This window comes from Rhodococcoides corynebacterioides (genome assembly GCF_019834675.1).
Taxonomy (GTDB): domain Bacteria; phylum Actinomycetota; class Actinomycetes; order Mycobacteriales; family Mycobacteriaceae; genus Rhodococcoides; species Rhodococcoides corynebacterioides_A.
The window spans coordinates 913,520-956,017 of record NZ_JABUBU010000001.1; the positions used below are offsets into that span (position 1 = coordinate 913,520).

The window sequence follows — 42,498 nt, forward strand, 5'->3', positions numbered from 1 at the left end:
GTCAGGCGTTCAAGATTCAGCGATGGAGGCGAAACGTGCGCAACCACACGGTGGTCGTGGGCTACGGAACCAAGGGGCGGACGGCCGTCGACGCCATGCTGGGTGACGGGGTGTCCGCGTCCGACATCGTCGTCGTGGACACCGACCAGACCGCGCTGGACGCGGCGGCGAACGTCGGTCTGGTGACGGTGTACGGCTCCGCGACTCGCAGCGACGTCCTGCGGTTGACGGGTGCGCAGTACGCGGCGTCGATCATCGTCGCCACCAATCGCGACGACACCGCCGTGCTCGTCACGCTGACCGCCCGCGAGATCGCACCGAAGGCCAAGATCGTCGCCGCGGTGCGGGAGGCGGAGAACGTGCACCTGCTGCGTCAGTCGGGGGCCGATTCGGTGGTCGTGTCGTCCGAGACGGCCGGTCGCCTGCTCGGGATCGCCACCACCACGCCGTCGGTGGTGGAGATGATGGAGGACCTCCTGACGCCGGAGGCCGGGTTCGCCATCGCCGAGCGCGAGGTCGAGCGCGACGAGGTGGGCGGGTCGCCGCGCCACCTCTCCGACATCGTGCTCGGCGTGGTCCGGGACGGCCGCCTGGTGCGGGTCGGCGCGCCCGAGGTGGACGCGATCGAGGCGGAGGATCGTCTGCTGTACATCCGCCGGGTGAGCAACTGACCGACGGACCGTTGCCACGGCACGATCACCGGGGCGCGGCACGAGGTCGCTAGGGTCGTGAGGTGTCCTTCGCACTCGTCACCGAACCCATGCTGTCGCGGTCCCCGCTCGACCGAGCGGAGGAGCTGCGCCGGGACACCGCTGCGCTGACCGCCGGATGGTCCACGGCGTCGGTGCTGCGCGTCGACGCGACGGGCCGGATTCCCGTCGCCGACGGCGGCGTGGCCATGGTCCCGGCCGCGGAGGTGGCCGAGGCGCCACCGGAGAACGCGGTCTTCCTCGGCCGGGCGGACGGTCGACATCTCTGGGCGGTGCCGGTCGAGACCCTGAGCGGCGACAGCACCGACCTGCGGGCGTTCGACGACGTCCTCACCGACACCTCCGCCGGAATCGTCGTCACCGCCGTGGCGCTGCTCAACTGGCATCGCAGTGCGCGGTTCAGCGCCCGCGACGGATCACCGACCCGGCCGTCGGCGGCCGGATGGTCACGGGTGTCGGAGGCGACCGGGCACGAGGAATGGCCGCGGTCGGACCCGGCGATCATCGTGCTGGTGCACGACGGCGCCGATCGCGTTCTCCTGGCGCGGCAGCCGTCGTGGCCGGAACGTCGGATGTCGGTGTTGGCCGGCTTCGTCGAAGCCGGGGAATCACTCGAGACGTGCGTGGTGCGCGAGGTGCGCGAAGAGGTGGGTCTGGGCGTCGACCGCATCGAGTACCTGGGCAGTCAGCCGTGGCCCTTCCCGCGCTCGATCATGATCGGGTTCGCGGCGCAGGCCGACCCGGCCGCCGATCTGGAGTTCACGGACGGGGAGATCGCCGAGGCGCGGTGGTTCCACCGCGACGAGGTCGAGGCCGCGCTGGCCGCGGGGGACTGGGCGGCCTCGACGTCGGCGCCCCTGCTGCTCCCGGGGTCGATCTCCATCGCCCGAGCCATGCTCGAGTCCTGGGTCGCCCGCCCCGTCAGGTGAGGCCCAGCGCCTTGCGCACCTGAGCCAACGACGGGTTGGTGGCCGTGGTGCCGTCCGCGTACTTCACCGTCGGCACCACGTGATTGCCGCCGTTCACGCTGCCCACGAACTCGGCCGACGCCGGATCCGCCTCGATGTCGATTTCGGTGTAGGCGATGCCGTTCTCGTCGAGCTGCGTCTTCAGGCGCCGGCAGTAGCCGCACCAGGACGTCGAGTACATGGTGAGTGCAGGGGCATGAGAGGTGTCTGCTGTGGTCACGCTCGGACAACGCACGGCCGCGCCCGGATTGTTCCGTCGAGCATCGGTCGGGCTCCCGCGGTCGTGTCGGAGGCGGCTGACATGATGGCCCGGTGACCGCAACCGACGCCGTGGAGGGACTCGACCCCGAACAATCGGCGGCCGTCCTCGCCCCTCGCGGTCCGGTGTGCGTGCTCGCCGGCGCGGGAACGGGCAAGACGCGCACCATCACCCGCCGGATCGCCCACCTGGTCTCGCACGGCCACGTCAAGCCCGGTCAGGTCCTCGCGGTCACCTTCACCGCACGCGCGGCGGGCGAGATGCGGGAGCGGTTGCGGCTGCTCGGGATCGCGAACGACGGCGGCCAGGTGCAGGCGCGCACCTTCCACGCGGCGGCCATGCGCCAGCTCAAGTACTTCTGGCCGCAGGTCGTCGGCACCACCGACTGGCGGTTGCTCGATCGCAAGTTCGGTGTGGTCGGTCAGGCGGCGTCCGCGGCCGGCGCCTCGACGTCGACCGACAGCATCCGCGACCTCGCGGGCGAGATCGAGTGGGCCAAGGCGTCCCTGGTCGCGCCGCAGGATTACGCGGCGACAGTGGCGCGGTTGCACCGGGACACCCCGACGGACGCGGATCGGGTGGCGGCGGTGTACGAGGGGTACGAGCAGCTCAAGAACCGTGATCCCGATGCCGTGCTGCTCGACTTCGACGATCTGCTGCTCCACACCGCGGCGGCCCTCGAGACCAGTCCCGCGGTCGCGCAGGAGTTCCGCGAGCGGTACCGCTGCTTCGTGGTGGACGAGTACCAGGACGTCACGCCGCTCCAGCAGCGGGTGCTCGACGCGTGGGTGGGGGAGCGCGACGATCTGACGGTGGTCGGGGACGCGAACCAGACCATCTACTCGTTCACCGGCGCCACCCCGAAGTACCTGCTCGACTTCTCGCGGCGCTTCCCGGACGCGACGGTGGTCCGTCTCGAACGCGACTACCGGTCGACCCCGCAGGTGGTGGAGCTGGCCAATCAGGTCATCGGTGCCGCCCGCGGTCGCATCGCCGGAACTCGGCTGCAGCTGGTGGGGCAGCGGCCGGCGGGGCCCGCGCCGACGTTCGTCGAGTACGACGACGAGGTGTCCGAGGCGGCCGGTGTTGCGCGCACGGTGCAGCGGCTGATCCGTGAGGGCGTGCGGCCGTCGGAGATCGCCGTGCTCTACCGCATCAACGCCCAGTCGGAGGCGCACGAGCAGGCGCTGACCGATCTGGAGATTCCGTATCAGGTGCGCGGCGGGGAGAGCTTCTTCCAGCGCGCGGACGTGCGCAGCGCCGTCTCGGCCATCCGGTCCGGTGCGGCGCGGGACGATCTGCCGGACGACGCACGGCGAGGCCCCGGAATCGTGCGGTTCGTCGAGGCGGTGCTGGCTCCGCAGGGTCTGACGGCCACCGAACCCACCGGTGCGCAGGCGCGGGAGAAGTGGGCTGCCCTGCGCGCGCTCGTGGCGTTGACCAGCGATCTGCTCGAGCAGGTCCCCGATCTGGACCTCGACGGACTGCTCGCCGAACTACGCACCCGCGCCGAGGCGCGGCACCCACCGACCGTGGAGGGCGTGACCCTGGCGTCGTTGCATGCGGCGAAGGGTCTGGAGTGGGACGCCGTCTTCCTGGTGGGGTTGGTCGACGGAACGCTGCCGATCAGTCACGCGCTGGGTGACAGCTCGTCCGCGCCGGACGAGGCCGCGGTCGAGGAGGAACGTCGGCTGCTGTACGTGGGGGTCACCCGGGCACGGATGCACCTGGAACTGTCGTGGGCCCTGGCCCGCAACGAGGGCGGACGCAAGTCTCGGCGACGGTCGCGGTTCCTGGTGGATCTGGTGCCGGAGTCGTCTCCGGCCTCGCGTATCGCGGCGGCCACACCGACGCGCAAGCGTCCGGTGTGCCGGGTCTGCGGATCTCCGGTGATCGGCACGGTGGCCACCATGTTGGGTCGGTGCGAGAAGTGCCCGTCCGACGTCGACGTCCCGCTCCTCGAGGCGCTGCGGGAGTGGCGGTCGGAGACGTCGAAGACGTTGAAGGTGCCGGCGTACGTGGTGTTCAGCGACAACACGTTGACCGCGATCGCCGAGCAGCGGCCGCGCGACGACCGCTCGCTCGTGGCCATCCCCGGAATCGGTGCGAAGAAGCTGGAACGGTTCGGCGCCGACGTCCTCGCCATCGTCGGGGAGCGCGCGACCCGCTAATCGACGCGGTCGGGGAGCGCGCGACCCGCTAGTCGGACGCGGTCGGGGAGCGCGCGACAGTGCATCCTCGCAGGTGGAAAATGGGTTGTGCGGTCGGTCCGCCCCGGTTTACTGTCGTTCTCGCACCGACCGATGGGGTCGGTGCCCTGTTCCGGCCGGCCGGCCGTTCGCTCTCGAGGGAGGTGTTCTCCGTGGACAACAACACTGCATTCGCCGTCGTGTCGGCACCCTGCGGCGCGAACACCGTCGTGGCGGCCGCTGCGCCCGTCGCGCCTCGTGTCGCGCCCGTGGCTCTACTGCCGCGCGGCATTCGTGAGCGCCGGGTATCCCCGGAATCCGTGAGAGCAGGACCCTGGCGGGAGTAGTCCCCCCGGACCCCCGCCCTGCCATCAGGCCACGGATTCGCTGCCCGCGATCCGTGGCCTTCGTCGTTCGAGTCCTCGTTCGACGTCCGTCACGGATTCCCACCCCCCTTCGTGACGGACGTCAGAACAGGAGAACGACGTGACCCTCGCATTCGAGGCGACTCGCGCCGACCACCACGGGATGGAGGTCGTCGCCGCGACGACCGCGGAAACCCGATCGCTTCCGTGTCACCGCGGTGACCCCGACCTGTGGTTCGCCGAGTCCCCGGCGGCTCTCGACCGTGCCAAGGCCCTCTGCGCCGACTGTCCGGTGCGAACGTGGTGTCTGGACGCGGCGTTGGAACGCGCCGAGCCCTGGGGCGTCTGGGGCGGCGAGATCTTCGATCAGGGACGCATCATCGCGCGCAAACGCTCGCGGGGACGCCCTCGGAAGAACGCGCCGTCCGACGGCGGTGCGTGAGCGGGCCCCGGTCCGCGTGAGCGGGCCCCGACCGACCAGGCCGACCCGGGCCCGATCAGTCCGCGAACCCGGGCATCCACTCGGTGAGGATGGCCATGTACGGGGCGTAGGCGTCGAGTTGCGCGCAGATGCCGACCGACCCCATCAGTACGCGGAAGATCACCGCGTACTGCGGCGGCAGGTTGAGCGAGCGGGCCGTGCGGAACTGTGGACCGGAGAAGTCCGCCGCACGGCCCGCGGTGTCCTGCATCCACTTTCGGGTGAAATGGAAGGACTCGGTCTTGATCGGATCGGTGAAGGGCCGGAGGTAGTCCGCGATCTCCTGGTCGGTCACGGTGTGCCCCGGCAGGACGAACCCGGTTTCGCGCATGAGGGTGTTCAGCTCGTCGAACTCCTCGTCGCGGGACAGGCGCACCATGCGTCCCAGCTCGGGGGGCAGGCCGTCGGGCAGGGACAGGCAGGCGCCGAAGTCGATGACCCCGAGCCGGCCGTCGTCCAGCAGCTTGAAATTGCCGGGGTGGGGATCACCGTGCAGGCGGCGGACCCGCGCCGCCGACTCGAAATGGAAACGCGCGAGGTTCTCACCGGCGGTGTTGCGCTGCTCGGGGGTGCCCGAGGCAACGATCTTCGACAGCGCGGTGCCGTCCATCCATTCGGTGATGACGGCCTTCGGGGCGCTGGCGACGACCTTGGGAACGGCGAAGCGCGGATCGCCGTCGTAGGTCGCGGCGAACGCACGCTGGTTCTCGCCCTCGATGCGGTAGTCGAGTTCCTCCTCGGTGCGGGCCGACATCTCGTCCAGCACGGCTCGGACGTCGGTGCCGGGCGCGAGCGTGCCGAGCAACCCGACGAACCGCGACAGGGTCTTGAGATCGGCGCGGAGCGCGTCGTCGGCACCGGGGTACTGGATCTTCACCGCCACGGCCCGGCCGTCGGACCAGGTGGCCCGATGCACCTGACCGATGCTGGCCGACGCCACCGGCTCGTCGTCGAAGTCGGTGACGCGCGATCGCCACGCGGTGCCCAACTGCTGATCGAGCACACGGTGCACCGTCTTGGCCGGCATCGGCGGCGCTTCCGCCTGCAGCTTGGTCAGGGCTTCTCGGTACGGACCGGCCATCTCCTCCGGAACCGCGGCCTCCATGACGCTGAGCGCCTGACCGAGTTTCATGGCGCCGCCCTTGAGCTCGCCGAGCACGGCGAACATCTGCTCCGCGGCCTTGGCGGTCAGTTCGGCGTCGATCTCCGCGCGATTGCCGCCCGCGAGCTTGCGCCCGAAGCCCACGGCCGCTCGGCCCGCCATGCCGAGCGGGATGCTGGCGAGCTTGGCGGTGCGGGCGGAGCTGCTACGCGGAATGTCGGGCATGTCATCCATCATGTCGGATCAGACGGGGACGTGCCCGGAGCAGGGGCAGACCGGGTGCCGGTGCCACGGCCGTCTGTGCACGGTCCCCGCCTCGGCGTCGATTTCCTGGCTGTGACCCATCATCACATCTCGGCGGTGGCCCATGGCCGGCGGTGACCGGCGGTGCAGCGCCGTCTTGTCCGACCACCGCGTATGCCGGCCCAGGAAGTCGTGCACCCGCGCGACCGCGAAGGCGGCGGTGGCCGCTACGGTCGGGGGCGTGGCGGACGCGGCGTGGCCGTCGAGCTGGGCCGCGAGGTAGGGCCAGTCCCGGTCGAGGTCGCATCGGGTGAGGTCGACGCAGTGCAGACACGCCGTGTGACCGGGAACGACGAACGGCCCGACCACCCCCACTCCGTCGCGGCAGCGCACCGGCAGGTGGGGGATCTCGTCGTGCATGAGCAGACGGACCACGTCCGGCGCGGTGACCACCGAATCCGTGAGCACCACGGCCGCGAGATCCCGCGGCAGCGTGCGCGGACAGGTGGGGTGATGGTCGACCACTGCCGCCGAGCGCCGATCCACCGTGGCCCCGCGGCGCAGACCCGCGCCGACGGCGTCGGCGAGCGGACCGCGACCGACGATCAGGACCGTTCGGGCCGGGGAGTGGGCGGTCGGCGTGCGCTCGACGAGCCCGGCCTCGCTCAGCAACCGCACGACGGCCGACACGGCGGCCGAGTCGACACCGCGTCGTTCGGCGCGCCACGCCACGTCCGGCACCGAGTGATATCCGTCGAGGAGTCGCAGGACCCCGATCATGGTGTCGGCGGTGACGCCCGGCGGCGGGGTCAGGACGAGTCGATCGTCGGGATCCCAGCCGATCTGGACGCGCTCGTCACGTCGAGCGAGCAGAACCAGGTTGCGGATCAGTCGCGGGTGACCCGCTGCGGTGGTGTCGACCATGGCGGGGACTGTTGCACACCGAGCCCCGTGCGCAGCGGCGATCGGGGCCCGTTGTCCACAGGCGCGATCACACCGGGGCGGGGCCGCTCTCCGGTCCGTCGCGCCGGTCGTCGTCGTCCGACTTCCCTTCGCGCGCAGCGTCGTTCGCCCGCTTGCGTTCGAACTCCTCGAGCTGGGCGATCGGGTCGTCGAACGTTCCGGTGTCCCCTCCGACGATCCGGTCGACGAAGGCCGCGTTGTCGTCGAGATCGCCCGCATCGGGCAGCAGATCGGGATGAGCCCACACGCCGTCGCGTCCGTCGATGCCGGCACCCTCGCCGAGTCGGCGCCAGAGCTCGGCCGCCTCGCGCACCTTGCGCGGGCGGAGTTCGAGCCCGACGAGGGTGGCGAAGGTCTGCTCGGCGGGGCCGCCCGAGGCGCGACGACGACGCATCGTCTCGGCCAACGCCCCGGCGCCCGGAATGCGGTCGCCCAGAGCGGCGGCGACCACGGTGTCCACCCAGCCCTCGACGAGGGCCAGCAGCACCTCGAGGCGTTCGAGGGCCGCCTTCTGCTCCGGCGTTGTCTGCGGCTCGAACGTGCCCTGCTGCAGGATCTTCTCGAGCTGCGACGGGTCGGTCAGGGCGGACGGGTCGATCCCGCGAGCGGCCTCCTCGATGGCGCCGAAGTCCATGCGGATACCCCGCGCGTACTCCTCCACGGTGGCGAGCACCCGCTGACGCAGCCACGGCACGTGGGAGTAGAGGCGGTGGTGCGCTGCCTCACGGGCGGCGAGGAAGACCAGGACCTCGCGCTCGGGCAATTCGGTGCCCTCGGCGAACGCCGCGACCGCCTCCGGCAGCAGCGCCGCCGTGTCCGCCGGCCCGAGCGGCAGTCCGATGTCCGTGCTGGTGAGCACTTCCTTGGCCAGCTGACCGAGGGCCTGGCCCAGTTGCGAGCCGAAGGCCATGCCGCCCATCGAGCCGAGCATCCCAATCATCGGGCCCATCATCTGCTGGGCTTCCGGCGGCAGGGCGGAGGTCCACATTCCGGAGATCTGTTCGGCGACCGGGTCGCACAGGCGCTTCCAGGTGTCGAGCGTCCGGTCGAGCCACTCCTGCGGGGTCCAGGCCTCGGTGCGCGTGGCACCGGCCGGGAGAATGGTGGCCTCGTTCAGCCACTGCTCCGCCAGGTGGGCGGAGTCGCGGATGGCGGTGCGCGACCCCTCCCGCACCGGGTCGGTCGTGCCGATCTGCTGGCGCGCGAGCTTCGCCGCCAGGGCGTAGTTCACCGGGCCGCTCTGCTGCCCGGGCTGACCCATGCCGCTGAGCATCTGGCCCATCTGGGTGAACATCTGACCGAGTGCCGCGGGGTCGAATCCCTGCGCGCCTCCGCCGAACGCCGCGAACGGGTTCTCCCCACCTCCCGCGCGGCGCGAGGACTCGTCCTCGCCGTCGTCGTCGGAGTTCGAGAATCCGAAGGGAGTGTTGTTCATGCCCCAACGGTACTGGCTCCGGTTCGGGGCGGACCCGGTCTCGGCGTGCGCCGAGCGCGAACACCGGCCGGCCCGACGCGTTCTCTAGGGTGGTGCGGGTGAATCGACGGATCGCGACGCTACTGGTCGCACTGGTGCCGGTGGTGGTACTCGGCGTCCTCGGGTCGACGGTCGTCGTCCCGTTCGCCGCACTGGGACCGGGGCCGACGTTCGACACCTTGGGCGAGGTCGACGGTGCCCCGGTGGTTGACATCGAGGACCCCACGGGTGCGACGCGTATCGACGAGCCGGGCGGCCACCTCAACATGACCACGGTCGCCGTGCGGGACGGACTCACCGTGTTCGACGCGCTCGGACTGTGGCTGAGCGGGCGGCAGGGCCTGGTGCCGCGGGATCAGGTGTATCCGCCGGACCGCAGCCGTGAGGAGGTCGAGCAGGCCAACCAGGCGGACTTCACCCGCTCCGAGGACAGCGCGGAACTCGCCGCGCTCCGCTACCTCGATCTGCCGACGGAACTGACGATCGCCGAGGTCGGCGACGGCGTGCCGGCCGCGAGCGTGCTGCGAGACGGAGATCGCGTGACGACGGTGAACGGCACCGCGGTGACGACCGCCGAGGACGTGCGGAACGCGGTGGGTTCGGTGTCGCCGGGCGACCGGGTGACCATCGAGGGCGTCCGCGGCGACGCGCCCTTCACCGAGACGGTGACCGTGGGTCCGCGTCCCGACGACGGCGAGCGCGGGTACCTCGGCGTCACCCTGACCGAGGAGCCCGAGGTGCCGTTCGACGTGACCTTCAACCTCGCCGACGTCGGGGGACCGTCGGCCGGTCTGATGTTCACCCTCGCGGTGATCGACAAGCTGACGCCGGGCGACCTGAGCGGCGGCGCGTTCGTGGCCGGCACCGGAACCATCGATCCCGACGGCACCGTCGGGCCGATCGGCGGCATCCCGTACAAGCTGGTCGCGGCGCGCGAGGCGGGAGCCACGACGTTCCTGGTGCCGGCGGACAACTGCGCCGAGGCCGCGGCGAACGCTCCCGACGGACTGCGCCTGGTCCGCGTCACCGACGTCGGCGGAGCGGTCGACGCCCTGGGCAACCTCACCGAGGGCGGCGACGCGCCCAGCTGCTCCTAGCGTCCGGAGCTCAGTCCTCGGGCTCGGCGTCGAGGGTCGCGTACAGGGCGGCGACCACGTTGGGCGCGAGGTCGTCGTACGTGAGCAGGTCGCCGTCGGAGCCGAAGCCGTCGTCGTCCTCGTCGTCGGGCCGCAGCTGCAGCAGCGCCAACGACGGCCCGTCGCGGAGCACCCCCACGATCAGGCGCGCGTCGCGACGATCGGGATGGTCCTCGGCCGCGATGCGAGCCGCGTGATCGGCGGCGTCCCGGTCGGACAGCAGGGGAGCGAGAGCGCTGTCGAGGTCGGCCTCGGCGTCGGGCGGCAGGACCACGATCTCCTCGACCAGGGCGCAGCCCGCCACCGACGACGGCCAGCTTGTGGTGCCCAGGAACTCGTCGAGTGCGCGTGAGCCGCCCGCGACGTCGGCCGGCAGGCGGTCCTGAGCGATCGGCGTGAGGACGGCGCCGTCCTCGAGTTCGGCGAGCAGGCCCGGTTCGGCGGCCACCAGGTCCTCGGTGGGCACCAGCGCGAAGAGTTGCGGACCCTGGTCCCAGCCGGAGGACTCGACGTAGGCGACCATCTCGCGCACGGCGCGCGCGAGCGCGGCCTCGCCGGTCACGTCCCCGAAGTCGGTCACGATGTCTGCCTCTCGCTGGTCGTTCTGCCGGTCGTCGTGCACGTCACGACGGCCATTCTCGCACCGACCGGGTGTCGACCGAGCCCCCCACCCGGCGGAGGCGGGCTGTCCGTACAGTGGTCCGAAACGGACATGCGGTGTCGCTCGGTGGTGTCACCTTCGGTGGTGTCACGACCGGTACTCGCGAAGACTTTGGAGTGTGACACGTGGGCATGAGGCCCCCAACCGGCATGCCGTCTCTCTCGAGACGCGGTCGAACCCTGCTCGTCGTCGCGGTCGTGATGGCCGTGCTGCTGCTCGTCGGTCCGCGATTGGTGGACACCTACACGGACTGGCTGTGGTTCGGCGAGGTGGGCTTCCGCACCGTGTTCACCACGGTGCTGCTGACGCGCCTGATCACCTTCCTCGTGGTCGCGGTGCTGGTCGGCGGAATCGTGTTCGGCGCGTTGGCGTTCGCGTACCGGTCGCGTCCGGTGTTCGTGCCCACCGCCGGTCCCAACGATCCGATCGCGCGCTACCGCACCACCGTCATGGGTCGGCTGCGGCTGTTCGGTGTCGGCGTCCCCGTCGTCATCGGCGTCCTCAGCGGCCTGGTGGCGCAGGGCAACTGGATCACCGTGCAGATGTTCCTGCACGGCGGGTCCTTCGGTGTGCGCGATCCGCAGTTCGACCTCGACGTCGGCTTCTACGCGTTCGACCTGCCGTTCTACCGCTCGATCCTGAACTGGCTCTTCGTCGCCGTCGTGTTGGCGTTCTTCGCGGCGCTGGTGACCCACTACATCTTCGGCGGGCTGCGGCTCAGCGGCCGGGAGGGTGCGCTCACCTCGTCCGCGCGCGTGCAGTTGGCCGTGCTCGCCGGCACGTTCGTGGTGCTCAAGGCCGTGGCGTACTGGTTCGACCGGTACGCGTTGCTCTCCAGCAGCCGCAAGGAACCGACGTTCACCGGTCCCGGCTTCACCGACATCAACGCGGTCCTGCCCGCGAAGCTGATCCTGCTCGCGATCGCCGTCATCTGTGCGGGCGCGTTCTTCGCGGCTATCTTCCTCCGCGACCTGCGCATCCCGGCTCTGGCCACCGCACTGCTGGTGCTCTCGTCGATCCTGGTCGGCGCCGTCTGGCCACTCGTCGTGGAGCAGTTCTCCGTGCGCCCCAACGCCGCGGACAAGGAGCGCGCGTACATCGAGCGCAACATCACCGCGACGCGAGACGCCTACGGCATCACCGACGACACGGTCACCTACGAGGACTACTCGGGTGACGGCACCGCGTCGCCGCGGGACGTGCCGGCGGATCAGACCACCATCGCCAACACCCGCCTGCTGGATCCGAACGTGCTCTCCCGCACCTTCACCCAGCAGCAGCAGCTGAAGAACTTCTACGGGTTCCCGTCCACGTTGGACGTCGACCGTTACGAGATCGACGGGCAGCTGCAGGACTACATCGTCGCGGCCCGTGAGCTCGAGCCCGCCAGCCTGTCCGGAAACCAGACCGACTGGATCAACCGCCACACGGTCTACACCCACGGCAACGGCTTCGTGGCAGCACCGGCCAACCGCGTCAACGCCGCGGTGCAGGAAGGGTCGACCGGGGACTCCAACAGCAACTCCGGTTACCCGATCTACACGGTGAGCGACCTCGCGTCGCAGGCCGCGGGCGATCAGGTCATCCCGGTCGAGCAGCCGCGCATCTACTACGGCGAGGTCATCGCGTCGTCCAACCCCGACTACGCCATCGTCGGCGCGAGCGAGGGCCAGGACGCGCGGGAGTACGACACCGACACTTCGCGCTACACCTACACCGGGTCCGGCGGCGTCGACATCGGCAACTGGTTCAACCGGTTGGCGTTCGCGGCCAAGTACACCGAGCGCAACATCCTGTTCTCCGGGGCCATCGGGGACGACTCCAAGATCATCTTCAATCGCGATCCGCGGGAGCGCGTGCAGAAGGTGGCACCGTGGCTCACCGCGGACGGCAATTCGTACCCGGCCGTGGTCGACGGGAAGATCGTCTGGATCGTGGACGCCTACACCACGCTCGACCAGTACCCCTACGCGCAGCGCAGCTCGCTCGAGGGTCTGGTGCAGGACAGCATCGACGCCAACACCGGTCGCCTGCTGCCGCGGGACGAGGTGTCCTACATCCGGAACTCGGTCAAGGCGACCGTCGATGCCTACGACGGCTCGGTGAACCTGTACCAGGTGGACCGGGACGATCCGGTGCTCAAGGCGTGGATGGGTGCCTTCCCGGGTGCGGTGCAGCCGGAGGAGAACATCTCGGACGAACTGCGCCAGCACTTCCGCTACCCGGAGGATCTGTTCAAGGTGCAGCGCGAGATGCTCGCGAAGTACCACGTGAACGATCCCGGTGAGTTCTTCACCAACAACGCGTTCTGGTCCGTGCCGAGCGATCCGACCATCGAGGGCGGCACCAACCTCAACCAGCCGCCGTACTACGTCCTGATCGGTGATCCGGACACCGGGCAACCGTCGTTCCGTCTCACCAGCGCGATGGTGGGCTTCAACCGGGAGTTGCTGTCCGCGTACATCTCGGTGCGGTCCGATCCGGAGAACTACGGCAAGTTCACGGTGTTGCAGTTGCCCACCGCAACGCAGACCCAGGGACCGCAGCAGGCGCAGAACTCGATGATCTCCGACACGCGAGTGGCGTCCGACCGGACGTTGCTCCAGCAGTCGAACCGCATCCAGTACGGCAACCTGTTGACGCTGCCGATCGCCAACGGCGGCATCCTGTACGTCGAGCCGCTGTACACCGAGCGCAACACGACCAACACGTCGACGTTCCCGCAGTTGTCCCGCGTTCTCGTGAGCTATCGCGAGCCGGGTGCGGGAGGCGGCGTGCGCGTCGGCTACTCACCGACCCTCGCCGGCGCACTGGACCAGGTCTTCGGACCCGGGACGGGCAACGTGGCCACCGCTCCGGGCGGTGACGCGGCCACGCCGCAGGCGGAGGAGGAAGTCGGGTCGCCGAGCGCCGGGTCGGGCACGACGACGCCGGCCGAGGGAGAGGCCACGCCGGCCCCGTCCACTCCGGCACCGTCCACCTCCGCGCCGGCGGATCTGAACGCGGCGGTGAGCAACCTGAACTCCGCGCTCGCAGCCGTCCGGACCGCGCAGCAGTCGGGCGACTTCGCGCAGCTGGGGCAGGCGTTCGACAACCTGCAGCGGGCGATCGACGAATACAACCGCGTCGGCGGCTGACGACACCGGTTCCGCACACGACAGAACGGCCGCACTCCCCGTGGAGTGCGGCCGTTCTGCGTGCTGCGGGGTGTGGGGAACCGGGGTCAGCGACCCAGTCCGGCGAGCACCTCGGCGTTGGCGGCGACGAAGTCGCGGTACTGCTGGCCGACGCCGTACTGATCGGCCACGGCAGCGCCCTGGTCGATGTACTGCTGGGCCGGTGCGGCGGCGGGGGCCGGAGCCGGGGCGGGCGCCTCGGCGGGCACCTCGGACGGCGCGGACGAGCCCTGGGTCAGGTACTGACCGCAGACCGGCCAGGCGCCGACGCCCTGGGTGGCCAGCACGTTCTCGGCGACGCGGATCTGCTCGGCCTTCGACGCGTTGGACGCGACGCCCGAGCCACCGTTGGCCGCCCAGGTGCTCTGGGAGAACTGCAGGCCGCCGTAGTAGCCGTTGCCGGTGTTGATCGCCCAGTTGCCACCGCTCTCGCACTGCGCGACGCCGTCCCAGTTGTGGGCCGGTGCGGCGCCTGCGGTTCCGGTGGCGAGTCCGAGGGGGATCGCGACGGTGGCGCCGGCGACAGCGGCGTATCCGAGGGCGCGGGTGGTGAAGTTACGTGCAGTGGTCATACGGGGTGAATCCTCTCGGCGCTGTCGGACACACGAGAACCGTGTCGGCTTCTCGGGGTCCCTGCCCCCGTGGCGTATCGGGTCTCCGACCCGCGGGGCAGTGGGAATCCAGCGGCGGGTCGGCCTGGCCCTCGTTGTGGGCCGCGAGCGACGGTAACGGAACGATCACGGGGTCGTCACGTCGGCGTGACCCACCCGAGCGGCATCCCGTGCCGGGGTCGGATCGGCGTCGGTGCGGCGTCCGTGCAGGTGACCGGGGCGATCCCCGGTTCTCCGGATCAGGAACGGGCACCGCGTTCCGTGAGCGGGATCACCGGCTCGGCGAGACGTGGATCACCCTCGGAGAGCACCGATTTCGGCCGTCGGCCAGGCAGTTCGGGCGGTCGGGCAGGCGATTTGCAATCCGGCGATGCCGTCCGGTAACTTCGTGTTCAGCAAGAACGCAGTACCGCTTGCAGCCGCAGACGGAGCCGAGAGGTTCCCGACGCCGACGCGGGGTGGAGCAGCTCGGTAGCTCGCTGGGCTCATAACCCAGAGGTCGCAGGTTCAAATCCTGTCCCCGCTACCACGTACGAAAGCCGGTATCCGAGAGGATGCCGGCTTTCGTCGTTTCCGGGTCCGGTGTCGCGAGCTCGTGGGGAGCGGCCAAGCCCGATTACCGCGGACGCTCCACGCCTTCACGGACGGTGCACTGTCCGTAAATGTGTGCAGCGTCAGCCGGAACGGGCGACCGATCCGGCGGCGGGACTCCGGTCTCAGCTCGGCTCGCGCAGAACGCCGATGTGACGGACGGTCCCGGACACCCCGGGGAGCTCTCGGGGTTCGGTCCACGTCTGCAGCCCGTCGCCACTGTCCGAGTACAGGTAGCGCCCCTCGGTGTAGGCGTCCAAGTAGAGACGCCACGCGCCGTCGGGTAGCTGAACGACGGCGGGCCCCTCGCGCAGGGCGCCCCAATTGCCCGGCGGCAGCGGACGATACGGGCCGACCAGGGTGGGCGAGGCCAGATGCTCGATGGTCTTCTTCGTCTCGTTCTTGGTGAACGCGTGATACTCGGAACCCACCTTCACGACGGTGGTGTCGATCCGATCGGCGCCGAGACCCGCCACCGGCACCGGGGCGCTCCAGGAGGTCAGAGATTCGTCCTGCGCAGTCAGCAGATGCGGGACGAAGCCACCACCGGTGGACAACGACACGATGACGTGGACGGCATCACCCTCGACGAACCATTCGGGTGCCCAGGCCTTGGTGGTGAACGGGGACAGCGACGGCCCGTCGGAGGAGCCGGCCGATCCGAACAGCGGAAGGTCGACAACTCCACGCCCATCGCCGGTGCCGGGTAGGAAGGCGCAGCACAACGGCAGAGCGTGATTCCCACCGAATGTCCACTTCACTCGGTCCGCACTGGTGGCGAACCCGATGGTGGCGCCGTCGACCGTCGTGTAGGTGAGGTGGTAGAGGCCGTCGGTGTGTCGAAAGATGCTGGGGTCCCGGACGACGCCGGACGGCGGACGGTAGGCCGATGTGTGCACAGCGGTGAACGACGTACCGTTCGACGAGTCGTAGACGGATAGGTCGCGGTCACTGGCGTTGCTGAACGCCACCATGGTGTACCGCCAGGCTTCCGGCTGCGCCCACGCCGTCGTGGGCGAGGCGATCAGCCATGCGGCGACCATCATGGCGGCGAAGGCGGTGCGACGGTGCGGGCGGAAAGTCACAGCTCGAACCCTGACAGACCGTGGAACCCCGGTGGTGCTCGCCGATCGGACCGATACCGGGTTGTGACAGGAGTGGGGTGTCTGCACCAGCCCGTGCATCACGCGTTCGACGAACCGATTCCCGATGACACTCCACGCGTTCACGGACGGTGCACCGTCCGTGAACGCGTAGAGCGTCAGCGGGAGCGGGGACGGTCGGCGGGAGCGGTGTGGTCAGTCCCGCAGGTCGGGGTCCTCGGACACCGAACCGGTGGTGGGGGCGTCGTTCTCGGTGACCTCGCCGCCCGTCGCGGTGTGATCGGCTGCGGTGTGGTCGGTCGCGGTTCGATCGGCGGAGTCGCCGTCCTCGGCCGCCTCCAGATCCACGGCGTCCGCACCCTCGAGATGCGCCAGGTTGACCTCGGCCTCGGCGACGAACTCCTTCGTCTTCTCTTCGATCTTCTTCGCCCACTCGGCCATCGGGTGCCTCCTCGCGCGTGTACGTCGTTCTGACGGGCCCTGGGTACCCCGAACGGCGCCGCCACTACCGAGCGGGCCACTTGCGAACGCAGAACGGGCCCGACACCGCAGTGTCGGGCCCGTCGACGGACGTGTCAGCGCGACGTCACTTGAGCTGCGCGGAGGTCAGTCCCAGCACGCGGCGCGCCACGATGAGCTGCTGGATCTGCTGCGTGCCCTCGAAGATGTCGAGAATCTTGGAGTCGCGCGCCCACTTCTCGAGCAGGAGATGCTGCGAATAGCCGAGCGAGCCCGCCAGTTCCACGGCCTTGAGCGTGATGTCGGACGCGCTGCGACCGGCCTTGGCCTTGGACATGGAAGCCTGAAGGCTGTTGGGCTCCTTGTTGTCCGCCATCCACGCTGCGCGCAGTGCCAGCAGATACGCGGCCTCCCAGTCGGATTCGAGGCGGATGTACTCGGCGGCCGGAGCCGACAGGCTGTACGTCGGTGCGTCGTAATCGATGTCGACGCCCGCCTCGGTGAGAATGCTGCGCAGCTCCTCGAGAGCAGCGCGGGCGACACCGATGGCCATGCCGGCCACGAGAGGACGGGTGTTGTCGAACGTCTGCATGACGCCGGCGAAGCCCTTGTCCGTGTCGACGTCCGGCGACCCCAGCAGGTTGTCCTTGGGGATGCGGCAGTTGTCGAGCAGCAGAGCAGCGGTGTCCGACGCCTTGATGCCGAGCTTGTGCTCGAGACGCGCGACCGACAGGCCCGGTGCGTCCCGCGGGACGACGAACGACTTGATGGCCGCCCGGCCCTTGGACTTGTCGACCGTGGCCCACACGACGATGTGGGTGGAGCGCTCACCCGCGGTGACGTAGATCTTCTCGCCGTTGAGCACCCACTCGTCGCCGTCGAGCACGGCGGTGGTGCTGACGGCCGCGGAGTCCGAACCGAAGCTGGGCTCGGTGATGGCCATGGACGCCCACACCTTGCCGAAGCGCTCGAGCTGCTCGTCGGTGGCGACCGCGGCGATGGCCGAGTTGCCCAGGCCCTGGTAGGGGATCGACAGCGTGAGACCGACGTCGCCCCAGCAGGTTTCGATGACGTTGATCAGCGCGGCCATGTTGCCGCCGTTGGCGTTGGCGGTCTTGCTGGGCTTCGGCTCGCCGGATTCGCGGCCACCCTTGGCGCCACCGACGTCGTTGCCGGCGTCGGTCATGCCCTCGATCATGGCGGCCATCGTGTCGAGCTCGACCGGGTAGGCGTGCTCGGCGAGGTCGTACTTGCGCGAGACCGGACGCATGATCTCGGCCGCGACCTGGTGAGCCTGGTTGGCCCCCGCCCGGAGCTTGCGAGGGAGTTCGAGATTGATCATGAGAGTTCCTTCGGGCTGTGGGTGGGGGATCAGATCAGGACGACGCCCTCGGCGACACCGACGGCACGCAGGTCGCGGTACCACCGCTCGACCGGGTGCTCCTTGGTGAAGCCGTGACCACCGAGGAGCTGGACGCCGTCGAGGCCGATCTGCATGCCCTTCTCGGTGGCGAAGCGACGGGCCAGGGCCGCTTCGCGTGCGAACGACAGGCCCTGCTCGGCACGCGAGGCGCCGCGCTGGACGATCAGGCGCAGACCGTCGAGCTCGATCGCGATGTTGGCCACCATGAACGCGACGGCCTGACGGTGGCTGACGGGCTCACCGAACGCGGTGCGGTCGTTGACGTAGGGCACCACGTAGTCGAGGACGGCCTTGGACGTGCCGGCCGCGAGCGCCGCCCAGCCGAGCCGGGAGAGTCGGATCGCGTCGGTGTAGTCGGCGACGCGGGTGGCGGCGTCGGCCTCACCGAGAAGGTTGCTCTCCGGCACCGCGACGTCGTCGAGATGCAGTCGACCCAGACCGGCGGCGCGCAGGCCCATGCTGGGATCGGCCTCGACGACGAGGCCCTGGCTGTCGGACTCGACGATGAACAGCGCGGGCTTGCCGTCGAGCTCGGCGGCGACGATGAACAGCTCCGCCGATGCGGCGGCGGGGACCAGGCTCTTGAGGCCGGTCAGCTTGTACCCGCTGGGGGAGCGAACCGCCTTGGTCTGCAACGCGAAGGGGTCGAACAGCGCGCGAGGCTCCGTGACGACGAGCGCCGCACCGGGCACCTTCTCACCGCTGAAGGCGGGGAGGTAGGTCTTCTGCTGCGCGTCCGACCCGTACTGCGTCAGTGCCACCGCGACGCCGCTGGGCGCGAGGATCGGCAGCGCCAGGCCCATGTCGCCGTAGCCCAGCGCCTCCGCGACGAGCGCGTTGGTGACGGCGCTGCGCTCGGTCGCGACGCCGTCGAGCGACTCGGGGACGTTGATCATCGTGACGCCGAGCTCGGCCGCGCGGGCCACCAGGTCGTCGGGCGACGCCGCGGCCTCGTCCGCGTCGTGCGCCGCGGGACGCATGATCTCCTCGGCGAACTCGAGGACGGTCTCGACGATCATCTTCTGCTCGTCGTCCGGCGTGAGGTCGAAGTAGTCCGAACCCTTGGTGCTCGAGTCGGTCAGCCGGGCCGGGTCACTGCCCCCGGAGACCTTGCCGAAGGCGCGCGTCGCGGCGCCGAGCGTCTTGAATCCGGTCTTGGTGCTCTCGTACGTCACGCGGTCGACGGTCTGACGCAGGTTGTACTTCTCGGCCAGCTCGGACCCGGTCAGCTTGGTGAGAACCCGCATCGCGGTGCCGATGGCATCACGCTTGATGGGGTTCAGACCGGGGGCGGACGTGTCGCGCACCGGGCGCTTGGCTCCCGTGCCGGCGGTAGGGGCGGTGCCGTTCTTCGTCATGATCACCAGCTGTTTCTCGGTGTTCGGTCGGGGACGGCACTATCTTACTCGGCGGTAAGTTCGGTGTCTACCACGCGGTAAGTTACCGCGGGTCACAACGGCTGTTGTGTGTTCCGCCCCGACCGCAGCGCGTCCAGCACGTGGTCGTGCAACAACCCGTTGGTGGCGACGGCACTGCCCGCGTGCGGACCGGCCGTGCCGTCGAGACCGCCGAACCGCCCGCCGGCCTCGCGGACCAGGACGTCGAGCGGGGCGAGATCCCACAGCGACACCTCGGGTTCGAGCGCGATGTCGATCGCTCCCTCCGCGACGAAGCAGTAGGAGAGGAAGTCCCCGTACCCGCGCACCCGCCAGACCTCGTCGGTGAGGTCGAGGAAGGGCTCGCGCAGTCCGGCGTCCTTCCATCCCGACAGGGACGAGAAGCCCAGGCTGGCCGACGCCGGTGACCGCACCGTCGAGACGGACAGGCGGCGCGGCTCCCCGCCGTGCACCGTGGCGAAGGCGCCGAGGCCGCTCGCGGCCCACCATCGCCGTCCGAGTGCCGGCGCACTCACCACGCCGACCACCGGCACGCCGTCGACCAGCAGCGCGATCAGCGACGCCCAGATCGGCACGCCGCGCACGAAGCTCTTGGTTCCGTCGATCGGGTCGAGCACCCACTGTCGCCCGGAGAACGACGCGCGCCCGCCGAACTCCTCGCCGAGCACGTCGTCGTCCGGTCGCTCGGTCGACAGCACCTCGCGCAGGGCGGTCTCGACGGCGAGGTCCGCGTCCGACACGGGGGTGAGATCGGGCTTGTCGTCGACTCGGAGATCCACGGCCAGGAAGCGATCGGCGGTGATGGCGTCGGCGACGTCGGCGAGTCGCCGCGCCAGGAGGAGGTCGTCGGGCGTGGTCTCGGGGGAGGACGGAGTCACGGGTCAGGACGCTACTGCGCTGGCGGTAACCTCGTCTGCGTGCATCCCGACGTAGCCGCTGACATCGCCGAACTCGACACGACCCTCAAGACGGTGGAGTCGGTCCTCGACGTCGAGGAACTGCGCCGCCGGATCGACGAGCTCGAGCACCAGGCGGCGGACCCGGAACTGTGGAACGACCAGGACCACGCCCAGCAGGTCACCAGCACGCTCAGTCACGCCCAGGCCGAGCTGCGCCGCGTGGAGGAGCTGCGGCAGCGCCTCGACGACCTTCCCGTGCTGTACGAACTCGCCGAGGCGGAGGAGGGGGAGGCGGCCGCGGAGGCCACCGCCGACGCGGACGCCGAGCGTCTGTCGCTGCACGGCGACATCGAGCAGCTCGAGGTGCGCACGCTGCTGTCGGGCGAGTACGACAAGCGCGACGCCCTGGTCAACATCCGCTCCGGCGCCGGCGGTATCGACGCGGCGGACTGGGCCGAGATGCTCATGCGGATGTACATCCGCTGGGCGGAGAAGCACGGCTACGGCGTCGAGGTCTACGACACCTCGTACGCCGAGGAAGCGGGCATCAAGAGCGCGACCTTCGCGGTGAAGGCGCCCTACAGCTACGGCACGCTGTCCATCGAGCAGGGCACCCACCGGTTGGTGCGGATCAGCCCGTTCGACAACCAGGGTCGTCGTCAGACGTCGTTCGCCGAGGTCGAGGTGCTCCCCGTCGTGGAGACCACCGACCACATCGACATTCCGGAGAACGACGTCCGTGTGGACGTCTACCGGTCGTCCGGGCCCGGTGGACAGTCGGTCAACACCACGGACTCGGCGGTGCGTCTGACGCACATCCCGACGGGCATCGTGGTGACCTGTCAGAACGAGAAGTCGCAGCTGCAGAACAAGGTGTCCGCCATGCGCGTGCTCCAGGCCAAGCTGCTCGAGGTCAAACGCAAGGAGGAGCGCGCCGAGATGGACGCGCTCAAGGGCGACGGGGGTAGCTCGTGGGGAAATCAGATGCGGTCGTACGTGCTGCATCCGTACCAAATGGTCAAGGACCTGCGGACGGAGCACGAGGTCAACAACCCGTCGGCGGTGCTCGACGGTGACATCGACGGGTTCATCGAGTCCGGCATCCGCTGGCGGATGCGTGCCGACGGGGAGTGATCGGTGAGCGCCGTCTGGCCCCTGCCGCCCGACTTCGTCTTCTGGCTCCAGAACAACTTCCTCGAGATCGTCCTGTGGATCCTCGGGGGCATGTTGGCCGCGCGTGCGGTGAACTGGGCCGGGGCGAAGATCACGGGCCGCATCGATCGCACGTACCAGCAGACCGACGCGTTGATCCGGACCGAGACCGCCAAGCACCGGCACTCGGTCGCCCAGGTGGTGACCTGGGTGGTGATCGCGCTGATCTACGTGCTGGTCGCCATCCGGGTGCTGCAGCGTCTCGGATTTCCCATCACCAGCCTCGTCGCGCCCGCGACGGTGCTCGGCGCCGCGTTGGGCTTCGGCGCACAGCGCATCGTGCAGGACATCCTCTCGGGCTTCTTCATCATCACCGAACGCCAGTACGGCTACGGCGACGTCGTCCAGCTGGCCATCACCGGCACGGCCGGTGACGCCGTCGGCACCGTCGAGGACGTGACCCTGCGCGTGACCCGGGTCCGATCGGCGGAGGGCGAGGTGATCACCGTCCCGAACGGGCAGATCGTCAAGGCGGTGAACCTGTCCAAGGACTGGGCCCGCGCCGTCATCGACGTGCCGGTCCCGCCCACCGCCGACCTGTCCGCCGTCACCGACCTGCTGCGCACGGTGGGCCAGGAGGCGCACCGGGACCGCCGGCTCGCGGAGCTGCTCCTCGACGAGCCGACCGTCATGGGCGTCGAGAGCATCGAGGTCGACCAGGTGAATCTCCGGCTGGTCGCGCGCACCCTGCCCGGCAAGCAGTTCGAGGTCGGGCGCGAATTGCGCGCGCGTATCGCCATCACGTTGCGACGCAACGGCATCACCGTCTCTCCGGAACTGTCCGCGGATCGTCCGATGGGGAGTGTGCAGTGAGTCCGGATCAGCCGACCCCCGACGGGCCGACCCCCGAACGGCCGGACCCCGATCGGGACCGTCCCGAGCAGACGCCCGGCGCGCAGCAGCAGACGCGGACGCGACCCGGCATGGGTTGGCTCTCCCGCGTCCCGAGCCACCTGCCCGGCGGCTTCCGGACAACGACCGTGGCGATGGTCGTCGCGTTCCTCCTGGTGCTTCTGCTGTGGAACGCAGTGCGCTTCGACCCAAGGAAGAACGAGAACTCGCCGGTCTACGTCCCGCCGACCCCCGTCGAGACGACGACGCCCGCCCCGGTGCCGAGCTCGACCGTCGCGCCGACGTTCACCTCGACCACGCCGACCACCACCGCCGTCACGCCGACACAGGACCCGGACGCCGACGGCTCGAATCCCGCTACCTCGGTGACCGGGACGACGGCCCCGACCACCACCACCCGCGCGCCGGGGCTGCAGTTGCCGGTCCTTCCGGGCTTCGGCCCGCCGGCGACGACGACGACGGCGCCGTGACCCCGCCCCCACGGCCCCGCGTGGCCGTGGCGCCGCGGCCCCGCGCGGCTGTGCCCCCGCCTCCGCGGCCCCGCGCGTCGTAGCCGGGGTCCGGGGGACGGCGGTGGCTACACTGGCGTCCCGTGATCAGCGTGGAGAACGTCTCGAAGTCCTACAAGTCGTCGACACGCCCCGCGTTGGACAAGGTGTCCGTGACCATCGACAAGGGGGAGTTCGTCTTCCTCATCGGCCCCTCGGGGTCGGGGAAGTCGACGTTCATGCGGCTGCTGCTGCGGGAAGAGGTGCCGACGTCCGGCACCATCCGCGTCGCGGATTTCGACGTGACCAAGCTGGCCGGCCGACGGGTGCCCAAGTTGCGCCAGTCCATCGGCTGCGTCTTCCAGGACTTCCGCCTGCTGCAGAACAAGACGGTGTCCGAGAACGTCGCGTTCGCCCTCGAGGTGATCGGCAAGCAGCGGGCCATGATCGAACGCACGGTGCCCGAGGTTCTGGAACTGGTGGGCCTGTCCGGCAAGGCGGACCGGCTGCCCAGCGAGCTCTCCGGCGGTGAGCAGCAGCGAGTCGCGGTGGCGCGGGCCTTCGTCAACCGTCCCCTGGTCCTGCTCGCCGACGAGCCCACCGGCAACCTCGACCCGGACACCAGCCAGGACATCATGCTGCTGCTCGAGCGCATCAACCGCACCGGAACGACGGTGCTCATGGCCACCCACGACAACCACATCGTCGACTCGATGCGCCGACGCGTCGTCGAGCTCGACAACGGACGCGTGGTGCGCGACGAGGCGCGCGGCGTCTACGGCGTCGGCCGCTGAGCCCGCCCCGAACGCCGGCAGACATTCCCGACCGCAGACGAAAGACGACCAGTGCGCGCTAGCTTCCTGTTCGGCGAGGTCTTCACCGGACTCCGCCGGAACATCACCATGACCATCGCCATGATCCTCACGACGGCGATCTCGCTCGGCCTGTTCGGTGGCGGTCTGCTCGTGGTGCAGATGGCGAACAAGACCCAGCAGATCTTCCTGGACCGGGTCGAGGTGCAGATCTTCCTCACCGACGACATCTCGTCCACCGACCCGCAGTGCACCTCGGACATCTGCGCGGGGTTGCGCTCCGATCTGGAGTCGACGCCGTCGGTGGTGTCCGTGCAGTACCTGAACCGGGACGACGCCGTCGCCGACGCGACGGACCGCGTGTTCCGCGATCAGCCCGAGCTCGCCTCGCTCGTCTCACCGGACAGCTTCCCGGCGTCGTTCAAGGTCAAGCTCAGCGACCCGGAGCGCTTCGGAGTGATCGACGACGAGTTCGGTCTGCGTCCGGGTGTGCAGAGCGTGCTCAACCAGCGGGACCTGGTCGACCGGCTGTTCAGTGTGCTGGCCGGTGTGCGGAACGCCGCGTTCGCGGTCGCGGTGGTCCAGGCGATCGCCGCCGTGCTGCTCATCGCGAACATGGTGCAGATCGCCGCGTTCACCCGCCGCACCGAAGTGGGCATCATGCGCCTGGTCGGTGCCACCCGCTGGTACACCCAGTTGCCGTTCCTGCTCGAGGCGGTGGTGGCGTCGCTCATCGGCGCGGCGCTCGCGATCGCCGGGCTGTTCACGGCGAAGGCCGGGTTCGTCGACTCCGTCCTCGGCGATCTCTACCAGGCCAACATCCTGGCCCGCATCACCACCAGCGACGTCCTCCTGGTGTCGCCGGTGCTTCTGGTGGTGGGCGTCGGGATGGCGACGGTGACGTCGTACGTGACGTTGCGCCTCTACGTGCGCCACTAGGAACCCGCGAGTCACGGCACACCGGAGAGCGACGGCACACCGGGAACAAACGGCTGGACGCCGTCCTTATCCTTGGCTCGACGGCGTTACGACCGGCCCACACCACTCGCTCGACCCGACAGAGGAGATCCACCGTGAAGGAGAAAGGTCGCAAGGCCATTGCGACCAACCGCAAGGCCCGACACAACTACACCATCCTCGACGTCTACGAAGCGGGCGTCGCCCTGGTGGGCACCGAGGTGAAGAGCCTGCGCGACGGCAAGGCGTCGCTGGCGGACGCCTTCGCCACCGTCGACGACGGTGAGGTCTGGCTGCGCGGACTCCACATCCCGGAATACATGCAGGGCAGCTGGACCAATCACGCTCCCCGTCGCAACCGCAAGCTCCTGCTGCACAAGCGGGAGATCGAGCATCTCGTGGGCAAGACGCGGGAAGGCAACATCACGCTCGTGCCGCTGTCGATGTACTTCAACGAGGGCAAGGTCAAGGTCGAACTCGCGCTCGCCAAGGGCAAGCAGGACTACGACAAGCGGCAGGATCTCGCCCGACGCACCGCCGAGCGCGAGGTGACCCGCGAGCTCGGTCGCCGGATCAAGGGCATGAGATGACGACCTCCGTCGTCGGGGGCATGCGATGACGACCTCCGTCGTCGGGGGCATGCGCTGACCGCTGTTCTCCTCGCGTTGCTCGCGGCCGTCGGTTACGGCGTCAGCGACTTCGTGGGGGGCGTCGCCTCGCGCCGGGTCGCCGCGCTGCGCGTGGTCATCGTGTCGTACCCCGTGTCGGTGATCGTCGTCGCCGTGGCCGTCCCGTTCGTCGGTGGATCGCCGACGACGTCGTCGATGCTCTGGGGAGCGCTGTCCGGCATCGCCGGTGGCGTCGCGGTGTGGTGGTTCTATCTGGCTCTGGCCGGCGGGCCGATGGCCGTCGTCTCACCCGTCACCGCGGTGCTCGTCGCCGGGGTGCCCGTGGTGATCGGTCTCGCGGTCGGGGAGCGGCCGGGAACGCTCGCCTACGTCGGCATCGTCGCCGCTCTCGTGGCCGTCGTCCTGGTCAGCAAGGAATCCCCGGACGAGGCGGCGGGCGAGGTCGCGGGTGGACGGGTGTTGCGATTCACCCCGCGGATCGCGCTGCTCACGGTCGCGTCCGGGGTGGCGTTCGCCGGCACGTTCGTGTGTCTCGACCGTGCCGGGGGCGACGACACGGGATTGTGGCCGCTGTTGGCGAGCCGTCTCGCCGCCACCGCTCTCGTGTGGGTCGTGGCGCTGTCCACCGGGTCGTTCTCCGCGCCGCGGGGCAGCGTGCTGCACCTGGCGGCGGGCATCGCACTGCTCGACGTGGTCGCCAACGCCGCGCTGCTGTTCGCCTTCCAGGGTGGACTGCTGTCGCTGACGAGCGTGATCGCCTCGCTGTATCCGGCCGCCACCGTGCTGCTGGCGATGGTGATGCTCGGGGAGCGCGTGGGCACGGTGCAGAAGGTCGGCATGGTGCTCGCGCTGGGGGCCGTCGGACTCATCGCCGGAACCGGCTGATCGGTCCGCCCCGACTCGTTGTGCGCGGGCCTCTGCTACGAATGGAGTGCATGAACCATTCCGCGGGAGCGCGTGTCCTCGTCACCGGTGCCACCGGCTACATCGGGGGTCGGCTGGCTCCGCGCCTGCAGGAGGCGGGGTACCGAGTCCGGGTGCTCGCGCGGTCGCCGCAGAAGTTGCGCGACGTCCCGTGGGCCGACGGTGTCGAGGTCGTGCAGGGCGACCTGTCGGATCGCGAGTCGCTCGACGACGCCTTCCGCGACGTCGACGTCGTCTATTACCTGGTGCACTCGATGGGCGGCTCCGATCACTTCGCGGAGGCCGAGCGGCAGAGCGCCGAGAACGTCGCCGAGGCGGCCAAGGGCGCCGGGGTGCGGCGCATCGTCTACCTCGGTGGTCTGCATCCCGAGACCGGCGACCTCTCGCCGCACCTGAAGTCGCGCGCCGAGGTCGGTCGCATCCTGATCGAGTCCGGAGTGTTCACCGTCGTGCTGCAGGCCGGCGTCGTGATCGGTTCCGGCTCCGCCTCCTTCGAGATGATCCGCCACCTGACCAACCGGCTGCCGGTCATGACGACGCCCAAGTGGGTGCACAACCAGATCCAGCCGATCGCGGTGCGGGACGTGCTCCACTACCTGATCGAGTCGGCCGAGGCACCGTTCGAGACCTCGCGGACCTGGGACATCGGCGGCCCGGACGTCATGCAGTACGGCGAGATGATGAACACCTACGCCGCCGTCGCCGGCCTGCGCAAGCGGCGCATGCTGGTCCTGCCCGTTCTCACGCCGCGCCTGGCCGGCCACTGGATCGGACTCGTGACGCCGATCCCGCGGGGTCTCGCCATGCCGCTCATCGAATCGCTGCAGTACGACGCCATCGCGCACGAGCGGGACATCGACCGGGTGGTGCCGCCGCCGGACGGTGGCCTGACCCGCTACGAGGAGTCGGTGCGGCTCGCGCTCCGGCGCATCGAGGACGGCGAGGTGGAGACCACCTGGTCCAACGCGACCGACAACGGCGCCCCGTCGGATCCGCTGCCGTCCGACCCCGATTGGGCGGGAGAAGTGGTCTATCTCGACGAGCGTGCGCGCGACTGCGAGGCGCCGCCGGAACTGCTGTGGGACGTCGTCGAGGGCATCGGCGGGGAGAACGGGTGGTACTCGTTCCCCGTCGCGTGGGTCATCCGCGGCTGGATGGACAAGATCGTCGGCGGGGTCGGCCTCAAGCGGGGCCGTCGCGACCCGCGGCGACTGCACACCGGCGAAGCCCTCGACTGGTGGCGGGTCGAGGAGATCGACCGCGGGTCGTTGCTCCGTCTGCGCGCCGAGATGAAGGCCCCGGGCGGCGCCTGGTTGGAGTTGCGGGTGATCCCGCGGGAGGGGGGCCGGAAGTCCCGCTACGAGCAGCGGGCGATCTTCTTCCCGCGCGGGCTGGGCGGCCGGCTGTACTGGTTCGCGATCATGCCGTTCCACGGCGTGATCTTCCGCGGCATGCTCGAGAACATCACCACCAAGGCCGAACGCGCCGCGAACGGTAACCGGGATGAAACGCCCGCGGCGACGCGTTAGACTGAGCAGCCCACCGGCAATCGGTGGGTGAACGTCACCTTCGGGTGAGAAAGGGGCTGAACGGTTTCGACTGTGTACGTCGAGTCAGGGGAAGCGTGTCGGTGCAGGCGAGAGACCACCGCAAGCGTCATCGCAAAAATATAAGCGCCGATTCCAATCAGCGCGACTACGCACTCGCTGCCTAAGTAGCGACTGCGTGTCTGTCAGTCCGGTTTCGCCCTCGGGCCGGGTACTGGCATCAGCTAGAGGGCTCACCGCGTCATCCGGTCACGGGTTGACGTGGAACATCCAACAGTGACTGGGATCGTCATCCGGACGTGTTCGCGAGATCCGGAGATCCAAGCAGAGGCGTAGCGAACTGCACACGGAGAAGCCCTGGTAACACGACGCAGGACCCGGGTTCGATTCCCGGCAGCTCCACCGATCACGGCGGGCCGGACACCACGAGGTGTCCGGCCCGCCGTTCGTCGTCCGTGGATCGCGCCACACCCCGGAATCCGCCCGGCCCGGGGCGCCGAAGACAGAGCATGGCCTCGGTTGCACCCACCCTGCACGGCACGACCGGCTCCGCCGGCTCGGCGCGGCCCGTCGTGGTGCTCCTGCACGGCGGCAAGGTCGCCAGTCACGACCCGGTCCGCCCGTGGCACCTGTCCTACCTCCGCATGGTTCCGATCGCCCGCATGCTCCGCCGGGCCGTCGGGCGCGACGCCGACGTCGTTCTGCTGCGGTATCGCTACCGCGGGTGGAACGGCGCCGAACGTAGTCCCGTCGCCGACGCGCAGTGGGCGATCGAGACGCTGCTGCGGGCACGCGAACCGGGCGCTCGCGTGGTCCTGGTCGGTCACTCGATGGGGGGCCGCACCGCGGCCGCCGTCGCCGGGCACCCCGCGGTGGCGGGAGTGGTGGCGCTGGCCCCGTGGTGGCCGAGCGGCACCGAGACCGACACGATGGCGCCGGGATCGCGCCTGCTCGTCGTGCACGGCACGCGGGACCGGTGGACCGACGCGACACTGTCGGACGCCGCGACGTCCCGTGCGGCGCGTCGCGGGGTGGTGGCGCGGTTCGTGTCCATGGCCGGTGCCGGTCACTTCATGCTGCACCGGTCGTGGCGATGGTCACGTCTCACGCGCGACGCCGTCCGGGATGTCCTGTTCGCCCCGGATTCGGCTGCCCGCGACGGCATCCGGCCCGCGGACCGACCCATCTAGGGGCCCGTCGCCAACGAAATCCTGATCGACAGTCCAACCACAGACTGCGCGATACAGGGAGAAGTCACATGCTTCACGGCTCCGGGACCCCGCGGTCCATCGCCGTCGTCGGTAGCGGCGTCGCCGGCCTCACCGCCGCCTACGTGTTGTCCCGCACCGACCGTGTGACCGTGTTCGAGGCGGACGCGCGACTCGGCGGCCACGCCGACACCCACACCGTGCGGACCCGCACCCGGGGCGACCTGTCGGTGGACACCGGGTTCATCGTGCACAACGACCGGACGTACCCGACGCTGCAGCGCCTGTTCCGCGAGCTGTCCGTTCCCACGCAGGTGTCGGACATGAGCATGTCCATCCGGTGCGACGGCTGCGGGCTGGAGTACTCGGGCGGACAGGGACTCTCGGGCATTCTCCCGTCGCTCGCCACCGCTCGGCGCGGACGGTACCTGCGCATGTTGGCGGAGATCGTGCGATTCCACCGCGTGGCCGCCGCGCTCGTCGCGGCCGAACCGACCACCGAGGAGACGCCGGAGACGGTGGCGCAGTTCCTGGACCGGCACCGGTTCGGGCACTACTTCCGGTCGCACTTCATGACTCCGCTGGTCTCGGCAGTGTGGTCCTGCGAACCCGCACGGGCGCTGGACTATCCGGCGCGCTACCTGTTCACGTTCCTCGATCATCACGGCATGCTCGGCGTCGGCGGATCGCCGACGTGGCGCACCGTCACCGGCGGGTCGGCCCGCTACGTCGAGCGGGTCGCGGCCCACATCGCCGACGTGCGGACGTCGACGCCCGTCGCCTCGGTGCGTCGGCACGCCGACGGTGTCACCGTCGGCACCGATGGGGGCGACACCGTCGACTTCGACGCGATCGTCGTCGCCACCCACCCGCAGCAGGCGCTGAAGATCCTCGACGACCCCACCGATGCCGAGCACCGGGTGCTCGGTGCCATCGACTACTCGCCCAACGTGGCTCGGCTGCACACGGATTCGTCGGTCCTCCCGCGAACCCCGCGCGCCCGCGCGTCCTGGAACTACCGCATGGATTCCTGTGCCGCCACGCCCGGTGCCGTCGTCGTCACCTACGACATGACTCGCCTGCAGCGCCTGCCGGACACCGGCGATCGGTACCTCGTCACCCTCGGCGAGCCCACCGATCGACGGGTCGGGGTGGACGCGGCGGCGGTGCTCGACACGATGCACTACGAGCATCCGCTCTACACGACGGAATCCGTTGCCGCGCAGCAGGTGTTGCCGACGCTGAACACCGACCGCACGGTCTACGCGGGCGCCTACCACGGCTGGGGGTTCCACGAGGACGGCGCCGCGTCGGGGCTGCGCGCCGCCGAACGGCTCGGCGGGGTGTGGGCATGACGGCCACGGTGTTCGACACCACCATCCGCCACCTGCGGACGGCGCCGGTGCGCAGCGACTTCACCTACCGCAGCCACGCCTGGTTCGTCGACATCGACGACCTCCCGACGGTGCCGCGCCCGCTGCGCGCGCTCGGCCGCATCGACCCGGCGGACCACACGGCGGACGGCCGGACACTGCGAGCCGAGATCGATCACGTGCTCGCTGCCCACGGCGGCGAGCCGGCGACCGGGCGCATCACCATGCTCACCGGGGTGCGCTCGCTCGGCCACGCCTTCGACCCCCTGACGGTCTACTGGGTGCACGACGACGCCGGCGCCCTCGACTGGGTGGTCGCCGAGGTCCGCAACACCTACGGCGGCCGGCACCACTACGCGGTGCGGCCCGACGCGCACGGTCGCGCGCAGGTCGACAAGGCGTTCTACGTCTCGCCGTTCAACGACGTCGACGGCCGGTACCGCATGCGCCTTCCGGAACCGGACGGCACGCTCGACCTGTCGGTCGTGCTCGTCCGCGACGGGCAGCCCCCGTTCGTCGCCACCGTCACCGGCACCGGCCGCCCGGCCACCACCCGCGCCCTGGTGCGAACCGCTCTGCGCTCTCCGCTGGCGCCGCACCTGGTGTCCGCCCGCATCCGTCGACGGGGCATCGCGCTCTGGCTCCGCGGCCTGCCGATCGTCCCGCGCCACCGAGCCGACGACCCCACCTCGCCGTCCCTTCCCACCGAAAGTCAGCCGATGCCCACCACGTTCGCCGCCCCACCCGTCGTCGACGCGCGTCGCTGGCCGGGACTCGACCACGTCCCGACGTCGCCTAAGGCGCGCCTCGCCGCTCCCGTCGCCGATGCGCTCTTCCGCCGCGCCGCCGCGGGACTGCACATCCGGGTCGAGATGCCCGGCGGCGTCGTCGTCGGTGGGGGAGCGACCGATCCCACCGCACCGACGATGGTGGTGCACCGGCCGCGGGACTTCGCTGCGCGCGTGGGCGAGAGCGGCCTGATCGGCTTCGGCGAGGCCTACATGGCCGGGGACTGGGACGCGCCGGACCTGACGGCGGCGCTGTCGGTGTTCGCCGAGCACATGGCCACGCTGATTCCGGCTCCGCTGCAACGCCTTCGGTCGCTGTACGTACCCAAGCCGCCCGGGTCGGAGACCAACACGACGAGCAACACCCGGTCGAACATCTCCCGCCACTACGACCTGTCGAACGAGCTCTTCGAGCTCTTCCTCGACGAGACGATGACGTACTCCAGCGCGCTGTTCGCCGACGCGACCACCTCGCTCGCCGACGCGCAGCGGGCCAAGATCGACCGGCTCCTCGACGCGGCCGGCGTGACGGCCGGCTCGCGTGTCCTCGAAATCGGCACGGGCTGGGGTGAACTCGCGATCCGCGCCGCCGAACGGGGCGCCACGGTGCGGTCCGTGACCCTGTCGACCGAGCAGCTCGAATTGGCGTGCAAGCGCATCGACGCCGCGGGCTGGTCGGACAGCGTGCAGGTGGACCTCCTGGACTACCGCCTGGTCGACGGCGAGTACGACGCCGTGGTGTCCGTCGAGATGATCGAGGCCGTCGGACATCGGTTCTGGGGCACGTACTTCCGCACCATCGACTCGGTTCTCGCGCCGGGCGGTCGGGTCGCCATCCAGGCCATCACCATGCCGCACGACCGGATGGTCGCGACCCGGAACACGTACACCTGGGTGCACAAGTACATCTTCCCCGGCGGGTTCCTGCCGTCCGTCCACGCGATCGACACCGTCACCGAACGGGAGACGTCTTTGCGGGTGCGCGAACGCTTCTCGATGGGCGACCACTACGCCCGCACCCTTCGCGCCTGGGACGAGAAGTTCGCCGAGAACCTCGAGGACGTCCACCTGCTGGGCTTCGACCCGACCTTCGCCCGCATGTGGCACTTCTACCTCTGCTACTCCGAGGCCGGCTTCGACACCGGCTACCTCGACGTCCACCAGATCGTGCTCGACCGAAGGAGCGACCGATGACCACCACCGGAACCGTGGCGGCCCGCCTCGAGACCCTGCTGCGTCCGGTGGTGGGCGGGGAGCTGCCCGTTCGTCTGACGGCGTGGGACGGGTCGACGGCGGGCCCGGTCGACGCCCCGGCCGTGACCCTGCGCAGCCCCGACGTGCTGCGTCGACTGCTGTGGAACCCCGGCGAGCTGGGTGCGGCGCAGGCCTACGTGACCGGCGACCTCGACGTCGAGGGGGATCTGAACGCGGCCCTGACGCACGTCTGGGACGTGGTGCGTACCCGCCGGCTGTCGGCGGTGCGCCCGACCCCGCGGGCGCTCGTCGACCTGGCCCGGACAGCGGCGTCGCTCGGGGCGATCGGCCGCCCGCTGCCGCCGCCGGCGTCGCAGGCCGTCGTGACGGGTCGCCTGCACTCGCTGATGCGCGACCGTGCGGCGATCAGTCACCACTACGACCTGTCCAACGAGTTCTACGAACTCGTTCTGGATCCGCAGATGGCCTACTCGAGCGGCTACTGGACGTCGGATGCCCCCGACTACGGACTGGTCGACGCGCAGCGGGACAAGCTCGACCTGGTGTGCCGCAAGATCGGGCTCGACGCCCGACCCGGCATGCGCTTCCTCGACGTGGGATGCGGATGGGGCTCGCTCAGCCTGCACGCGGCCGAATACTTCGACGCGCAGGTGGTGGGGGTGACCATCTCGCGTGAGCAGAAGGCGTTCGTGGACAAGCGGATCGCGGACCGTGGGCTCGCGGACCGAGTCGAGATTCGCATCCAGGACTACCGCGAGGTGCAGGGCGGGCCGTTCGACGCCGTCGCCTCGATCGAGATGGGTGAGCACGTGGGGGAGAAGAACTACCCTGTGTACGCGCGGGCGTTGTTCGAGAACGTGGTCCCCGGCGGACGCGTGCTGGTGCAGCAGATGTCACGTCGAGCCGGCGACAACCCGGGCGGCGGCGCGTTCATCGAATCCTTCATCGCCCCCGACATGTTCATGCGTCCCGTGGGCGCCACCGTCGCGATGATCGAGGAGTCCGGGCTGGAGGTGCGCGACGTCCACGCGCTGCGCGAGCACTACGTGCGGACCGTCGACGCCTGGTACGAGACGTTCGAGTCCCGGTGGGACGAGGTGGTCGCGATGGTGGGCGAGGAGGTCGCCCGCGTGTGGCGTCTGTACCTTGTCGGAGGCGGTATGGCCTTCCGCGACGGGCGCATGGGGGTCGATCAGATCCTGGCGACGCGGCCCGACGAGCAGGGGCACACCACCATGCCGCCGACGCGCGAGTCGTACGCGTGAACTCCGCGTCGTTCGATCTCTCGGCGTTCGCGGGACTCGCGGGCCTGTCGCTGCTCGTGGCCCTGGCGGTCCTCGGCCTGACCGCCGTCGTCGGGTTCCGCATCGGACGACACAACGTCGTCGACGTCAGCTGGGGCGCCGGCTTCGTGGTGATCGCGGTCGTGGCCGCGATTGCGGGCGAGGGCGAGCTGTGGCGCCGTGTCCTGCTCGCGATCCTGGTGGGGCTGTGGGGAACCCGGCTCGCCGTGTCGATGGCCCGACGCTCCCGCGGCAAGGGGGAGGACCCGCGGTACGAGGACATGCTGGCTCGGGCCGGCGGACACCCGGTGGTCACCGCGCTGCGCAAGATCTACCTGACCCAGGCGCTCGCCCTGTGGTTCGTCTCGCTGCCCGTGCAGGTCGCGGCGTCGGCCGACGGGACCGTCGGGGTGCTCACCGTGGTGGGTGTGGCGCTGTGGCTCGTGGGAGTCACCTTCGAGACCGTCGGCGATCGTCAGATGGACGCGTTCAAGGCCGACCCCGCGAACACGGGCCGGATCATGGACCGCGGTCTGTGGCGCTACACGCGCCATCCCAACTACTTCGGCGACGCGTGTGTGTGGTGGGGCGTGTATCTGATCGCGGCGGGCGGTGCGGGTTCGCTGGCCGGGCCCGCGGTGGTCACCGTGCTCTCCCCGGTGGCGATGACCTACTTCCTCGTCTTCGCCACCGGGGCCCGGCTGCTCGAGCGGCACATGGCCGAGCGGCCGGGCTACCGGGAGTATCAGCAGCGCACCAGCTACTTCGTGCCGCTCCCGCCGCGCGGGTAGCAGCGGACGGTCGACCGGCGTCAGCGCACCAGCAGGGCGACGGGCAGCGTGCCGAACACCGTCGCGGCCGGCGTCGTCCCGGAGTACGTCGCCCCGGTGAGGCGATCGGTCCACTCGCCTTCGGGCAGAGCGACGGTGGTGTCACCCCAGGTGTCGTTCTCCCGCCCGTTGCCGACCAACGCCAGGGACGCCCGGGTGGCCAGCACGACGACGTTCGGAGCGCCGCCGTGCTCGCCCCGGCCGAAGCCGACGACGTGATCGGACGCCGACCCCGAGGCCGTGACCGGGACGTAGTCACCGCCGACGAAGCTCGCCGGACGCTCGCGTCGCAGCGTGACGGCGTGACGCGTAACCCAGAACTTGGCCGCGCCCGTGCCGTCGACCGCGGGTGCCGACGTCGTGGTCTCGGCGAGCGTGCGCAGCGCCGCGTAGTCGACGTCGCGCCGGTTGTCGGGGTCGACCAGCGAGTCCTCCCACACCTCGGTGCCCTGGTAGACGTCGGGAATGCCGGGCCCCGTGAGGTGCACGAGCTTCTGGGCCAGTGAATCGCTCCACCCGTGCGGAGCGATGCCGGCCACGAACTCGGTGACGGACTGCGCGACCGGACCGTCGAGGAGGGTGTCGATCCAGGTGTGGACGGCGGATTCGAAGTCGGCGTCCTGATCGTTCCAGGACGTGCGCGACCCGGCCTCGCGCATGGCCTTCTCGGCGTAGGCGTGCAGGCGCTCACGGTAGGTGTCGGTGAGCTCGCCGTTCGCCGGCCACGTCCCGATGATGTTCTGCCACAGGAACAGTCCGGTCGAGCCGTCGGGTGACGGGGCGGCGTCGTTCCAGTCGGCGAGGCACCGCCGCCACAGCTCCGGCACCTGCGAGAGCACGCCGATCCGCGCACGGACGTCCTCACCGCGCTTGGTGTCGTGGGTGGACAGGGTGGTCATCGCCCGCGGCCACCAGCGCGCCCGCTCGGCCAGGCGAGCGTGGAACTCGGGCGTCGACAGACCGAATCGGGCGGGATCGCCGCCGACTTCCTGCAAGGAGACCAGCCGCGCCGCACGGTAGAACATGCAGTCCTCGACACTCTTGGCCATCACCGCGCCGGCCACCTGCTGCAGCCGCGCGGCGGCTTCGCCGCCGACCGCCACGGCGGCCACCAGCGCATCCAGCGCCTCGGTCCGATCGGGCTGCTCGGCCTGCACCTCGCCGATCAGTCGGGGGAGCAAGCCGGTCAGCGGGGCGTAGTCCGAGCGGTACACCGGCATTCGGGCGACCACCTCGACCGCCGCCTCGGCGATGGACTCCGCCCGGGCGTCGGTGCGCGTGTCCCGGACGACGGCGGCAGCGAGACGTCGTACCTCGGGGGCCAGCTGCGTGCGCGCGGTCTCTCTCTTCAGCGCGCGTTCCGCGGCGTGCACCCAGGCCGCGTCCGCCGCGTCCCCGGTGGTCTCCTCGGCGAGACGCGTCAGGGCGTCCTCGCCGCGTCGGTCGAGCAGGACGTCGCCGATGTCGGCAAGCGCGTCGTACCCCGTGGTGCCGTCCACCGGGAGGGTGGCGTCGAGCGGCTCGGCGGCGGTGAGGATCTTCTCGACCACCAGCCACGACTCGGGACCGATCAGGTCCCGGAGACGGCGGAGGTAGTCCGCGGGATCGGTGAGGCCGTCCGGGTGGTCGACGCGGACGCCGTCGACCAACCCGTCCGTGAACCACGAGCGCACCTGCTCGTGCGACCAGTCGAAGACGCCAGGATCCTCCTGACGGATCCCCGCGAGATCGCTGACGGAGAAGAAGCGTCGGTACCCGATGCGGCCCGACCGCCACCCGACCAACTCGTACGCCTGGCGGTCGTGCACGGCGCGCGCGTCGTCGCTGCCGTCGTCCGTGCTCGGGTCCACCGGGAAGCGATGGTCGTAGTACGCGAGCGTGGTCTCGTCGCCGGACCGGTCGACGGTCAGCTCGGCGACGTCCGCGTCGTCCCCCAGCACCGGGAGGGCAATGCGCCCGGCGGTCCAGTCGATGTCGAACACGTGCGCGTGCGACGACGCGCGTCCGAAGCGGAGCACGTCCCACCAGAACGGGTTCTCGCGCGGGGTCGCGACGCCCAGGTGATTCGGAACGATGTCGACGACGACGCCGAGACCGTGCGATCGCGCTGTGGCGGACAGCGATTCCAGCGCCGCGCGTCCGCCCAGGGCCTCCGACACGGTGGTGGGATCGGTGACGTCGTATCCGTGCGTGGAGCCCTCGGACGCGGTGAGGATCGGCGACAGGTACAGGTGGGAGATGCCGAGATCGGCCAGGTACGGAACCAGCGCCTCGGCGTCGGCCAGGCGGAAGCGGTCACCTCGCAGTTGCAGTCGATAGGTCGAGGTGATCGCGTCGGCAGTCATGGCCGGGTGTTACCCCGTTTTCTTCAGCACCAACAGTGATCGTGCTTGCACCTGAACGCTCTTGCCCGCCGTCACGACGGTGTCCCGCACGCCCGTCGAGACGGCGGTGTCGAGGGCCACGGTCCACTCCGCCGCGTACTGCCCGTCGACGGTGGTGAAGTCGATGGGTTCGTGATGCGCGTTGAAGCAGAGGTAGAAGGTGTCGTCGACGACGCGATTGCCGCGGGCGTCCGGCTCGGGGATGCCCTCCCCATTGAGGAAGACCGCCAGCGACTTGCCGAAGCCGGAATCCCAGTCCTCCTCGGTCATCTCCTCGCCCGCCGGCGTCAGCCACGCAATGTCGCGCGTCTGCTCGGCGGACCGGATGGGCCGGCCCTCGAAGAAGCGACGACGACGGAACACCGGGTGCTGGTTGCGCAGGGCGATCACGCGGGAGGTGAACTCCACCAGATCGGCGTTGGACTCGGCGAGCGACCAGTCCATCCACGCCAGCTCGGAGTCCTGGCAGTAGACGTTGTTGTTGCCCTGCTGGGTGCGGCCCATCTCGTCGCCGTGCGCGAGCATCGGGGTGCCCTGGCTCAGCATCAGCGTGGCCAGCATGTTGCGAATCTGCCGGGCCCGCAGCGAGAGGATCTCCGGATCGTCCGTCGGGCCCTCGACGCCGCAGTTCCAGGATCGGTTGTGGCTCTCGCCGTCGTTGTTGTCCTCGCCGTTGGCCTCGTTGTGCTTCTCGTTGTAGGACACCAGGTCGTGCATGGTGAACCCGTCGTGCGCGATGACGAAGTTGATGCTCGCGCCCGGACGGCGGCCCGTCGCCTCGTAGAGGTCGGATGACCCGGTGAGCCGAGAGGCGAACTCGCCCAACGTCGCCGGCTCGCCGCGCCAGTAGTCGCGGACGGTGTCGCGGTACATGCCGTTCCACTCGGTCCACAGGCCGGGGAAGTTGCCCACCTGGTAACCGCCCTCGCCGACGTCCCACGGCTCGGCGATGAGCTTGACCTGGCTGACGACCGGATCCTGTTGCACCAGATCGAAGAACGCACTCAGCTTGTCGACGTCGTGCAGTTCGCGCGCCAGCGTCGACGCGAGGTCGAAGCGGAAGCCGTCCACGTGCATCTCGGTCACCCAGTAGCGCAGCGAGTCCATGATGAGTTGCAGCGTGTGCGGGTGGCGCACGTTCAGGCTGTTCCCGGTGCCGGTGTAGTCCATGTAGAAGTACGGATCGTCGTCCACCAGACGGTAGTAGGCGGCGTTGTCGATCCCGCGGAACGCGATGGTCGGGCCCATGTGATTGCCCTCGGCGGTGTGGTTGTAGACCACGTCGAGGATGACCTCGATGCCCGCCTCGTGGAACGAGCGCACCATCGTCTTGAACTCGGACACCGCGGACCCGGCGATCGGTGACGACGAGTACTCGTTGTGCGGGGCGAGGAAGCCGAAGGAGTTGTAGCCCCAGTAGTTGCGTAACCCCTTGTCCAGCAACGTCTGATCCTGCATGAACTGATGCACCGGCATGAGTTCGATGGCCGTGACCCCCAACCGGGTCAGGTGGTCGATCACCGCCGGGTGCGCGAGGCCGGCGTACGTGCCGCGCTGATCCTCGGGCACGTCCGGGTGCGTCATGGTCATGCCCTTGACGTGCGCCTCGTAGATGACCGTCTCGTTGTACGGGCGACGCGGAGCGCGGTCGTTCTGCCAGTCGAAGAACGGGTTCACGACGACGGTGAGCATGGTGTGCCCGAGCGAATCGTGTTGTGGGAAGTGCTCGTCGGCGGTGTCGGGTTCCGCGGCGGTCGACTCGTCGCCCGCCGCGTTCTCGGCCTCGTCGGGGATCACGGCGGCGGTGGGCGCGTTGTCGCGGATCGCGTCGACGGTCTTCGACGCGGCGGCGGAACCGGCCGGTGCGGTGTCGTGCGCCGCGCCGGGGATCACGGCGACGTCGTCGCTGACCGGGATCTGCGGCGTGTGCGCGGGGAGATCGATGTCGTAGCTGAACAGCGACCGGTCGCCGTCGAACGCGCCGACGAAGGCCTTGCCGTAGGGATCCACCAGCAGTTTGCTGGCGTCGCAGCGCTGGCCGGCTCCGGGGTTCCACGGGCCGTGCACGCGGTAGCCGTACCGCTGGCCGGGCTGCACGGTGGGCACGTACGCATGCCAGACGTACCCGTCCACCTCGTCGAGGCGGATGCGCGTCTCCGTTCCGTCCGCCTCCACCAGACACAGATCGACGGCCTCGGCCACCTCGGAGAAGAGAGCGAAGTTGGTGCCGGCGCCGTCGTAGGTGGCTCCCAGGGGATACGCACTGCCGGGCCATACCTGGATCGAGGACTCGCGTGCATGGTCGACGGACATGGCCCGAACCCTATCCCGCCGGTGCGCATACCCCCCGGTCTGTGACCTGCACCGCTGGTCGCGCCCCCGGTCGGGCCGGCGGTCACGCCCCCAGTCGCGCCGCGATCGCCTCGCCGAGGTCGGTTCCGGACCGCCACGCGCTCTCCACGCGCGGCGACCCCTCCGGGCACCACTGATCGCCCGCGAAGCCGAGCAACCGTCCGTCCTGCTCGATCACACGATGCGAGGTGTCGTGACTCGCCGACGGTTTCGCGTACGTCCAGCGGTGGGCGTGCGTCCAGTCGGGCGGCGCGATGTCGGTGAGTCGACGGACGGCGTCGACGACCGGAGCGATCGCCGCGTCCGGATCGTCGAGATGACGGCGGGCGCGGTCCGCGGTGGTGTGGGCGACGAGCACCGGCGCGCCGTCGCGGCGGCGTGCGCCGTCGAGGGCGAGGAAGTCGACGTCCGGATCGTCCTGCACGAAGGCCGCGTCGGGGAAGGGCACCGCGGCCGCGTCGCGCAGCCCGAGCACCACGGTGATCACCGGGTCGTACGCGACGGCGTCGGGGACCTCGGCGATGCGTGACGCCTGCGGATCCGGCATGGCGAGCACGACGTGCCCGGCCGGGAGCTCGTCGACCTCGGCCCGGTCGATCGGGGTGTCGCGCAGGAGGTCGCGGACCAGGGAGCGCAGCCCGCCGGGAGTGCCCCACCGCGTCGGCCCGGTCTTGGGTTCGGGCTCGTCGCCGGCCCGCAGCACGGTGAAGGTGTCGGTCCACTCGTGGACGAGTCCGCGGCGGGACCAGTCGTCCACCACGGCGCGGAACCCGTCGTCGCGCACCGTGAAGTACCCGGCGCCGGTGTCGACCCGACGGTCGTGCAGGAGCGGGGAGGCCATCCGACCTCCCGGGGCACGGCCGCGGTCGAGCACTCGCGCCGGAACGCCCGCGGCGCGCAGCGCGAGAAGGCAAGCGGCACCGGAGATTCCGGCGCCCAGGACGGTGACGGTGGACTCGCTCACCGCTCCAGCGTACGGACGCGGTGGCGGATGCCGTCGACGAACAGGGTGAGACCGACGGCGAACCCGGTGGCCGCATCGGTGTCGAGCGCGGCGGGTCGATCGGACTCCGGCAGCGCGCCGACCGAATCGAGCTGCATGCGCGACTGCTCGTCGGTGGTCGCCCCGAGGACGAAGTGCAGGACCGCCTGCGCGGCGGGGGCGACGTCGGCGTCGTCCAGTCCGGACGCGCGCACCGGCTCGGCCAGCCGTTCCCGGATAGGGACGCCGACCTGCCGCGCGGCGAGGCTGGCGGCGACCACTTCGGCTCCGTCGCGGTGGGACAGCAGGGCGTCCCGCAGGGACTCGGCGATCTCCACCAGGCGCGCGTCCCAGTGCTCGGCGGTCGCCGGGCGGGCGACGGCGCGCAGCAGGATGCGGTCGGCCACCGCGCCGAGCAGAGCCTGCTTGTTGGCGACGTGCCAGTACAACGCACCCGGGGCGACGGCCAGCGACGTCGCGAGGCGGCGCATCGACAGATCGGCCAGTCCGTAGTCGTCGAGGAGCGACACGGCGGCGTCGACCACGTCGGTTCGGGTCAGGTGCACGCGCGGGACCGTCCTCTCCGACCTCGTCGGCGCCGGCGCACCCGGCGTCGTCGTCACCCTAGCCAGCGGGCGAACTAGGGTCGTGGCCGTGGTCGAATCCGAAGGTCCTGCTACCTCCGCGCCGCGGTCGACGCGAGGGGTCCGGTGGGCCCGCGGGATCGTGGCGGCGGCGGTGGTGGGGGCGCTGCTCGGCGTCGCCTGGGCACTGCTTGCCCCGGCCGAGCACGTCGGCGCGCTGGGCGACGGACGCGGCGTCGTCCTCACCGGGGAGAGCCTGCACCGGTTCGACGCCCTGGCCCTGTTCGCGACGACGACGGCGGCGGCCGGCGTCGTCGGGTCGATCGCGGCGTGGCGCGGTGGTCCGGCCACGGTGCGCCGCGCGGTGGGCATCGTGGCCGCGGCGGCGGTCGGCTCGGTGAGCGCGGCGGGAGCAGGGCTCGGTCTGGCCGCCCTCCGCTATCCGGACGTCAGCGATGTCGCGGCCGGAGCGGTGGTGGCCTCGGCCCCCGGCCTCGGCGCCCCGACGGTCCTGATCGCGGCGCCGTTGGCCGCGGCGGTGACGCTGGTGGTGCTGGTCGCGTTCGCACCCGACCCCGACGACGCGCCCGACCCGGACGACGCGCCCGACCCCGACGACGCTGCCGACCCGATCAGCCCGGCGGTCTGAGGGCGGCGAACTCGTCGGTCACCCGCAGCCGTGCGTCGGCGAAGCGGTAGAGAGTGGCGGGGCGTCCGCCGGCCGGGCCCGGGGGGGCGGTGCGGCCGGTGGAGGCGATGACGCCGCGGCGGGTCAGGACGCGCTGCAGGTTGGTGGTGTCCACCTGGTGTCCCAGTGCGGCGCAGTAGATGTCGCGCAGCGTCGAGAGGGTGAACTCGTCGGGCGCGAGTGCGAACGCGATGTTGGTGTAGGAGAGTTTCGCCGCCAGACGGGTGCGCGCGTAGCCCACCATGGTGCCGTGGTCGAACGCCGTCCGCGGGAGGTCGGACACCGGATGCCAGCGGGTGTCGACGGGCAGGACCGGGTCGGCGACGAGGGGGACCAGCCCGAGGAACGTCGAGGCGATGGTGCGCAGACCCGGCACTCGTCCGGGCTCGGCGAACACGGAGAGCTGCTCGAGGTGGCGGACCTCGCGCACGTCGACCTTCTCGGCGAGTTGGCGACGGGCGGAGTCGGGGAGGTTCTCGTCGTCGCCCAGGGTGCCGCCGGGCAATGCCCAGGCGCCGCGGTCGGGGGCGAGGGCGCGTTGCCACAGCAGGACGCACAATTCCGCAGGTGCGTCGGGGGCCGGGGGTGACACACGGAACACCACGGAGAGGACCTCGTGACGGGCGGTGCTACCATGGGTCATGTTTTCGACCTTAAGTCGAAAACCCGGCCGGGTCCACTCGAGTGGGTCCGCACCCGATGCGACCCCCGCGTCGGACGCACGCGAGGAGACATCATGTCGATCACCACGCCGTCGACCACCGCCGACCGGCTGTTCTCGGAGATCCACGACGGACCCACCGGCTGGACGGGCGTCGACGCCGGACCTGAGTGGGCCGAGGAGATCCGGCGCCTGGCCGCGGAGAAGAACGCGACCATCCTCGCGCACAACTACCAGCTGCCGGCCATCCAGGACATCGCCCACCACGTGGGGGACTCGCTGGCGCTCTCGCGGATCGCGGCCGAGGCGCAGGAGGAGACCATCGTCTTCTGCGGCGTCCACTTCATGGCGGAGACGGCGAAGATCCTGTCGCCGAGCAAGACGGTGCTGATCCCGGACGCCGTCGTCGTGTCCTACGTCAACACCACCGCCGAGGTGAAGGGTCTCACCGACATCTGCTGCACCTCGTCCAACGCCGTCGAGGTCGTGCAGTCCATCGATCCGGACCGCGAGGTGCTG

General features: G+C 70.2%; 37 protein-coding genes, 1 tRNA gene, 1 other RNA gene and 1 pseudogene (1 of these 40 running past the window's edge). 24 read left to right on the forward strand and 16 right to left on the reverse strand.

The window, feature by feature from the left end:
* Together HQ603_RS04200 and nudC are read left to right on the forward strand one after the other, a co-directional pair.
* Nucleotides 1-671: the 3' portion of a potassium channel family protein gene (locus HQ603_RS04200; protein WP_222683068.1), read on the forward strand. The gene continues 400 nt to the left of window position 1, outside the view; 671 of the gene's 1,071 nt are visible here — the last part of the coding sequence; the start codon falls outside the window, past its left edge; the stop codon is at nucleotides 669-671.
* A gap of 89 nt (nucleotides 672-760) precedes the next feature.
* Entirely contained in the window at nucleotides 761-1,639 is an 879-nt protein-coding gene (nudC, locus tag HQ603_RS04205; RefSeq protein ID WP_222683295.1) for an NAD(+) diphosphatase, read from the forward strand.
* Here nudC and HQ603_RS04210 read toward each other — a convergent pair.
* Nucleotides 1,632-1,859, reverse strand: coding sequence for a mycoredoxin (locus tag HQ603_RS04210; RefSeq protein WP_222683297.1), 228 nt, complete (start codon nucleotides 1,857-1,859; stop codon nucleotides 1,632-1,634). The two genes, nudC and HQ603_RS04210, sit on opposite strands and share 8 nt — an antisense overlap.
* 149 nt (nucleotides 1,860-2,008) lie before the next feature.
* Here HQ603_RS04210 and HQ603_RS04215 point away from each other — a divergent pair, with 149 nt between their 5' ends.
* Together HQ603_RS04215 and HQ603_RS04220 are read left to right on the forward strand one after the other, a co-directional pair.
* Nucleotides 2,009-4,108 (forward strand): ATP-dependent DNA helicase UvrD2, encoded by a 2,100-nt coding sequence (locus tag HQ603_RS04215; RefSeq protein ID WP_222683299.1) that lies wholly within the window; start codon nucleotides 2,009-2,011, stop codon nucleotides 4,106-4,108.
* Nucleotides 4,109-4,654: 546 nt separating this feature from the next.
* Nucleotides 4,655-4,933, forward strand: a complete 279-nt coding sequence (locus tag HQ603_RS04220; RefSeq protein WP_222683301.1) for a WhiB family transcriptional regulator — start codon at nucleotides 4,655-4,657, stop codon at nucleotides 4,931-4,933.
* Nucleotides 4,934-4,988: 55 nt separating this feature from the next.
* Here the strand turns inward: HQ603_RS04220 and HQ603_RS04225 are convergent, their stop codons facing one another.
* From HQ603_RS04225 to HQ603_RS04235, 3 genes are all read right to left on the reverse strand, one after another.
* Complete coding sequence (locus HQ603_RS04225) at nucleotides 4,989-6,299, reverse strand: ABC1 kinase family protein (RefSeq protein WP_371830959.1); 1,311 nt, start codon at nucleotides 6,297-6,299, stop codon at nucleotides 4,989-4,991.
* A gap of 18 nt (nucleotides 6,300-6,317) precedes the next feature.
* A complete protein-coding gene (locus tag HQ603_RS04230; protein WP_222683071.1) occupies nucleotides 6,318-7,241 on the reverse strand; it encodes a MarR family transcriptional regulator in 924 nt (307 codons plus the stop codon).
* A gap of 67 nt (nucleotides 7,242-7,308) precedes the next feature.
* Entirely contained in the window at nucleotides 7,309-8,715 is a 1,407-nt protein-coding gene (locus HQ603_RS04235; protein WP_222683073.1) for a zinc-dependent metalloprotease, read from the reverse strand.
* 98 nt (nucleotides 8,716-8,813) lie between these two features.
* Here HQ603_RS04235 and HQ603_RS04240 point away from each other — a divergent pair, with 98 nt between their 5' ends.
* Nucleotides 8,814-9,851, forward strand: coding sequence for a YlbL family protein (locus tag HQ603_RS04240; RefSeq protein WP_222683075.1), 1,038 nt, complete (start codon nucleotides 8,814-8,816; stop codon nucleotides 9,849-9,851).
* Between the two features lie 10 nt (nucleotides 9,852-9,861).
* On the opposite strand, the gene HQ603_RS04245 is transcribed toward HQ603_RS04240, so the two are convergent.
* Nucleotides 9,862-10,470, reverse strand: coding sequence for a PPA1309 family protein (locus tag HQ603_RS04245; RefSeq protein WP_308126353.1), 609 nt, complete (start codon nucleotides 10,468-10,470; stop codon nucleotides 9,862-9,864).
* Between the two features lie 206 nt (nucleotides 10,471-10,676).
* Between HQ603_RS04245 and HQ603_RS04250 the strand changes: the two genes are divergently transcribed.
* Nucleotides 10,677-13,688, forward strand: coding sequence for a UPF0182 family protein (locus tag HQ603_RS04250; RefSeq protein ID WP_222683076.1), 3,012 nt, complete (start codon nucleotides 10,677-10,679; stop codon nucleotides 13,686-13,688).
* Nucleotides 13,689-13,774: 86 nt separating this feature from the next.
* Here the strand turns inward: HQ603_RS04250 and HQ603_RS04255 are convergent, their stop codons facing one another.
* A complete protein-coding gene (locus tag HQ603_RS04255; protein ID WP_222683078.1) occupies nucleotides 13,775-14,299 on the reverse strand; it encodes a transglycosylase family protein in 525 nt (174 codons plus the stop codon).
* Nucleotides 14,300-14,790: 491 nt separating this feature from the next.
* Here HQ603_RS04255 and HQ603_RS04260 point away from each other — a divergent pair.
* Nucleotides 14,791-14,867: transfer RNA gene (locus HQ603_RS04260), tRNA-Met, on the forward strand.
* 187 nt (nucleotides 14,868-15,054) lie between these two features.
* On the opposite strand, the gene HQ603_RS04265 is transcribed toward HQ603_RS04260, so the two are convergent.
* The 5 genes from HQ603_RS04265 to HQ603_RS04285 all read right to left on the reverse strand — a co-directional run bounded on the left by HQ603_RS04265 (nucleotide 15,055) and on the right by HQ603_RS04285 (nucleotide 20,189).
* Complete coding sequence (locus HQ603_RS04265; protein WP_222683305.1) at nucleotides 15,055-15,975, reverse strand: arabinofuranosidase; 921 nt, start codon at nucleotides 15,973-15,975, stop codon at nucleotides 15,055-15,057.
* Nucleotides 15,976-16,227: 252 nt separating this feature from the next.
* A complete protein-coding gene (locus HQ603_RS04270; protein WP_222683079.1) occupies nucleotides 16,228-16,473 on the reverse strand; it encodes a hypothetical protein in 246 nt (81 codons plus the stop codon).
* A 145-nt stretch (nucleotides 16,474-16,618) separates the two neighbouring features.
* Complete coding sequence (locus HQ603_RS04275) at nucleotides 16,619-17,833, reverse strand: acyl-CoA dehydrogenase family protein (protein ID WP_222683080.1); 1,215 nt, start codon at nucleotides 17,831-17,833, stop codon at nucleotides 16,619-16,621.
* A 29-nt stretch (nucleotides 17,834-17,862) separates the two neighbouring features.
* Entirely contained in the window at nucleotides 17,863-19,272 is a 1,410-nt protein-coding gene (locus tag HQ603_RS04280; RefSeq protein WP_222683082.1) for an acyl-CoA dehydrogenase family protein, read from the reverse strand.
* Between the two features lie 92 nt (nucleotides 19,273-19,364).
* Nucleotides 19,365-20,189 carry an inositol monophosphatase family protein gene (locus HQ603_RS04285; RefSeq protein ID WP_222683083.1) on the reverse strand — a complete coding sequence of 275 codons (825 nt, stop codon included), beginning with the start codon at nucleotides 20,187-20,189 and terminating at the stop codon, nucleotides 19,365-19,367.
* A gap of 39 nt (nucleotides 20,190-20,228) precedes the next feature.
* Here HQ603_RS04285 and prfB point away from each other — a divergent pair, with 39 nt between their 5' ends.
* The 15 genes and pseudogenes from prfB to HQ603_RS04360 all read left to right on the forward strand — a co-directional run bounded on the left by prfB (nucleotide 20,229) and on the right by HQ603_RS04360 (nucleotide 34,289).
* Complete coding sequence (gene prfB / locus HQ603_RS04290) at nucleotides 20,229-21,344, forward strand: peptide chain release factor 2 (RefSeq protein ID WP_222683085.1); 1,116 nt, start codon at nucleotides 20,229-20,231, stop codon at nucleotides 21,342-21,344.
* A 90-nt stretch (nucleotides 21,345-21,434) separates the two neighbouring features.
* A complete protein-coding gene (locus tag HQ603_RS04295) occupies nucleotides 21,435-22,235 on the forward strand; it encodes a mechanosensitive ion channel family protein (protein WP_222683307.1) in 801 nt (266 codons plus the stop codon).
* Nucleotides 22,232-22,744: a hypothetical protein gene (locus HQ603_RS04300; protein WP_222683087.1), complete on the forward strand. Its 513-nt coding sequence runs from the start codon at nucleotides 22,232-22,234 to the stop codon at nucleotides 22,742-22,744. The genes HQ603_RS04295 and HQ603_RS04300 overlap by 4 nt, the downstream gene beginning before the upstream one ends.
* Nucleotides 22,745-22,866: 122 nt before the next feature.
* A complete protein-coding gene (gene ftsE, locus HQ603_RS04305) occupies nucleotides 22,867-23,556 on the forward strand; it encodes a cell division ATP-binding protein FtsE (RefSeq protein WP_222683089.1) in 690 nt (229 codons plus the stop codon).
* 51 nt (nucleotides 23,557-23,607) lie between these two features.
* Nucleotides 23,608-24,513 carry a permease-like cell division protein FtsX gene (gene ftsX / locus HQ603_RS04310; RefSeq protein ID WP_222683091.1) on the forward strand — a complete coding sequence of 302 codons (906 nt, stop codon included), beginning with the start codon at nucleotides 23,608-23,610 and terminating at the stop codon, nucleotides 24,511-24,513.
* 134 nt (nucleotides 24,514-24,647) lie between these two features.
* Nucleotides 24,648-25,121, forward strand: coding sequence for an SsrA-binding protein SmpB (gene smpB / locus HQ603_RS04315; protein ID WP_222683092.1), 474 nt, complete (start codon nucleotides 24,648-24,650; stop codon nucleotides 25,119-25,121).
* Between the two features lie 54 nt (nucleotides 25,122-25,175).
* Nucleotides 25,176-26,045, forward strand: coding sequence for a DMT family transporter (locus HQ603_RS04320; protein ID WP_222683308.1), 870 nt, complete (start codon nucleotides 25,176-25,178; stop codon nucleotides 26,043-26,045).
* Nucleotides 26,046-26,095: 50 nt separating this feature from the next.
* Nucleotides 26,096-27,613 (forward strand): SDR family oxidoreductase, encoded by a 1,518-nt coding sequence (locus HQ603_RS04325; RefSeq protein ID WP_222683094.1) that lies wholly within the window; start codon nucleotides 26,096-26,098, stop codon nucleotides 27,611-27,613.
* A 52-nt stretch (nucleotides 27,614-27,665) separates the two neighbouring features.
* Nucleotides 27,666-28,036, forward strand: a transfer-messenger RNA (tmRNA) gene (gene ssrA, locus HQ603_RS04330).
* Nucleotides 28,037-28,140: 104 nt separating this feature from the next.
* Complete coding sequence (locus tag HQ603_RS04335) at nucleotides 28,141-28,821, forward strand: alpha/beta hydrolase (RefSeq protein ID WP_222683095.1); 681 nt, start codon at nucleotides 28,141-28,143, stop codon at nucleotides 28,819-28,821.
* Nucleotides 28,822-28,889: 68 nt separating this feature from the next.
* Nucleotides 28,890-30,194: an NAD(P)/FAD-dependent oxidoreductase gene (locus HQ603_RS04340; RefSeq protein ID WP_222683097.1), complete on the forward strand. Its 1,305-nt coding sequence runs from the start codon at nucleotides 28,890-28,892 to the stop codon at nucleotides 30,192-30,194.
* Nucleotides 30,191-30,871: pseudogene (locus tag HQ603_RS04345) on the forward strand (DUF1365 domain-containing protein); the annotation flags it as partial. The gene HQ603_RS04340 and the pseudogene HQ603_RS04345, both read left to right, overlap by 4 nt.
* Nucleotides 30,872-30,931: 60 nt before the next feature.
* Nucleotides 30,932-32,194, forward strand: coding sequence for an SAM-dependent methyltransferase (locus HQ603_RS04350; RefSeq protein WP_222683309.1), 1,263 nt, complete (start codon nucleotides 30,932-30,934; stop codon nucleotides 32,192-32,194).
* Nucleotides 32,191-33,480 (forward strand): SAM-dependent methyltransferase, encoded by a 1,290-nt coding sequence (locus tag HQ603_RS04355; RefSeq protein ID WP_222683099.1) that lies wholly within the window; start codon nucleotides 32,191-32,193, stop codon nucleotides 33,478-33,480. The genes HQ603_RS04350 and HQ603_RS04355 overlap by 4 nt, the downstream gene beginning before the upstream one ends.
* Nucleotides 33,477-34,289, forward strand: coding sequence for a DUF1295 domain-containing protein (locus HQ603_RS04360; RefSeq protein ID WP_222683101.1), 813 nt, complete (start codon nucleotides 33,477-33,479; stop codon nucleotides 34,287-34,289). Before HQ603_RS04355 ends, HQ603_RS04360 begins: the two co-directional genes overlap by 4 nt.
* 20 nt (nucleotides 34,290-34,309) lie before the next feature.
* Here HQ603_RS04360 and treY read toward each other — a convergent pair whose 3' ends face one another.
* The 4 genes from treY to HQ603_RS04380 form a co-directional block, all read right to left on the reverse strand.
* Nucleotides 34,310-36,673, reverse strand: coding sequence for a malto-oligosyltrehalose synthase (gene treY / locus HQ603_RS04365; protein WP_222683103.1), 2,364 nt, complete (start codon nucleotides 36,671-36,673; stop codon nucleotides 34,310-34,312).
* Nucleotides 36,674-36,682: 9 nt separating this feature from the next.
* The gene (glgX, locus tag HQ603_RS04370; protein WP_222683104.1) at nucleotides 36,683-39,025 is read right to left on the reverse strand and encodes a glycogen debranching protein GlgX; all 2,343 of its coding nucleotides are present in this window, start codon (nucleotides 39,023-39,025) and stop codon (nucleotides 36,683-36,685) included.
* An 82-nt stretch (nucleotides 39,026-39,107) separates the two neighbouring features.
* Entirely contained in the window at nucleotides 39,108-40,028 is a 921-nt protein-coding gene (locus HQ603_RS04375) for an NAD(P)/FAD-dependent oxidoreductase (RefSeq protein ID WP_222683106.1), read from the reverse strand.
* Nucleotides 40,025-40,612, reverse strand: a complete 588-nt coding sequence (locus HQ603_RS04380; RefSeq protein WP_222683108.1) for a TetR/AcrR family transcriptional regulator C-terminal domain-containing protein — start codon at nucleotides 40,610-40,612, stop codon at nucleotides 40,025-40,027. Before HQ603_RS04380 ends, HQ603_RS04375 begins: the two co-directional genes overlap by 4 nt.
* A gap of 88 nt (nucleotides 40,613-40,700) precedes the next feature.
* Here HQ603_RS04380 and HQ603_RS04385 point away from each other — a divergent pair, with 88 nt between their 5' ends.
* Nucleotides 40,701-41,279, forward strand: coding sequence for a DUF2567 domain-containing protein (locus tag HQ603_RS04385; protein ID WP_222683110.1), 579 nt, complete (start codon nucleotides 40,701-40,703; stop codon nucleotides 41,277-41,279).
* Here HQ603_RS04385 and HQ603_RS04390 read toward each other — a convergent pair.
* Entirely contained in the window at nucleotides 41,263-41,961 is a 699-nt protein-coding gene (locus HQ603_RS04390) for an NUDIX hydrolase (RefSeq protein WP_222683111.1), read from the reverse strand. The two genes, HQ603_RS04385 and HQ603_RS04390, sit on opposite strands and share 17 nt — an antisense overlap.
* 93 nt (nucleotides 41,962-42,054) lie before the next feature.
* Here HQ603_RS04390 and nadA point away from each other — a divergent pair.
* Nucleotides 42,055-42,498 (forward strand): quinolinate synthase NadA (nadA, locus tag HQ603_RS04395; RefSeq protein ID WP_222683112.1); only part of this gene is annotated, 444 nt, incomplete at its 3' end.

Bases quoted from the DNA above. Each gene is read 5' to 3' on its own strand.
- nudC (WP_222683295.1), top strand. From the start codon at position 761: ATGCTGTCGCGGTCCCCGCTCGACCGAGCGGAGGAGCTGCGCCGGGAC.
- HQ603_RS04210 (WP_222683297.1), bottom strand. From the start codon at position 1,859: ATGTACTCGACGTCCTGGTGCGGCTACTGCCGGCGCCTGAAGACGCAG.
- HQ603_RS04220 (WP_222683301.1), top strand. From the start codon at position 4,655: ATGGAGGTCGTCGCCGCGACGACCGCGGAAACCCGATCGCTTCCGTGT.
- HQ603_RS04225 (WP_371830959.1), bottom strand. From the start codon at position 6,299: ATGCCCGACATTCCGCGTAGCAGCTCCGCCCGCACCGCCAAGCTCGCC.
- HQ603_RS04230 (WP_222683071.1), bottom strand. From the start codon at position 7,241: ATGGTCGACACCACCGCAGCGGGTCACCCGCGACTGATCCGCAACCTG.
- HQ603_RS04235 (WP_222683073.1), bottom strand. From the start codon at position 8,715: ATGAACAACACTCCCTTCGGATTCTCGAACTCCGACGACGACGGCGAG.
- HQ603_RS04255 (WP_222683078.1), bottom strand. From the start codon at position 14,299: ATGACCACTGCACGTAACTTCACCACCCGCGCCCTCGGATACGCCGCT.
- HQ603_RS04265 (WP_222683305.1), bottom strand. From the start codon at position 15,975: ATGATGGTCGCCGCATGGCTGATCGCCTCGCCCACGACGGCGTGGGCG.
- HQ603_RS04270 (WP_222683079.1), bottom strand. From the start codon at position 16,473: ATGGCCGAGTGGGCGAAGAAGATCGAAGAGAAGACGAAGGAGTTCGTC.
- HQ603_RS04275 (WP_222683080.1), bottom strand. From the start codon at position 17,833: ATGATCAATCTCGAACTCCCTCGCAAGCTCCGGGCGGGGGCCAACCAG.
- HQ603_RS04280 (WP_222683082.1), bottom strand. From the start codon at position 19,272: ATGACGAAGAACGGCACCGCCCCTACCGCCGGCACGGGAGCCAAGCGC.
- HQ603_RS04295 (WP_222683307.1), top strand. From the start codon at position 21,435: ATGTTGGCCGCGCGTGCGGTGAACTGGGCCGGGGCGAAGATCACGGGC.
- HQ603_RS04325 (WP_222683094.1), top strand. From the start codon at position 26,096: ATGAACCATTCCGCGGGAGCGCGTGTCCTCGTCACCGGTGCCACCGGC.
- HQ603_RS04335 (WP_222683095.1), top strand. From the start codon at position 28,141: ATGGCCTCGGTTGCACCCACCCTGCACGGCACGACCGGCTCCGCCGGC.
- HQ603_RS04340 (WP_222683097.1), top strand. From the start codon at position 28,890: ATGCTTCACGGCTCCGGGACCCCGCGGTCCATCGCCGTCGTCGGTAGC.
- HQ603_RS04350 (WP_222683309.1), top strand. From the start codon at position 30,932: ATGCCCACCACGTTCGCCGCCCCACCCGTCGTCGACGCGCGTCGCTGG.
- HQ603_RS04355 (WP_222683099.1), top strand. From the start codon at position 32,191: ATGACCACCACCGGAACCGTGGCGGCCCGCCTCGAGACCCTGCTGCGT.
- treY (WP_222683103.1), bottom strand. From the start codon at position 36,673: ATGACTGCCGACGCGATCACCTCGACCTATCGACTGCAACTGCGAGGT.
- glgX (WP_222683104.1), bottom strand. From the start codon at position 39,025: ATGTCCGTCGACCATGCACGCGAGTCCTCGATCCAGGTATGGCCCGGC.
- HQ603_RS04390 (WP_222683111.1), bottom strand. From the start codon at position 41,961: ATGACCCATGGTAGCACCGCCCGTCACGAGGTCCTCTCCGTGGTGTTC.